Origin of the sequence: Pseudomonas sp. NFACC42-2 (genome assembly GCF_900116055.1) — a bacterium.
Lineage (GTDB): Bacteria > Pseudomonadota > Gammaproteobacteria > Pseudomonadales > Pseudomonadaceae > Aquipseudomonas > Aquipseudomonas marginalis.
Genome location: NZ_FOZO01000006.1, coordinates 1 through 56185, shown reverse-complemented (window position 1 = coordinate 56185; position 56185 = coordinate 1). Strand labels below are relative to the sequence as shown.

Below are 56185 nucleotides of genomic sequence, written 5' to 3'. Positions count from 1 at the left end.
CAGTGCTAGGAACCGATGGGCATGACCCCTATAATGCGCGGTTCTTTACCACCAGTTGACGATTCCCATGGCCAAGAAGCTTTATATCGAAACCCACGGTTGCCAGATGAACGAGTACGACAGCTCGCGCATGGTCGACCTGCTGGGTGAACACCAGGCCCTGGAAGTCACCGCCCGCGCCGAAGATGCCGACGTGATCCTGCTCAATACCTGCTCGATCCGCGAGCGGGCCCAGGACCGTGTGTATTCGCAGCTGGGCCGCTGGCGCGAATTGAAACTGGCCAACCCGGACATGGTGATCGCCGTCGGCGGTTGCGTGGCCAGCCAGGAAGGCGCCGCGATCCGCGACCGTGCGCCGTATGTCGACGTGGTCTTCGGCCCGCAGACCCTGCACCGCCTGCCGGAAATGATCGACGCCGCGCGCATCACCAAGCTGCCCCAGGTCGACGTCTCGTTCCCGGAAATCGAAAAATTCGACCACTTGCCCGAGCCGCGTATCGACGGGCCGAGCGCCTACGTGTCGGTGATGGAAGGCTGCAGCAAGTACTGCACCTTCTGTGTGGTGCCCTATACCCGTGGCGAAGAAGTCAGCCGGCCGTTTGACGACGTGCTCGCAGAAATCATCCACCTGGCCGAAAACGGCGTGCGCGAAGTGACCCTGCTGGGCCAGAACGTCAACGGCTATCGCGGCCTGACCCACGACGGGCGCCTGGCTGACCTGGCGGAGTTGATCCGCGTGGTCGCTGCGGTGGATGGCATCGAACGCATTCGCTACACCACCTCGCACCCGCTGGAGTTCTCCGACAGCCTGATCCAGGCCCATGCCGACGTGCCGGAACTGGTCAAGCACCTGCATTTGCCGGTGCAATCGGGCTCGGACCGCATCCTCTCGGCGATGAAACGCAACCACACCGCCCTGGAATACAAATCCAAGCTGCGCAAATTGCGTGCAGCGGTGCCGGGCATCTGCATCAGTTCGGACTTTATCGTCGGCTTCCCCGGCGAAACCGAGAAAGACTTCCAGCAGACCATGAAGCTGATCGAAGACGTCGGTTTCGACTTTTCCTACTCGTTCGTCTACAGCCAGCGCCCCGGCACCCCGGCGGCGGACCTGCTGGACGAAACCCCGGAAGCGCTGAAAAAAGAGCGCTTGAACGCGCTGCAACATCGCCTTAACCAGCAGGGTTTCGAGATCAGCCGACAAATGGTCGGCTCCATCCAGCGCATCCTGGTCACCGACTACTCGAAAAAAGACCCTGGCGAATTGCAGGGCCGTACCGAGAACAACCGGATCGTCAACTTCCGTTGCGATAATCCGACATTGATCGGTCAGTTTGCCGACGTGCATATCGATGCGGCGCAACCGCACTCGCTGCGCGGGTCGCTGGTGCAATAAAGGTGAGAGGGGGGCAAGCCCCCTACCACATTGGAACCGTGCAACATTCCAATGACGTAAGTGCTTTCGTACCCGCGTCACTGGCGTTATCCTCTCTTTCACCTAAACAGCCAAAGGGCGGCTAAAAGCAACCTTGAACGCACCCATAGCAGAACCCCATCGTTTTCTCCTCGAGCCCTTTGAGGCTCGCCGTTTCGCCAACCTGTGCGGACAGTTCGACGAGCACCTGCGCCTGATCGAACAACGCCTGAGCATCGAGATCCGCAATCGCGGCAATCAGTTCGAGCTCATTGGTGAACCCCAACACACCACGTCTGCAGAAAACCTGCTGCGCCGTCTCTACCGTGAAACCAAGGGTAGCGAGCTGTCGCCGGAAACGGTGCACCTGTACCTGCAGGAATCCGCCGTGGAAGACCTGGCCAACAACCCGGTGGCCGAAGCCAGCGTGGCCCTGCGCACCAAAAAGGGCATGATTCGCCCGCGCGGCTTGAATCAGCAGCGCTACGTCAAGGAAATTCTCGGCAACGACATCAACTTCGGCATCGGCCCCGCCGGTACCGGCAAGACCTACCTGGCCGTGGCCTGTGCGGTCGACGCCCTGGAGCGTGAGCAAGTACGCCGTATCCTGCTGGTGCGCCCAGCGGTCGAGGCCGGTGAAAAACTCGGCTTCCTGCCCGGCGACCTGGCCCAGAAGATCGACCCGTACCTGCGCCCGCTCTACGACGCGCTGTACGAGATGCTCGGCTTTGAATACGTGGCCAAGCTGATCGAGCGCCAGGTGATCGAGATCGCCCCGCTGGCCTACATGCGCGGCCGCACCTTGAACAACAGCTTCATCATCCTCGACGAAAGCCAGAACACCACCGTCGAGCAGATGAAGATGTTCCTCACCCGGATCGGTTTCGGCTCCACCGCCGTGATCACCGGTGACGTCACCCAGGTCGACCTGCCCAAGGGCACCAAGTCCGGCCTGGCCCAGGTGATCGAGGTGCTCAAGGACGTGCCGGGTATCAGCTTCACGCACTTCATGCCCAAGGACGTGGTCCGCCACCCGCTGGTGCAGCGCATTGTCGAAGCCTACGAGCGCTTCGACCACCGCGATGACGCACCGGCCAAGGACGTTCGCCGCGATGCTTGAGCTTGACCTGCAGCTGGCCACCGAAGCGCCCGCCCCCAGCGAAGAACAGTTCCGTCAATGGTGCGCCCTGGCCCTGCGCCAGCGCAGCGCCGACTCGGAACTGACCATCCGCCTGGTGGACGAGCCCGAGGGCCGCGAGCTGAACCACACCTGGCGCCAGAAGGACTACGCGACCAACGTGCTGTCGTTTCCCGCCGATGTACCCGATGAGTTGCTGGACATCCCCTTGCTGGGCGACCTGGTGATCTGCGTCGAGGTGGTCGAGCGTGAAGCGAAGGAACAAGGCAAGGAACTTGAGGCTCATTGGGCCCATCTAGTCATCCACGGCTGCTTGCATCTCTTGGGTTACGACCATATAGACGATGAAGAAGCCGAGGAAATGGAAGCACTGGAACGAACGTTGCTTGCAGAATTGGGTCACCCGGATCCATATGCAGACGACGAAAACTGATCAACACTCAACTGTCACATCAAAGGATTTAGAGTAATCGCTATGAGCGAAGACCGATCGAGCAACGGGCAAAAGTCATGGCTGGGTAAACTGACCCAGGCTTTTGCCCACGAGCCGAAAAACCGCCAGGAGCTGCTGGAGCTGCTGCGCGAGGCCCACCAGAACAAGTTGCTGGACAGCGAAGCGCTGGCCATCGTCGAAGGCGCCATCCAGGTGGCTGACCTGCAGGTTCGGGACATCATGGTCCCACGCTCGCAGATGATCAGCATCAAGGCGACCCAGACCCCACGGGAATTCCTCCCGGCCGTGATCGACTCGGCGCACTCGCGCTACCCGGTGATCGGCGAAAGCCATGACGACGTCATGGGTGTCCTGCTGGCCAAGGACCTGCTGCCGCTGATCCTCAAGGAGAACGGTGACAGCTTCAACATCAAGGACCTGCTGCGCCCGGCCACCTTCGTGCCCGAATCCAAGCGCCTGAATGTGCTGCTGCGCGAATTTCGCGCCAACCACAATCACATGGCCATTGTGATCGACGAATACGGCGGCGTGGCAGGCCTGGTGACCATCGAAGACGTGCTGGAACAGATCGTCGGCGACATCGAGGATGAGCACGACGTCGAAGAAGACAGCTACATCAAGCCGCTGCCCAGCGGTGACTTCCTGGTCAAGGCGCTGACGCCGATTGAGAATTTCAACGAGTTCTTCGACAGCGAATTCTCCGACGACGAGTTCGACACCGTCGGTGGCCTGGTGATGAGTGCGTTCGGACACCTGCCAAAGCGTAACGAAACCACCGAGATCGGCGCCTATCGCTTCCGCATCCTGAATGCCGACAGCCGCCGCATCCACTTGATCCGCCTGACACCTATTGCCCGCTAAGGATTGATATGCGCCGTCTGACCCGCCCCGGCTGGCCCGGTAATCTGCTGGCCGTGGTGGCCGGCGCCATCACCACCCTGGCGCTGGCGCCGTTCGACCTGTGGCCGTTTGCACTGGTCGCGGTCGGATTGTTCTATATCGGGCTGCGGGAGCTGACGCCGCGCCAGGCCCTGGGCCGTGGCTGGTGTTTCGGGTTCGGCCTGTTTGGCGCCGGCACCAGCTGGATCTACTACAGCATCCACCACTTCGGCGGCGCTTCAGTGCTGCTGGCGGGGTTCCTGATGCTGCTGTTCACCGCCGCCATTGCCTGGTTCTTCGCCCTGCCCGCCTGGCTGTGGGCGCGCTGGTTGCGTCGCAATGAAGCGCCGTTGGCGGATGCGCTCACGTTTGCCGCGTTGTGGGTCGGCCAGGAAGCCTTTCGCGGCTGGTTCCTCACCGGATTCCCATGGTTGTATTCCGGTTACAGCCAGCTCGACGGCCCCCTCACCGGCCTGGCGCCAGTGGGCGGGATGTGGCTGATTTCCTTTGCCCTGGCACTGACGGCGGCCCTGCTGTGCAACCTGCCACGCCTGTTGGCCGGCAAACACAATGGGTTTATCGGCGCTGGCCTGGTGTTACTGGTAGCGCCCTGGGCCATCGGCCTGGGACTCAAGCATCATGCCTGGACCACGCCCTCCGGCGCGCCGCTGAGCGTCGCCGCGATCCAGGGCAACGTCGAACAAAGCATGAAGTGGGACCCCGAGCAGTTGAATGCGCAGCTCGCGCTGTACCGCGACATGAGCTTCAGCTCCAAGCCGGTCGACCTGCTGGTGTGGCCGGAAACGGCCGTGCCGGTGCTCAAGGAATCCGTCGAGGGCTACCTGGGAATGATGGGCAAATTCGCGGCCGACCGGCACACCGCGTTGATCACCGGCGTTCCGATACGCCAGGAAGTGCATCACCAGAAGCGCTACTTCAACGGCATCACGGTGGTGGGTGAAGGTGACGGCACCTACCTCAAGCAGAAGCTGGTGCCGTTTGGCGAGTACGTGCCGCTGCAGGATATGCTGCGCGGCCTGATTGCCTTCTTCGACCTGCCCATGTCGGACTTCGCCCGTGGCCCTGCCGACCAACCGATGCTGCAAGCCAAGGGCTATCAGATTGCGCCGTTCATTTGCTATGAAGTGGTGTACCCGGAATTCGCCGCCGGCCTGTCAGCCCAGAGCGACCTGCTGCTGACCATCAGCAATGACACCTGGTTCGGCCGCTCCATCGGCCCCTTGCAGCACCTGCAAATGGCACAGATGCGTGCACTGGAGGCTGGCCGCTGGATGATCCGCGCCACCAACAATGGCGTGACCGGGTTGATCAACCCGTTCGGGCAAATCACCGTGCAGATCCCCCAGTTCGAACGCGGCATCCTCTACGGCGAAGTGGTGCCGATGCACAACCTGACGCCGTACCTGCAATGGCGCTCGTGGCCGTTGATCATCGTGTGCCTGGGGCTGTTTGGTTGGGCGTTGCTGGCAGGCCGGATGGCCAAAACCGTTTAACAGCCAACGCGAAACAAAGTGTGGGAGGGGGCAAGCCCCCTCCCACACTTTGATCTGCATTTTAATCAGCAGGGTTATCGATAGAACAACCGGTAGCCTAGCTGTCCCACCGCCTCGTTGATCAACTGCCCGCTCTGCCACACCGACTTGAACTCCGGCATCCAGCCGCCCAGCGGCCGGGCGTTGTCCACGCCGAGGAACCCCACCGGCGCCGGCACCACGGTGAAGCCGGCCTTTTCAAAACTCCACACCGACCGCGGCATGTGCCAGGCCTGGGTCACCACCACCACACGCTTGATGCCCTCGGGCAATAGAATCCCGGCACTCATCTGCGCGTTTTCCCAGGTGGTACGGCTGCGTTCTTCCTTCCAGCGCACAGCAACGCCGAAGTCATCCTGCATCGATACCGCCATCAACTGCGCCTCGCTGGGCGGCGTGCCGTAATGCAGGCCACCGGTGGTCAGCACCGGCAGCCCGGAGGCCTTGGCCAGTCGCGCGGCATACCGCTGGCGCTCCAGGCCGATGCCGGTCGGCTGATCAGAACCCCATGCCGGGTCGCCGCGCTCGCGTCCCGAGCCCAGCACCACAATGGCATCGGCGCGCTGGGCCAGGGTCGACCAGTCTTCACGGGCCAACGGTGGCTCGGTCTCCAGGGCACGCGCGCCCCACTCCACCGCCACCGGCAGGCTGATCAACCACATGCCGCCAAACCCGAGGGCAAAGCAGCAGCCGGCCAAACGGGGGCGGCTGCGACGAAACCACCAGGCAAGGGCCAGCAGCAGCAAAAGAATGCCGGGTGGCAGGAGCAGTTGTTTGATGAAATAACGAATAGGCATCGGGCATCTCCATAGATGCCCGAAGCCTAAGGTGTAACGGGGTTTAGCGACAATCTTTACAGTGACATGGCACGATGATGTGTTCCTGGGGAGTGAACTACTTGAAGCGGGCGGACCGGAGCCTTTCCGGGCCACGACCGGCCGACAAGTCCTTGAGCCACACCACCTTGGCTGAGTGCGTAGGCTCTTTGGCTGGCGGGGTTGCCACCCAAGAAGGCGCACTGCGCTTATTACGTTCCAGGTAAGCTTTGATCAGTTCCAGCTCCGCACGGCTCAAGCCGCGCAGTTCCAACTCGACGGGCCGTTCATCACGCAATCGGCCCGCGGTCCTCGCTGCATCCAATGCACGACCCAATCGGTCGATCAGTCCTTCGTAGATTTCCGGTTTCGTTGCGATTCGCTGCGATTCAACCATCCCCTCACCTCATTGAAGAAAGACTTGCTCCCCAATAAACAGCGTAGTCCCCGTGGGTGCGCCTGCCCGGCGCCGCGACAGACGGCCCTTGCCGCGCAATCAGGGTTTCCCTCGATAGAGTGGGGTCATGTATGCTACGGCGCTTCCTGTAACTCCACTTCCCGCAGGGTTTGGGCACGGACGCGCCACTTTTTGGTGTCGAACAACCTGAACGTTGCACCGAAGAGGATTAGGCCACCCCTATTCAGTTCAAAAGTAGCCATGCACGAACAATATCAGCCCCGTGAAATAGAAAATGCCGCCCAAACCTTCTGGGACGAGCAAAAGTCCTTTGAAGTCAGTGAACAGCCAGGCAAGGAGACGTTCTATTGCCTGTCGATGTTCCCTTACCCCAGCGGCAAGCTACACATGGGGCATGTGCGCAACTACACCATCGGCGACGTCATCTCCCGCTACCAGCGCATGCAGGGCAAGAACGTCCTGCAACCCATGGGTTGGGACGCCTTCGGCATGCCGGCGGAAAACGCCGCGATGAAAAACAACGTGGCCCCCGCCAAGTGGACCTACGAAAACATCGCCTACATGAAGACCCAGCTGCGCAGCCTGGGCCTGGCGGTGGACTGGTCCCGCGAAGTCACCACCTGCAAGCCGGATTACTACCGTTGGGAACAATGGCTGTTCACGCGCCTGTTCGAAAAAGGGGTGATCTACAAAAAAAGCGGCACCGTGAACTGGGACCCTGTCGACCAGACCGTCCTCGCCAACGAACAGGTGATCGACGGTCGCGGCTGGCGCTCCGGCGCGCTGATCGAAAAGCGCGAAATCCCGATGTACTACTTCAAGATCACCGCCTACGCGGATGAACTGTTGTCGAGCCTCGACGATTTGCCGGGCTGGCCTGAACAGGTCAAGACCATGCAGCGCAACTGGATCGGCAAGTCCAAGGGCATGGAAGTGCAGTTCCCCTACAACGTCGACTCCATCGGCGAAGCAGGCGCACTCAAAGTCTTCACCACCCGTCCGGACACCTTGATGGGCGCGACCTACGTCGCCGTGGCCGCCGAGCACCCGCTGGCCACCCAGGCCGCACAGAACAATCCTGAGCTGCAGGCGTTCATCGCCGAATGCAAAGGCGGCAGCGTGGCCGAAGCCGACGTCGCCACCCAGGAGAAAAAAGGCCTGCCGACCGGCCTGTTCGTCGAGCACCCGCTGACCGGCGAGAAGTTGCCGGTATGGGTCGCCAACTACGTGCTGATGCACTACGGCGATGGCGCAGTAATGGCTGTGCCGGCCCACGACGAGCGCGATTTCGAATTCGCCACCAAATACAACCTGCCGATCAAGTCAGTGGTGCGCACCAGTTCCGGCGACACCAACCCGGCTCCGTGGCAAGACGCCTATGGCGAGCACGGTACGCTGATCAACTCCGGTGAGTTCGACGGCCTGGACTTCGCCGGTGCCTTCGACGCCATCGAAGTCGCACTGATCAAGAAGAACCTCGGCGCCTCGCGCACCCAGTTCCGCCTGCGCGACTGGGGCATCAGCCGTCAGCGCTACTGGGGCTGCCCGATCCCGATCATCCACTGCCAGACCTGCGGTGACGTACCGGTGCCGGAAGACCAGTTGCCGGTCGTCCTGCCAGAAGACGTGGTGCCGGACGGTGCCGGTTCGCCATTGGCGCGTATGCCCGAGTTCTACGAATGCAGCTGCCCGAAATGCGGCGCGCCGGCCAAGCGTGAAACCGACACCATGGACACCTTCGTCGAGTCCTCGTGGTACTACGCCCGCTACGCCTCGCCCCACTACGAGGGCGGCCTGGTAGAGAAATCCGCAGCCGACCACTGGTTGCCGGTGGATCAGTACATCGGCGGTATCGAACACGCCATCCTTCACCTGCTGTACGCGCGCTTCTTCCACAAGCTGATGCGTGACGAAGGCCTGGTGAGCTCCAACGAGCCATTCAAGAACCTGCTGACCCAGGGCATGGTGATCGCCGAGACCTACTATCGTCGCGAAGCCAATGGCGCCTACACCTGGTTCAACCCGGCGGACGTCGAGCTCGAGCGCGACAGCAAAGCCAAGGTCATCAGCGCCAGACTGATCGCCGACGGCCTGCCGGTGGAAATCGGCGGTACCGAGAAGATGGCCAAGTCGAAGAACAACGGCGTCGACCCTCAGTCGATGATCGACCAGTTCGGCGCCGATACCTGCCGCCTGTTCATGATGTTCGCCTCGCCGCCCGACATGAGCGCCGAATGGTCCGACTCCGGCGTCGAAGGTTCGCACCGTTTCCTCAAGCGCGTCTGGCGCCTGGCGCACGCCCATGTCAGCCAGGGCCTGCCGGCCAAGCTGGACGTGGCGTCGTTGAGCGACGAGCAGAAACTCATTCGCCGCAGCACCCACCTGGCCATCAAGCAAGCCAGCCAGGACGTGGGCCAGAACCACAAGTTCAACACCGCCATCGCCCAGGTGATGACACTGATGAACGTGCTGGAAAAAGCCCCGCAAGCCACCGCACAGGATCGCGCACTGGTACAGGAAGGCCTGGAAACGGTCACCCTGCTGCTGGCGCCGATCACACCGCACATCAGCCACGAACTGTGGAGCCGCCTGGGCCATAGCGACGCGGTCATCGATGCGCGCTGGCCGGTACAGGATGACAGCGCCCTGGTACAGGACACGCTGCAACTGGTGATCCAGGTCAACGGTAAACTGCGCGGCCAGATCGACATGCCCGCCAGTGCCAGCCGTGAAGAAGTCGAAGCGGCCGCACGGGTCAACGAGAACGTGCTGCGCTTTACCGAAGGCCTGACGATCCGCAAAGTGATCGTGGTGCCTGGCAAACTGGTCAATATCGTCGCTAGCTAATCGGATCGGGCGTGGGGCTCAAGCCCTGCGCCGAACAAAGCCTTCAGGGCCTCGATAAGGCCCACATGGTTTCAAGGGGAGCAACAAAATGATCAAACGCAATCTGCTGGTTATGGGCCTTGCCGTACTGCTGAGCGCTTGCGGCTTCCAGCTGCGCGGCACCGGCACCAATGACCTGACGATCAAGGAACTGGACGTCAGCGCTCGCGACGCCTACAGCGAGACAGTGACCCAGCTGCGCCAGGTCCTGGAAAACAGCGGCGTGCACGTCTACACCGGCGCGACCTACAAACTGTTCCTGGCTAACGAGAAAGAAACCCAGCGCAACCTGAGCTACGCCAGCGCCGGACGTGCGTCCGATGTCGAACTGAGCACCGTGCTCAGCTTTGAAATCCAGGGCCGCGATCACCTGCCGTTGATGAATGACAACATCCAGGTGCAGAAGATTGTCAGCCACGATGGCAACAACCTGGTGGGTTCGGACTCCGAAATCATCCAGGTGCGCAAGGAGATGCGTCGCGAGCTGGTGCAACGCATGGTCCTGCGTCTGTCGCTGCTGACTCCGCAACAACTCGAAACCTTGCAGCAACGCGCTGACGACAAGGCCAGGGCCGATGCCGACGCGCTGAAAGCAGCGAAAGAGTACGAAGACAACACGCCGAAACAATCGCCTGTTGAAGTCCCTGTCGAGTAAGCCAGACGGGGCGCCCCAGGCGCCCCGTTCACCCTGCCTATGAAACTCGCCCCCGCCCAACTCGCCAAACACCTGCAAGGTGGCCTCGCGCCTGTCTACATCGTCAGCGGTGATGACCCGCTGTTGTGCCAGGAAGCCGCCGACGCCATCCGTAGCGCCGCACGCCAGCAGGGCTTCGATGAACGCCAGGTATTCAGCGCCGACGCCAGTTTCGACTGGGGCACGCTGCTGCAAGCCGGTGCAAGCATGTCGCTGTTCGCCGAAAAACGCCTGCTGGAGCTGCGCCTGCCGTCGGGCAAGCCCGGTGATAAGGGCGCGGCTGCACTGATGGAATACTGCTCGCGGCCCGCCGAAGACACGGTGTTGCTGATCAGCCTGCCCAAGCTCGACGGCAGCGCGCAGAAGACCAAGTGGGGCAAGGCCCTGGTGGAAGGGGCGCAGACCCAGTTCATCCAGATCTGGCCAGTGGACAGCAATCAGTTGCCGCAATGGATTCGCCAGCGCCTGTCCCAGGCAGGGCTATCCGCGACACAGGATGCAGTGGAGCTGATCGCCGCGCGGGTCGAAGGCAACTTGCTTGCCGCCGCCCAGGAGATCGAAAAGCTCAAGCTGATGGCCGAAGACGGGCAGATTACCGTCGAGACCGTCCAGGGCGCAGTGGCAGACAGTGCACGTTTTGACGTGTTCGGGCTGGTGGATGCGATTCTCAATGGCGAGCCCGCCCATGCCCTGCGCATGCTCGAAGGCCTGCGTGGCGAAGGGGTGGAGCCGCCGGTGATTCTCTGGGCCCTGGCCCGGGAGCTACGGGTATTGGCCAATATTGCCCTGCAATACAGCCAAGGCACGCCGCTGGACAAGTGCTTCAGCCAGGCGCGACCACCGGTATGGGACAAGCGCAAACCCCTGATGAGCAAAGCCCTGCAACGGCACTCGGCGCAACGCTGGGCGCAGCTGTTGCTGGAAGCGCAGCGCATTGATGCACAGATCAAGGGCCAGGCCGCGGGTTCGCCGTGGATGAGCTTGAGCCGTTTATCGCTGTTGATGGCCGGACAACGCCTGGCACTTCCCGCCGAATAACCCCTCTCTTAAAAACACTGCAAAACCAATGTGGGAGGGGGCTTGCCCCCGATAGCGGCGTGTCAGCCACTGCATTGTTGACTGAGCCACAGCTATCGGGAGCAAGCCCCCTCCCACATTTTTGACTGCGTTTACAATTCATGGGCTTTACAGCGACCTGACTTCGGCAGATTATTTGCGCCGCATCTCCCCCCATCAAGAGCATCGACCATGAGCAAAAAGCCATCCAAGCATGGCCCCAACAAGGCCAAATCCATCATCGCCCAGCCACTGTTCCGCAGCCGTCAGGAACGCGCCGGCAAGGGCAAAGGCAGCTACCGCCGCGAAGCCTTCCAGTCTAATAGCTGGGAGGCTTCTTACTTTCTGGCTGCCTGAAGGCAAGCGCCCCTCTGGCATGATAAGGTCTGTGCCTGATTTGTAATTCCTGGACCTGTGCATGCCCTCTTGTCTTTCCCGTCGTTGGCACCTTCGCCAATTGATCGCTGCCTCCAGCCTCATTCTGCTTGTCGCCTGCGCGGAAAAACCCACCGCCGCCGATGCCCAACCCTTGCCGAAGCTCCAGACCGCACCCGTGGTGGCCCCTGCCGTGGTCGCCCCGCTGGCCGTGGACAATCTCGACATCCAACCGACCCAGACCTTTGCTGAATGGCAGGCCGGTTTTCGCGCGCAAGCCCTGCAAGCCGGCATCACGGCCGACGTTTTCGACACCGCATTCGCCAATGTCACCCCTGATATGGCGGTGATCCGCGCCGACCGCAGCCAGCCGGAGTTTTCCCGCCCTGTATGGGAATACCTCGACGGCGCCCTGTCACCCGTACGCGTACGCAATGGCCAGGCGCTGCTGATCAAGTACGCCGACATCCTGCAAAGCATCGAGCAGCGTTATGGCGTCGACCGCCAGGCACTGGTCTCGGTGTGGGGCATGGAGAGCAACTTCGGCCAGTTCCAGGGCAACAACTCGGTGATCCGCTCCCTGGCGACCCTGGCCTATGAAGGCCGTCGCCCGGCCTTTGCCCAGGCGCAATTGCTGGCGGCATTGCAGATCATCCAGCACGGCGACATCGCCGCCGACCAGATGAAGGGTTCCTGGGCCGGGGCCATGGGCCAGACCCAGTTCATTCCGACCACTTACAACACCCACGCGGTGGACTTCGATGGCGACGGTCGCCGCGACATCTGGAACAGCCCGGCCGACGCCCTCGCGTCCACCGCGCACTACCTGCAAAGCTCCGGTTGGCAGAAAGGCCAGCCGTGGGGCTTTGAAGTCAAGCAATTGCCGGCGAACTTCGACTACGCCCTGGCTGACGGCGGCGTGCGCAAGAGCATTGCCGATTGGATGAAACTGGGCATTCAACTGCCACCGGGCGCGAGCATGCCGCCGAATGTCGACCAACTGTCCGCCGCCCTGCTGCTGCCGGCAGGCTACCGTGGCCCGGCGTTCCTGGTGCTGGATAACTTCCGCGCGATCCTCAAGTACAACAACTCGTCGTCCTATGCACTGGCGGTGGGCCTGTTGTCGGAGCGCTTTGGCGGTGGCGGTGTGATCCGGGGTGACTGGCCCAAGGATGAGCTGCCGCTGAGTCGCTCCCAGCGCATTGATCTGCAGACGGCGTTGAGCGCCAACGGTTATGACGCGGGCAACCCGGATGGGATTATCGGCGCCAATACGCGCAAGGCGATTCGGGCGGCGCAGCAGGCGCTGGGCTGGCCGGCGGATGGGTATCCGACGGTGAAGTTGCTGGAGTCGCTGCAAAACCGATAGATCCGCCTATGGCGACTGCCGCAATCGGGAGCAAGCCCCCGATTGCGGTTTAGCAAACGCCAGCAGATTCAGGACCTGAAGACCACATCCTGCTCCAACACCACCTGCTGCTCCCCCGCATCCAGCCGTACCAACGCACCCATCGGCAGCGTCAGGTTCGGATCGCAATGCCCGCTGCGCCAGCCGGCCAGCACCGGTATGCGCAACGGCTCGAACGTCTGCGTCAGCAAGCGCTCCAGCGCCACGTTATCCACACCCGCCACATCCCCGACCAGTACACCGGCGACCTGGGCCAACTTGCCCGCCAGGCGCAGGTGGGTCAGCAGACGGTCGATACGGTAGATCGGCTCGTTGACGTCTTCGATAAACAGGATGATGCCTTCAGCGTCGATTTCGTAAGGCGTGCCCATGACCGCCGCAATCATCGACAGGTTACCCCCCAGCAAGCGCCCACAGGCAATGCCAGGCTCGATCGTGGTCAGCGGGTACGCCACCGGGTGCGCAAGCACGCTGCCGGCGCCCAACTGGCCGCGCAGAAGGCTGAACAATGACGCCTCGGTAGGGGGTTGCTTGCCGCCGAGCAGGTCGGCATTGAGCATCGGGCCGTGGAAGGTCACGAAACCGGCGTAACGGTTGATCGCCAGGTGCAGGGCGGTGATGTCGCTATAGCCGACGAACGGCTTGGGATTGGCACGCAGCAGGTCGAAATCCAGCGCGTCGAGCAGCCGCGGTGTGCCGTAACCACCGCGCAGACACAAGATAGCGTCGATGTGCGGATCGGCAAAAGCCGCGTGCAGGTCACGCAGGCGCACGGCATCGCTGCCGGCGAGGTAGCCGTCGCGCTCATAGACACCGCGGGAAATTCGCAGATCGTAGCCGCGCGTGCGCATCCATTGGCCGGCCTTTTCAACGTCCAGCACGGCGGGGCCGGCGGGGGCGATCAAGGCGATGGTGCCTTCAGAACGAAGGGCTGGAACGGCGGCGGTCATCTGAGAATCTCCCTATCTAAAGCTGAAACCAATGTGGGAGGGGGCTTGCCCCCGATTGCGGTGGATCAGCCAGCACATGTAGCGACTGACATACCGCAATCGGGGGCAAGCCCCCTCCCACATAAGTCCCCTCCCACACTGGGCCTGAACCCCGATCAGGAAACCAGGCTAGCCTTGACCAGCTTGGCCTGCTCATCGGCGTGGTACGAAGAACGTACCAGCGGGCCCGAGGCGACGTTCTTGAAGCCCATCTTGTAGCCTTCCTCGGCGAACCAGGCGAAGGTGTCCGGGTGCACGAAACGCTGCACCGGCAAGTGGCTGCGCGACGGTTGCAGGTATTGGCCCAGGGTCAGCATGTCGATGTCGTGTTCGCGCATGCGCTTCATGACTTCGATCACTTCTTCGTCGGTCTCGCCCAGACCGAGCATCAAGCCGGACTTGGTCGGGATGTGCGGCATCATCTGCTTGAATTTCTGCAGCAGGGTCAGCGACCACTGGTAGTCCGAACCTGGACGCGCGGCCTTGTACAGGCGAGGCACGGTTTCCAGGTTGTGGTTGAACACATCCGGCGGCTCGGCAGCGGTGATTTCCAGCGCGACGTCCATGCGGCCACGGTAGTCCGGCACCAGAGTCTCGAGCATCACGTTCGGCGACAGTTTGCGGATTTCGCGGATGCAGTCGGCAAAGTGCTGGGCACCGCCGTCGCGCAGGTCGTCACGGTCAACCGAGGTGATCACAACGTATTTGAGTTTCAGGTCGGCGATGGCGATGGCCAGGCTTTCCGGTTCGTTGACGTCCAGTGGCTTCGGCCGGCCATGGCCGACGTCGCAGAACGGGCAACGACGGGTGCAGATGTCCCCCATGATCATGAAGGTGGCGGTGCCGCCGGAGAAGCATTCGCCCAGGTTCGGGCAGGAGGCTTCTTCGCACACGCTGTGCAGCTTGTGTTTGCGCAGCAAGGCCTTGATACGGTCGACTTCCGGCGAAACCGGGATGCGCACGCGGATCCAGTCGGGCTTCTTCGGCAACTCGGTGGTCGGGATGATCTTGACCGGGATGCGTGCAACCTTCTCGGCGCCGCGCAGCTTGACGCCGGCTTCCACCTTGGCACGCGGGGCCGGGGCCGGACGCTCGGTGATGTCCAGCGTCGGGATCATGGTTTGCACTGCATCAGTAGTCATAATCAGTCGATTCCGCCCGTGAGGGTCGTCTGCTCAGCATAGTCGAGGTGTTTGACGAGCTGCGCACGCAGCCGGGCACTTACCTCGGCAAATTTAATCGGTGTGGCGTGGTCGCTCAGTTGGGTCATTGCCAACCCGGCATAACCGCACGGGTTGATGCGCCGGAACGGTGCCAGGTCCATGTCCACGTTCAGGGCCAGGCCATGAAAGGAACAACCGTGGCGAATGCGCAAACCGAGGGAGGCGATTTTCGCGCCGTCCACATACACACCGGGTGCATCGGGCTTGGCCGCAGCGCTCACGCCGTAACTGGCCAACAGCTCGATCAGGCAAGCCTCCATGCGGCTCACCAGGTCGCGCACGCCAAAACCCAGCTTGCGCACGTCCAGCAGCAGGTACGCCACCAGTTGACCGGGCCCATGGTAAGTCACTTGGCCACCTCGGTCGACCTGCACCACCGGAATATCCCCCGGCAGCAGCAGATGTTCGGCCTTGCCGGCCTGGCCCTGGGTGAACACCGGCGGGTGCTCCACCAACCAGATTTCGTCGGGCGCCGAAGTACCGCGTTCATTCGTGAACCGCTGCATGGCGTGCCAGACGGGCTCGTAGTCCATCCGGCCGAGCTCGCGAAAGCCCAGGACCTGTGACATCACAGCACCATGTGCACGAAGCCGGTGGCCCGCAGTTCGCTATTGATGTCGTAGAGCTGGTCTTGACCGGTCGCAACGATGTGCAACTGGATCGTGGTGTACTTACCGTTGGTGCTCGAACGCTCGTCCACCCGGTTGTCATTGATCGTCGCGTGTTTACGCACGATATCCAGGATTCTGTCTTTGTTGCCTACACCGGTATCGCTGATCACCTTGACGGGATAATCCGTCACCGGGAATTCGATCTTTGGCGCCTTTACTTCTTTATCGGTCATGGCAGAACGGCCTCGTAAGCGGTAAGCCGTGGCGACGGCAAAGCCCCGCGTCGGATCAACGCGGGGCTTTGCAGGTGCACACAATCAGTTGAACAAGCCGTAGAAGAATAGACGGATGCTATCCCACACGCGGCGGAAGATACCACCTTCGTCGACGGCGTCCAGCGCGATCAGGTCGGCGCTGTGCACCACCTTGTCGTCCAGTTTCACTTCGACTTTACCGATCACGTCGCCCTTGGCGATTGGCGCAACCAATTGCGGGTTCATGGTCATGCTGGCAGCGAGCTTTTTCAGCTGGCCTTTTGGCATGGTCAGGGTCAGGTCTTCAGCCAGGCCGGCCTTGACTTGCGAGGTCGCGCCTTTCCATACCGGCGCGGTCGCCAGTTCAGCACCCTTCTGGTAGAAGGTCTGGGTTTCGAAGAAGCGGAAACCGTAGGTCAGCAGTTTTTGCGTCTCGGCCGCACGGGCCTGCTCGCTGTTGGTACCGAAGACCACGGCGATCAGGCGCTGGCCATCACGTACCGCGGACGACACCATGCAGTAGCCGGCTTCGTCGGTGTGGCCGGTTTTCAGGCCATCGACGGTCTTGTCGCGCCACAGCAGCAGGTTGCGGTTAGGCTGCTTGATGTTGTTCCAGAAGAATTCCTTCTGGGAGTAGATCGCGTAGTGCACAGGGTCGACACGAATGATCGCGCGCGCCAGGATCGCCATGTCGTGAGCCGACGAGTAGTGCTCAGGGTTTGGCAGGCCGGTCGGGTTCATGAAGTGGCTGTTGGTCATGCCCAGGTCGGCCACGGTTTTGTTCATCATGTCGGCGAATGCGTCTTCGCTGCCGGCGATGTGCTCGGCCAGGGCGACGCTGGCGTCGTTACCGGACTGGATGATGATGCCGTGCAGCAGGTCGCTCACAGTGACTTGTGAGCCCACCTTGATGAACATCCGCGAACCGCCGGTACGCCAGGCGTTTTCGCTGACGGTCACGGGGTCGTTTTCGCCGATCTGGCCGCGACGGATTTCCAGGGTCGCGATGTAGGCGGTCATCAGCTTGGTCAGGCTGGCCGGTGGCAGGCGCTGGTCACCGTTGCTCTCGACCAGCACGTTGCCACTGGCGGCATCCATGAGGACCCAGGACTTGGCGGCCAGTTGCGGTGAAGCCGGTACCATTTCAACCGCCCAGGCGGCCGGGGTGATGATCAGCGAAAGAAGCAGGCACGTGCGTTTGGCTAAGGTGGTGATGTTCATCCGTCTCTCGAAATTGCTTATGGAAACTTGCCCTCGCGGGCAAAACTTATTCAGACAGCCCGCTACCAGACTGTCGCGTGTTCGGTTGCCCGCTCACCCCTTGCCCCTGGGTTTTATTGTTCAACGAGCCAACAACCAGGGTCCAGGCCCGCATGCGAGCCTCAACCATCAATTTATTATTCGGCAGTGACCACACTGGGTTGCCCCAGGTTGGCCAGGCGCACGCTGTTCTGCACTTGCGCTACCTCGCTCGGCGAACCGATCGGGCCCATGCGCACACGGTGCAACGTTTGCTGGTTACGCACGATGGAGCTGATGAATACCGGCGCGCTGACCATGCTGCTGAGCTTGGACCTTAACAGTTCTGCCGCATCCGGGTTGGCGAAAGCCCCCACTTGCAGGTATTGCCCGCCCGCGACCGCGGCGCCCGGTGCTGCATGGGGCACGACCACCGTATCCGGTGCGTGCTGCTGCGGTGGCGGTGTCCATTGTTCGATCTTGCCGGTGGATGCCGTCACTTGCGGCTGCGCACTCTGCGGCTCGTTGAGCATCAACGGCGCAGGCTTGCCACGCTGGGCCCAGTACTGCGCCGGATCGATGCCTTCGACCTTGACCCGCGCGGTACCGATTTCGGCATAGCCGAGTTTTTTCGCGGCGGCGTAGGACAAGTCGATAATGCGATCCGAATAGAACGGCCCACGGTCGTTAACCCGCAGGATCACCGTGCGGTTGTTGTCCAGGTTGGTCACGCGGACATAGCTGGGCAGCGGCAGGGTCTTGTGGGCCGCGCTCATGCCGTACAGGTCGTAGACCTCGCCGTTAGCGGTGTTCTGACCGTGGAACTTGGTGCCATACCAGGACGCCGTACCCGATTGCACGTAGGTCTTGGAGTCCTGCAACGGGAAGTAGGACTTGCCCAGCACCGTATAGGGGTTGGCTTTGTATGGGCCGGTGTGAAGGGTCGGCGTGGCATCCGGGATCTTCGACACGTCGACATCCCACCACGGCGCGCCGTCTTTGTGCGCGCGGTTGATGTCCAGTCCTGGCTGGGAACGCACAGCCGTGCCGCCGGACTTCTGTACCGGGCCACGGCTGGTGGAACAACTGACGACGAGCAGGGACAACGCGGCGAACGCCACCAGCTTGAGCGGTTGATTGAACGGCGATGCCCGCATTACTTGTTGCCCCGTGCTTGGACCAGCATGTCTGACAGCTGATGCACGGCCATGGCGTACATCACACTGCGGTTATAACGCGTGATTGCGTAGAAATTCTTCAGGCCCATCCAGTATTCAGGGCCGTTTTCACCTTCGAGGCGGAATGCCGTCACCGGCATATCGTCGCGTGGCGCATTCTGACTCGACCAGCCCAGCGCCCGCAACTCCCCGACGGTCTTGGCCGGCTCGATACCCTGGGTCAGGCCTTCATCGGCACGCTCCCCGCTGACATCGGCACGGATCACCACCGGCTCGCCACCGACCCAGCCGTGGCGCTTGAAGTAGCTGGCCACACTGCCGATGGCATCGTCCGGGTTGCTCCAGATATTGATATGACCGTCGCCGTCGAAATCCACCGCGTAGGCGCGAAAACTGCTCGGCATGAACTGCGGCAAGCCCATCGCCCCGGCGTAGGAGCCCTTGAGGGTCAGCGGGTCGACCTGCTCTTCACGGGCCAACAGCAGGAACTCACGCAGTTCCTTGCGGAAGAAGTCGGCGCGCGGCGGGTAATCGAAGCCCAGGGTCGACAAGGCGTCGATCACCCGGTAACTGCCGGTATTGCGCCCGTAGAAGGTTTCAATGCCAATGATCGCAACGATGACCTGGGCCGGCACGCCGTATTCCTGCTCGGCGCGGGCCAACACGGCCTCGTGCTGGCGCCAGAAGTCCACCCCCCGGGCCACCCGGGCGTCGGTGAGGAACATCGGACGGTATTCCTTCCACTGCTTCACGCGCTCGGCGGGGCGAGAAATCGCCTCGAGGATCGCCTGCTTGCGCTGGGCTTCGCGGAACACGCCCATCAGCTGTTCACCGGCGAAGCCGTAGTCGCGGGTCATTTCACCGACGAATTCGGCGACCTGGGGTGAGCCATCGTAGTCACCGGCCTGCGCCTCGTGCGTTGCCCCCAGCAGCCCGATCAGGCCCATCCAGGACGCATGCCGAGTCGCCCAGCCGCGCATTACTTGCATTGACATCTTCACCTTATTCAAACCTGTGCGATCCACTTGCGATGCGTATGAATCGACATCAAAACCCCAAACGCTGACAGCAATGTCACCAGCGAAGTTCCGCCGTAGCTAATGAACGGCAACGGCACCCCAACCACCGGCAGCAGGCCACTGACCATACCGATGTTGACGAAAACGTAAACAAAAAAAGTCATGGTCAGGCTGCCGGCGAGCAATTTGCCGAACAGCGTCTGCGCCTGTGCGGTAATCACCAGGCCACGACCAATCAATAGCAAATAGATCAGCAACAGCGCGCAAATGCCCACCAGGCCGAACTCTTCGCCCATCACCGCAATGATGAAGTCGGTATGGCTCTCGGGCAGAAAGTCCAAATGCGACTGGGTGCCGAGCAGCCAGCCCTTGCCAAATACACCGCCGGAACCGATGGCCGCCTTCGACTGGATAATGTTCCACCCGGTGCCGAGCGGGTCGCTTTCGGGATCGAGGAACGTCAGGATCCGCTGCTTCTGGTAGTCGTGCATAAAGAAGAACCACATGGCCACGGCCACCGGCACTGCCGCCGCCAGCACGCTGAGGATCCAGCGCCAGCGCAGGCCGCCCATGAACAGCACGAACGCACCGCCGGCCAGGATCAGCAGCGAGGTGCCGAGGTCCGGCTGGCGCACGATCAGCACGAAGGGGATGCCGATCAGGATCAGGCTGATCCCCACATGCTTGAGCTGCGGCGGCAAGGTGCGCTTGGACAGGTACCAGGCGATCGTCGCCGGCATCAGGATCTTCATGAATTCCGACGGCTGGAAGCGAATCACCCCCGGAATGTTGATCCAGCGGGTCGCGCCCATGGCGTTGTGGCCCATGACGTCCACCACCACCAGCAGCAACACGCCGGCCACATAGCCAAGCGGCACCCAGCGCGCCATGAAACGCGGCTCCAGCTGGGCGATCACCACCATGGACAGCAGGCCCAGGCCAAACGACGAAGCCTGCTTGATCAGCAAGTCCCAGTTCTTGCCGCTGGCCGAATACAGCACGAACAGGCTGCCGGCCGCCAGGGTCAGCAGCAGGATCAGCAACGGGCCATCAATGTGCATGCGCTGCAACAAAGTCGCGCGGCGACGCATCACATCCTCGCTGGAGAGGATGCGGTCAAAATTACTCTTCACTGGCCGTAACCTCTGGGGTTGAAGGGGGGCCGCCATATTCGGGCTTGAGCCTGCCGTCGTCGGCCAGCAACCAGGCGTCCATCACCTGGCGCACCACAGGCGCCGCCACACCGGAGCCGGACTCGCCGTTCTCGACCATCACCGCCACCACGATTTTCGGGTCGTCGGCCGGGGCAAAGCCCACAAACAAGGCGTGGTCGCGGTGGCGTTCCTGGACCTTGGAACGGTCGTATTTCTCGCCCTGCTTGATCGCCACCACCTGGGCGGTACCACTCTTGCCGGCAATACGGTATTGCGCACCGATCGCCGCCTTGCGCGCGGTACCGCGTGCACCGTGCATCACCTGCTGCATGCCGTGGTTGACCTTGGTCCAGTCGGACGGGTCGCGCAGTACGATGTCGGGGATCGGGTTTTCATCCAAAGGCTTTTCGCCTTCGATGGTCCGGGCCAGGTGCGGGCGGTTCCAGATGCCTTTGTTGGCCACCAGCGCCGTGGCCTGGGCCAGTTGCAAAGGCGTGGCCTGCATATAGCCCTGGCCGATGCCGAGGATCAGGGTTTCGCCCGGGAACCATGCCTGGCGGCGGGTCGCACGCTTCCACTCCCGCGATGGCATCAGGCCAGGGGATTCTTCGAACATATCCAGGGAGACTTTCTGACCGAGGCCGAACTTGCCCATGTAGGCGGACAAGCGGTCGATCCCCAGCTTGTGGGCCAGGTCGTAAAAATAGGTGTCGTTGGAACGCATGATCGCGGTATCCAGGTCGACATAGCCGTCACCGGTACGGTTCCAGTTGCGGTATTTGTGATCGTAGTTGGGCAGCATGTAGTAGCCCGGGTCGAATACCCGGCTGGAAGCCGTGACCACGCCCGCGTCCAGGCCGGCAATCGCCACCGCCGGCTTGATCGTCGAACCTGGCGGGTACAGGCCGCGCAACACGCGGTTGAACAGCGGCCGGTCGATGGAGTCGCGCAACTCGGCGTAGGCCTTGAAGCTGATCCCGGTCACGAACAGGTTGGGGTCGAAGCTCGGCTGGCTGACCATGGCCAGCACTTCGCCGGTCTTCGGGTCCAACGCCACCACTGCACCACGCCGGCCACCCAGGGCCATCTCGGCCGCTTCCTGCAGCTTGATGTCCAGGCTCAGCACAATGTCCTTGCCCGGCACCGGGTCGGTACGCTTGAGCACCCGCAGCACACGGCCGCGAGCGTTGGTCTCGACTTCTTCGTAACCCACCTGGCCGTGCAGCTCGGGCTCGTAGAAACGCTCGATGCCAGTCTTGCCGATATGGTGGGTGCCGCTGTAATTGACGGGATCGAGGCTTTTCAGCTCTTTCTCGTTGATCCGCCCCATATAGCCGACAGAGTGGGCAAAGTGCGGCCCTTGGGGATAGTGGCGCACCAGCTGCGCCACCACTTCCACACCCGGCAGGCGGAACTGGTTCACCGCGATCCGCGCAATCTGCTCTTCGGTCAGCTCGAACAGGATCGGCACCGGTTCGAAAGGCCGACGCCCCTGCTTCATGCGTTTCTCGAAGATCACCCGGTCTTCCGGGGTCAACTGCAGCACCTCGACGATGACATCGAGGACCTGCTGCCAATCGCCGGAACGCTCACGGGTCATGCTCAGGCTGAAGCTGGGCCGGTTATCCGCCACCACCACGCCATTACGGTCGAAGATCAGCCCACGGGTCGGCGGAATCGGCTGCACATGCACGCGGTTGTTTTCCGACAACGTAGAGTGGTAGTCGTACTGGATCACCTGCAGGAAATACAGGCGCGCAATCAGCACCCCGATCAGCGCCACCACCATGATCGCGCCAAACACCACGCGCGCGCGTACCAGACGTGCGTCTTTCTCGTGGTCCTTGATGCGGATCGGCTGGGTCATCGGGAGGGGCGCAGATTATTTGTGGTAAGGGTGCCCGGACAGAACTGTCCAGGCGCGATACAGCTGTTCACCGATCAGGATCCTTACCAACGGGTGCGGCAGCGTCAGCGCCGACAGCGACCAGCGCTGGTCCGCCCGCGCGCAGACTTCCGGCGCCAGCCCTTCGGGGCCGCCGACCATGAAGTTGACGGTGCGCGAGTCCAGGCGCCAGCGATCCAGTTCCACCGCCAGTTGCTCGGTGCTCCAGGGTTTGCCGTGCACTTCGAGGGTGACGATGCGCTCGTTGGGGCCGACCTTGGCCAGCATGGCTTCGCCTTCCTGACGGATGAAGCGCGCCACGTCGGCATTCTTGCCCCGGGTGTTGAGCGGTATCTCCACCAGTTCCAGCGACAGCTCGGCGGGCAGACGCTTGGCATACTCGTGCCAGCCTTCTTCCACCCACTTGGGCATGCGTGAACCGACAGCAATCAGACGCAGGCGCACAGCCGTTCCTTATTCCTGGTCTTTGTTGAGCTTGTCGAAGTGCGCGTGGCCCACTTCCGGGCTGTGGTGCTTGCCATCGGCGGCACGGCTCTGCTCGGCGCCTTTCCACAGACGCTCCAGGTCGTAGAACTGACGGGCATTGCTGGTCATCATGTGAACGATCACGTCGTCCATGTCCAGCAGCACCCAGTCGCTGTCGCCCTTGCCTTCTTCACCCAGCGGCTTCACGCCCTGGGCTTTGACGGCTTCGCGAACCTTGTCCAGCATCGCGCCGATCTGGCGGTTGGAGGTACCGGTGGCGATGATCATGAAGTCGGTGATGCTCTGCTTGTCGCGTACGTCCAGGACCTGGATGTCCTGGGCCTTCACGTCTTCCAGGGCGGCAACGGCGACTTTCACCAGCTCTTCGCCAGCCAGTTCCGGGCCAACGTGGGCTTCAACCGGCAGCGGGGCGCTTTTGAACGTGCCTTTGCGTTTTACTTTGCTTACGTCTTTGTTCGTCATAAAAAACTCGTTTTGCTCGTATGTTCGGGCGCTCGCTGCACGAGTGTTCGTGCGTTCAAGCGCGCCTTTTCAGTTCGACGCACGGTAAAGCCCGTGCGCATCGATGTAGGCCAGGACCGCGTCAGGCACCAGGAAACGTACCGACTTCCCGCTGGCCAGCAGTTGACGGATCTGGGTGGCAGACACCGCAAGCGGGGTCTGCCAGACGAATGCAATATTCCCGTTCGGCCCGGTCAGGGCCAAGGGGTCACTTACCGACCGCGCGGCCAGCAGGTTGCGCAAGGCATCCGGCGGTTCGCTGTCGGCATCCGGGCGTTGCAAAACCAGGATGTGGCAGTGCTGGAGGAGTTCCTCCCAGCGATGCCAAGAGGGCAGGCCGCAAAATGCGTCCCAGCCCAAAAGCAGAAACAACTGGTCATCCGCGGCCAACTCAGCGCGCATCAGCTCCAGGGTGTCGACAGTGTAGGACGGTTTATCGCGCTTGAGCTCACGATCATCCACCACCAGCGGCGGTATGCCTTCTACGGCCAGGCGCACCATTTCCAGGCGCTGCTGCGGCGACACCTGCGGGGTATCGCGATGGGGCGGCCGGAAATTAGGGATCAGGCGCAGCTCATCCAGCGCCAAGGCATCCGCGACTTCCAGGGCACTGCGCAAATGGCCGATGTGCACGGGGTCGAAGGTACCGCCGAGCAGCCCGATGCGTTTAGCCATCAAGTGCGCACGTGACCGTCGCCGAACACCACGTACTTCTCGCTGGTCAGGCCTTCAAGGCCAACCGGGCCGCGTGCGTGGAGCTTGTCGGTGGAGATGCCGATCTCCGCCCCCAGGCCATACTCGAAGCCGTCGGCAAAGCGCGTCGAGGCGTTGATCATCACCGAAGCGGAGTCCACTTCGGTGAGGAAACGCCGGGCATCGCTGAAATGCTCGGAGACAATGGCGTCGGTGTGCTTGGAGCCGTACGTGTTGATGTGTTCGATGGCCTGGTCCAGGTCGTCGACGATGCGGATCGACAGGATCGGCGCCGTGTACTCGGTGTACCAGTCCTGCTCGGTGGCTTCGACCACGTCCGCGCCCAACAGGGCACGGGTGCGTTCGCAACCGCGCAGCTCCACGCCCTTGTCACGGTAGATAGCAGCCAGCGGCGGCAGCACGCGCTCGGCAATGCCGACGTGCACCAGCAGGGTTTCCATGGTGTTGCACGGCGCGTAGCGATGGGTCTTGGCGTTGTCGGCGATGCGGATCGCCTTGTCGATGTCGGCGGCGATGTCGATATACACGTGGCAGACGCCGTCCAGGTGCTTGATCACTGGCACCTTGGCATCGCGGCTGACGCGCTCGATCAGGCTCTTGCCACCGCGTGGCACGATCACGTCGATGAATTCCGGCATGGTGATCAGCGCGCCGACAGCGGCGCGGTCGGTGGTTTCCACCACTTGCACCACTTCGGCCGGCAACTCGGCCACGGCCAGGCCCTGCTGGATGCAGGCGGCGATGGCGCGATTGGAATTGATCGCCTCGGAACCGCCACGCAGGATGGTGGCGTTGCCCGACTTGAGGCACAGGCTCGCGGCGTCGATGGTCACGTTCGGACGCGACTCATAGATGATGCCGATCACGCCCAGGGGCACGCGCATCTTGCCGACCTGGATACCGGACGGCAGGTAACGCATATCGCGAATTTCACCGATGGGGTCAGGCAGCTTGGCCACCTGACGCAACCCTTCGATCATGTCGTCGATACGTGCCGGCGTCAGCGCCAGGCGGTCCAGCAAGGCGGGCTCGAGGCCATTGGCGCGGCCGTTGGCCAGGTCCAGTTCGTTGGCGGCAGTCAGCTCGGAGCGCGAAGCGTCCAGAGCATCGGCGGCGGCCAGCAGGGCACGGTTCTTCTGCGCAGTGCTCGCACGGGCGATCAACCGCGAGGCCTGACGGGCAGCGCGACCCAGGCGGGTCATGTAGTCAAGAACGGACTCAGTCATGGTCAGGGAGTCTTGGCAAAGAGGAAAGCGGCAGATTATAGCTGTGACGCCGCCCGACTGACAGCGGTGAGGGGCGGATGGTCGAAATGAACTGTAAAAACCTGGGGTTCAGCCGTAATTAAGGTGGGAGTTGTTATTATTCCGTCACATTTAGCCGTATTAACCCCAGACCACCATGCCCAGTTCTTCACCCCAACTCCCCGCCAGCGCCCTGCCCGACAGCTTCTTCGACCGTGACGCGCAAATACTCGCGCGAGATTTGCTTGGAAAAGTCATCCGCCATCGCGTCGGCGAAAGCTGGCTTTCGGCGCGAATTATTGAAACCGAAGCCTATTACGTGGCCGAAAAAGGCAGCCACGCCTCACTCGGCTACACAGAAAAGCGTAAGGCTTTGTTTCTGGATGGCGGGCATATCTATATGTACTACGCCCGTGGCGGCGATTCGCTGAACTTCAGCGCGCACGGGCCGGGCAATGCCGTGCTGATCAAATCGGCCTACCCCTGGGTCGATGAAACCTCCGGCCCCGCCAGCCTGGCGCAGATGCTGCTGAACAACCCGAATGCCGATGGCAGCCCGCGCGCGTCGCAAAAGCTGTGTGCCGGCCAGACGTTGCTGTGCAAGGCGCTGGGCCTGAAGGTGCCGATGTGGGATGCCAAGCGCTTTGATCAAGAATTGCTCTATGTGGAAGACGTCGGCCAGACACCGACACAGATCATCCAGACCACCCGCCTGGGCATCCCCAGCGGCCGTGACGAGCACTTGATGTACCGCTTCGTCGATGCCGGCTATGCGCCCTACTGCACGCGGAACCCGCTGCGCCGGGGCCAGGTCGAAGGCCGCGACTATTTCCTGATTTGAATCTGTGGCGATGGAGTAACGATTTATGGGCCAATGGCTCGATGGCATTACCGGCTGGCTGACCCTCAACCCGCAATGGCTGGCGGCGGCGGTGTTTATCGTCGCGTGCGTGGAATGCCTGGCCATTGCCGGGCTGATCGTGCCGGGCACGGTACTGCTGTTTGCCATTGCGGCAATGGCTGGCAGCGGCGCCTTGTCCCTGAGTGAAACCCTGCTGCTGGGGTTCCTGGGAGGCTTGCTGGGCGACGGGATTTCCTACTTCCTGGGCCGACACTTCCATCAGAACATCCGCCGCCTGCCCGGCCTGCGCCACCACCCGGAATGGATGAACGGCGCGGAAACCTACTTTCACAAATACGGCATCGCCAGTCTGCTGGTGGGACGTTTCATCGGGCCATTGCGGCCGATGCTGCCGATGGTGGCCGGAATGTGCGACATGCCGTTCCCGCGTTTCGCCCTGGTCAGCCTGCTGGCGGCAGCCGGTTGGTCGGTCGCCTACCTGCTGCCGGGCTGGGCAACCGGCGCTGCGTTCCGCCTGCCATTGCCGGAGGGGTTCTGGCCTGAGGCGGGGGTTGTTACAGCCTGCCTGGCGGCCATGCTGGGACTGAGCCTGCACACCAGCGTGCGCGGCCATCGTCGCGCGACCTTGTGGATAGGGTGCGCCAGCCTGACATTATTGATCGCTCTGTTTATCGGCTATACCCACCTGGATGACTTTGACCAGGGCCTGAGCGCGCTGGTACAGGAACATCGCAGTCCCTGGCTGGACCAGACCATGGTGATGGTGACCCAACTGGGTGAGTTCAAGAAGATGTTCTTCGCCAGCGCCGTATTCACCGGGTTGCTGCTAGTCGCGCGGCAATGGCGTCATGCCGTGTTTGTCGGTGCAACACTGGCCGGGGCGGCGGTGATCAATACCGGGACCAAACTGTTTTTCGCCCGTGGCCGCCCGGAAATCCTCACCGACCCATTGACCAGCTTCAGCATGCCCAGCGGCCACGCCTCCGGTGCGTTTGCGTTTTTCCTGGCGTTGGCGGTGCTGGCCGGTCGCGGACAACCCACGCGCCTGCGCCTGACCTGGATGTTGCTGGGCTGTATTCCTGCGGCCTTCATCGCGCTGTCACGGGTCTACCTTGGCGCCCATTGGCCCACCGACATCCTGGCTGGCACGCTGCTGGCAATGACCGTGTGTGCATTCAGCCTCACCGTCTGCCAGTACCGCAGCCCTTTGCCGCCGATGCCGCAGAAGGCCTGGTGGCTGGTATTACCCGCCGTGGTGGCGGTGCTCGGCTTCATTGCCTTTACCGGCACCCCCCACGCGCTGCTCAGGTATGCCTACTGACCCTGGGTCGGGCCGAGCCAATGAATTGGCGCGGCGCGGCGTTCAACACAACGCTCACGTCGCTCCAGCATCATCTCATCGGCGATTTCCGCGGCGCGTTCAGCGATGTATTCCGGGCCCCGCTTGGCATCCAGCGGCAGCAGCTGCACGGCAATACTGACAAAAAAAACGTCCCAGGCGGCCTGTTCCGATTGCGCTAGCCGAATCATGTTCACCCCCAATCATTGTTGTGTGATCGGTGACTATTTCAGGCGACGCGCAGGGAACAACGAGGAAACCTCTGAAAACCGCGCAGGACAGATCCGAGGCTCAGGCAAACAATTCGCCCTGAAGCTCATCAAGCAGCATCTGGATCGCATCCAGCCGCTGCTGCGGGTCGTCGAGTTGCAGCAGGTCGATCTTGTCGGCCTCAGTGAACGGCAAGAGGTAAGCCAGCTGATTGCCCAAGGCTTGCTGGCCATCGGCGTGAGTGTCCATGTCCAGCGACGCGACCATCGGGTGTTCGGCCAGGGCCTGGAGCAAGGCCAGCAGGTCGGCATCCTCTTCTTCCAGCGCCTGGTCCGGCAGTTCTTCCAGCCATTGCACCTCGGCCACCAGCAACTGGTCCTTCTGCACACCGGCGTCTCGCACGCGGAAGCGCCGCCCGCCTTCGACGCGAATCCCCAGCAGGCCGTTGTCCTGCTGCTTGAAGTCGCGAATCAACGCTTCGCAGCCGATCAAGGCATAGCCATCCGGGGCCATGCCCACCTCCTTGCCATCGAGGATGCACACCACGCCGAAGCTTTCGCCCTTTTTCATGCAGCGGCTGATCATGTCCAGGTAGCGCGCCTCGAACAGTTGCAGGTCGAGGATGCAGCCAGGGAACAGCACGGTATTGAGGGGGAACAGCGCCAGACTCATAAAGGCTTCCTTAAACCCGGTTTAAACAATCACTGACACGGCCAGCGGCAGGAATACCGCTGTGGCTACGCCCATCAGACTCATGGCCAGCGCCGCAAAGGCGCCACACTCTTCGCTTTCCTGCAGGGCCACCGAGGTGCCGACGGCGTGGGCGGTCATGCCCAGCGCCATGCCGCGCGCCTCGGGGCTGTGCACCCCAAGACGCGAGAGTAACGCCGGGCCAACCATCGCGCCCACCACCCCGGTAATCAGCACAAACACCGCCGCCAAGGCTGCCACACCGCCGATCTGTTCGGCCACCAGCATGGCAATCGGCGAGGTCACCGACTTCGGCGCCATGGTCATCAACATCCTGTGTTCAGCGCCGAACCACCAACCCAGCAGTACGCACAGGCCGGTGGCCAACACGCCGCCTATCACCAGCGTAGTAAAAATCGGCCAGAACAATTGCCGAATCCGCCGCAGGTTCAGATAGAGCGGCACCGCCAGGGCCACCGTCGCCGGGCCCAGCAGGATCCCCATGATCTCCGTGCTCTTGCGGTACTCGGCGTAGCTCAGGCCGCACGTGAGCAACACGCCGATCACCAGCAGCATGGAGACCAGCACCGGTTGCAGGAAAATCCAGCGGGTTTTCTCGAAACCCGCCAGCACCAGCTGATAGGCGCCCAGGGTGATCCCGATACCGAACAGCGGGTGATGAATCACCGCCGTCCATGCGCCGTGCCAGTCGAAGATCATTGATCCTGCTCCTTGCGCTTGACCATGCGTTCCATCAACAGCCCGACAAAGCCCATGGCGATCACCAGCGACAACACCAGTGCACCGACGATGGCCCAGAAATCGGCGGCAATATCCCTGGCATACACCATCACCCCCACCGCCGGCGGCACCAGCAGCAACGGCAAGTAGCGCAGCAGGCTGCTGGCCGCCAGGCTCAGGGGCTCGCCGACTTCGCCACGCCAGATCAGGAACCCGAGCATCAACAGCAGGCCGATGATCGGTCCCGGCAGTACCGGCAGCAGCAAATGATTGATCGCCGTGCCGATCAATTGAAACAGCACCAGCCATGTCAGACCGCGTAACAGCATCCGTCCTCTCCCCCCTCAAGACCCGCCCGCATTATAAGCATGCCCGTCCTATGCTCCGGCATTCGCCAAAAGCATGGTGGGTTGACCGGGCTGGTTGGCCATGATGATCTACATTGGTTCTCTGTACCCCATAACAACAGCACCGATGAACCAAGGAGAGACGCAATGCCCTATGTACCCGTAGCGCAGCTCAAAGATTATGTCGGCAAGGAACTGGGACGTTCCGAATGGCTCACCATCGACCAGGCACGTATCAACCTGTTCGCCGAGGCCACTGGCGATCATCAGTTCATCCACGTCGATCCGGTCAAGGCCGCGCAAACCCCGTTCGGCAGCACCATTGCCCACGGTTTCCTGTCGCTGTCGCTGATGCCCAAGTTGATGGAAGACATCCTGATCGTGCCCGAAGGCCTGAAGATGGCCGTCAACTATGGCCTGGACAGCGTGCGCTTTATCCAGCCGGTGAAAGTCAATTCCAAGGTGCGCCTGAACGTGACCCTCACCGACGTCACCGAGAAAAAGCCCGGCCAATGGCTGCTCAAGGCCACCGCCACCCTGGAAATCGATGGCCAGGAAAAACCCGCTTACGTCGCCGAGTCGTTGTCGCTCTACTTCGTGTAAGCCCATCCCTGTGGCGAGCCACTGAAACTCGCCACAGGGTATGTAAATTTATGTATGAAACTCGCAGCTGCGGCATACTCGGCGCTCAATTATCCGGATCCCGCTATGCGCCCACTCGCTCCCCTTGCCCTTGCCCTGTTGCTCACCGCTTGCGGAGACGGCGAATCGCTGTTGCCGCCCGATGCGCGCCTGCCCGATGGCGGCCGTTACCGGGGCGATGTGGTCAATGGTCTGCTGCAAGGCCAGGGCCGCGTGGATTATCCCAACGGCAGCTGGTACGCCGGGCAGTTCGACAAAGGCCAGTGGCACGGCCAGGGCGAATGGCATGGCAGCAACGGCGAAGTCTATAAAGGCCAGTTCCAGCAAGGCCTGTTCGATGGCCAGGGCAACCTGACCACAGCCGGCAGCCACTATGTGGGCGGGTTCAAGAACGGTCGGCGCAACGGCGAAGGCACCCTCAAAGAAGGGCAGATGACCTATCGCGGCGAATTCAAGGACGACCAGTATTCCGGCCTCGGCCGCCTGGAACTGGCGGATGGCAGCCAGTATCAGGGCCAGTTCGCACACGGCAAGCCGAACGGCGAAGGCCAGCGCAATGACGACAGTGGCAACCAGTTCAGCGGCCACTTTGTCGACGGCCAACTGGAGGGCAACGGTACGTTCAACAGCGCCGACGGCGACATCTATGTCGGCCAGTTCAAGCAGAACCAGCTCAACGGCAAGGGCCGTTATGAAAACGCCGATGGCGACGTGTGGATCGGCCAGTTCAAGGAGGGCGCACTCAGCGGCAAGGGCGAGTTGATCGGCGTCGACGGCAGCCACTACGTCGGCCAGTTCAGCGACTGGCGCTTTACCGGCGAAGGCCGCCTGAACCTGACCGACGGCAGCTTCTATATCGGCGGCTTCGACAGCGACAACTATCAAGGCCGCGGCACCCTGGTACTCACCGACGGCACCGTGCAGGCCGGTACCTGGGTCAACGGCATGCGCGTGCGTGATGCCGACGGCACGCTGTTGCCCGACCCGCTGGAAATCGGCGTACTGGCCCAGGGCCGCCTGCTGGACACAGCCCTCGCCGCCGTGCCCGCCTCCACCTCGGCCGTAGAGCTATACACCCTGGCCGTGGCCGGCGACGGTAAACAAAGCGTGTTCCTGCGCGAAGCCGATTACGTCAGCAATATGCTCGCCACCCGCTTCGGCGCACGTGGGCAGATCCGCCTGGTCAACCACCGCGACCATATCGCCGACCGGCCACTGGCCACCCGCGAAAGCCTGCGCCGGGCCGTACAGACCCTGGCCGAGCGCACCGGGCCGGAAGACCTGGTGTTTATCTACATGACCAGCCACGGCACCCACGAACACGAACTGGTGCTGGACCAACCGCGCATGGAACTGGCCGACCTGCCCGCCGACGAACTGGCCGCCGTGCTCGCGCCGCTGAAAAACCGCGACAAGATCGTGGTGATTTCAGCCTGCTACTCCGGCGGTTTCATCCCGGCGCTCAAAGACGAACGCACCCTGATCATGACCGCCTCGCGCGCCGACCGCGTGTCCTTCGGCTGTTCTGAAGAGGCCGACTTCACCTACTTCGGCGACGCCCTCTTCGCCCAGGCCTTCAACCAGACCGACGATTTGCAGCAAGCCTTCAAGCTGGCGCAGTTGCATGTGAGCGAACGCGAACAGGCAGACAACTTCGAAGCGTCCGAACCGCAGATCTGGGCCCCCAAAGGCGTGATCGCCCACTGGCAATTATTACGCAAGCAGCAGGCACGAAAGGCGCTGGAAAGCGTCTCAATGAATAGCAAGGAAGCCAAAGGCAACTAAGCTGTAACGTGTAACAAGGGGGGAAACACCATGTACCTGACACCTCAGCATATCCTGCTCGCTGGCGCCTCTGGCCTCACCGGCGAACACCTGCTCGACCGCCTGCTCAACGAACCTACCGTGACCCGTGTGCTGGCACCCAGCCGCAAGCCGCTGGCCGAGCATCCGCACCTGGAAAACCCTGTGGGCGACCCGGCGGTGTTCCTGCCGCAACTGAGCGGCCAGGTGGATATTGCCTTCTGCTGCCTGGGTACCACCATCAAGAAAGCCGGTTCGGAAGAAGCTTTTCGTGCCGTCGACCTGGATATGGTCGTAGCCTTTGCCAAGCGCGCGCGGGAGATGGGCGCACGGCACCTGATCGTGATCAGCGCGATTGGCGCCGACCCGAAATCCTCGGTGTTCTACAACCGGGTCAAAGGGGAAATGGAACAGGCACTCAAGGCCCAGGACTGGCCGCAGCTGACCATCGTGCGACCTTCGTTGCTGCTGGGGGAACGGCTGGAGCCCCGTTTGGCCGAGCAACTGGCCGGGCCGCTGTCACGGTTGATTCCGGGGAAATACCACGGCATTGAAGTCTGCGAACTGGCCCGGGCCATGTGGCGCCTGGCGCTGGAAGAGCAGGACGGGGTGCGGGTGGTGGAGTCGGACGAACTGCGCAAGCTCGGTAAGTAAGGCGTCCCACATTAGTTCTGTGGTGCCCAGGTCAGCGCTAGAGCCCGCCCGTGGCGTTAAATCCCACACCGAGCACCGTCAACACTGACAGCGGCAATAAAAGCGTGTCGAGCAACGCGCTGGCTGGCAGGTCGACGCCAGGGTAGCTGGGCGCGTCGGCACCGAACCGGTCCTTGGCGCAGCAACCTCCGTTCATTGCATACAAATCCAATCGCGTGCCGGCATACACCACCGGCGCGCCGGGCTGCGCGGCGTCCAGGGTACGCGCGGTGGCGCAGCCGGCCAGTTGCAGCGCCAGTATCACCAACAGCGCCTTATTCATCGCTGCTCAAATGGTGTTCGCCCCAACGCGGCAGCATGTCCTGGGGGATATTCAACAGGTTGAGAATGCGTGCCACCACGAAATCCACCAGGTCATCGATGGTCTGCGGCTGGTGATAGAAGCCGGGCGACGCCGGCAGGATGGTCACCCCCAGGTTCGACAGCTTGAGCATGTGCTCCAGATGAATGCTCGAGTACGGCGCCTCACGCGGCACCAGGATCAACTGGCGGCGCTCCTTCAACGTCACGTCGGCGGCGCGTTCGATCAGGTTGTTGCAAGCGCCGGTGGCAATCGCCGATAGCGTACCGGTGGAGCACGGCACCACGACCATTGCCGCCGGCGCACCGGAGCCCGAAGCCACCGGCGACATCCAGTCTTCCTTGCCGTAGACCTTGATCTGTCCCGCCGCCGCACCGGTGTACTCGGTGAGGAAGGCTTGCATCATCTGCACCTTGGCTGGCAGCGCGACATCAGTCTCGGTGGCCATCACCAACTGCGCGGCCTTGGAGATCAGGAAGTGCACCTCACGGTCTTCGCGCACCAGGCAATCGAGCAGGCGCAAGCCATAGGGTGCGCCGGATGCGCCGGTCATCGCCAGGGTGACGCGCTCCGGGCCACTCATTTCAGGGCCTCGGCCAGTTTGCCGTGCAAGCCGCCGAAGCCGCCGTTGCTCATCACCACCACATGGGTGCCAGGCTTGGCCTGGTGCTTGACGAACTCAATGATGCCCTCGATGGAATCACAGACTTTCGACGGCACCGTGCATTGCGCCGCAATCGCCGGCAGGTCCCAGCCGAGATTGGCTGGGGCATACCACACCACCTGGTCGGCATCGTTAACGCTTTCCGGCAGGCCGTCGCGGTGTGCGCCGAGCTTCATGGAGTTTGAACGCGGCTCGACAATCGCAATGATCGGGGCATCGCCAACACGTTTGCGCAGGCCGTCGAGGGTGGTAGCAATGGCCGTTGGGTGGTGGGCAAAGTCGTCGTAGATGGTAATCCCATTCACGTCGGCGACCTTTTCCATACGGCGCTTCACGCTCTTGAATGCGCTCAACGCAGCAATGCCCATGGACGGCACCACGCCCACATGCCGCGCGGCCGCCAGGGTCACAAGGGCATTGGCGACGTTGTGCTGGCCAGTCATGTCCCACTCGACGATGCCTTGGGCCTCGCCTTCAAACAGCACTTCAAACCGGGAACCGTCTTCACTGAGCAACTTGACCTGCCATTGCCCACCCACGCCGGTGGTTTGCACCGGGGTCCAGCAGCCCATCTCGATCACGCGCTGCAAGGCCGGCTCGGTAGTCGGGTGGATGACCAGGCCTTCGCTCGGAATGGTGCGTACCAAATGATGGAACTGCCGCTCGATGGCCGCCAGGTCGGGGAAGATGTCGGCGTGATCGAACTCAAGGTTGTTGAGGATCGCGGTGCGCGGACGGTAGTGGACGAATTTGGAGCGCTTGTCGAAGAACGCACTGTCGTACTCGTCGGCTTCGATCACGAAGAACGGCGTATCGCCCAGGCGCGCCGACACCGAGAAGTTCTGCGGCACGCCGCCGATCAGGAAGCCCGGGCTCATGCCCGCGTGTTCCAGCACCCAGGCGAGCATGCTGCTGGTGGTGGTCTTGCCGTGGGTGCCGGCAACGGCCAATACCCAGCGCCCTTGCAGCACATGGTCGGCCAGCCATTGCGGGCCGGACACGTAAGGCAAGCCTTTGTTGAGCACGTATTCGACAGCCGGATTGCCCCGGGACATGGCATTGCCGATCACCACCAGGTCCGGCACCGGGTCGAATTGCGCCGGGTCGTAACCCTGGGTCAGCTCAATGCCCTGGGCCTCGAGTTGCGTGCTCATGGGTGGGTAAACATTGGCATCGGAGCCCGTTACGTGATGGCCCAGTTCTTTGGCCAGAACCGCCATCGAACCCATGAAGGTGCCGCAGATACCAAGAATATGAATGTGCATAGTCGACCTCGTAAACATCGAGGCAGGTTAGCGCAGGGGGGCGAAAATCGCACTCTTTAGCTGTAGGACCGATCTATGGCGCAGCCCGTGCAATACCGTGCCGGCGCAGCTTTCTATACAACGTGTTACGGCTGACACCCAGCTGCTCCGCCGTATGGGTCATGTGCCAGCGTTGTTGCTCCAGGGCCGTGAGCAGGGCGAGTCGCTCGGCGTCGCCCAGGGGCGACTCTGCAAGCCTGGTCTCGACCACAGCTTGCGGCCGTGCCTGGCGAATCAACGCGGGCAGATCCTCAAGGCCGACCCGCCCGTTGTCACACAGCGCCGCCAGCGTTCGCAACACCGTACGCAGTTGCCGGACGTTGCCGGGCCAGGCGTAGGTCAGCAGCGCCGAACGCGCCGCCGGGTCGAGTTTTATGCTCTGGCCGCCCGCCTCCTGCGCCAGCAGGAAATCCAGCAACTGAGGCTTATCGCTACGCTCACGCAACGCTGGCAAACCGACTTCCAGGCCGTTGAGGCGGTAATACAGGTCTTCCCGAAAACTTCCGTCCTGCACGCGCTCCAGCAAATTCCGGTGGGTCGCGCTGATAATTCTGACATCAACCGCCTGGGGCTCGCCGCCGATGGGCACCACCATGCGGTCCTCCAGCACCCTTAACAGGCGCGTCTGCAGCGCCAACGGCATATCGCCGATTTCATCGAGGAACAGCGTACCGCCGTCGGCCTGTTGCAACTTGCCCTGCATGCCGTCCTTGCGCGCGCCGGTAAAGGCGCCGCCGCGATAGCCGAACAGTTCGCTTTCGATCAGGCTTTCCGGGATGGCGGCGCAGTTGAGGGCAACGAACGCTTTGTCGGCACGCTGGCTGGCGTGATGCACCGCCTTGGCGAAGGCCTCTTTGCCGGAGCCGGTTTCGCCGTTGATCAGCAGGGGCACATCGCGCTCGAATACCCGCAGCGCTTTGCGGAAGTCGCTCTGCAGCGCCGGGTCGCCCAGGCAGATACCGGCCAGGCGCACGGGCTCAGGCTTGGCGATGGGCGCGGGCACACTGCGCGATTGACCACGCAAAGCCGCGAACAAGTGCCGGCCATCCCGCGTGCGCAATGGCCAACTGGCGGTGGCATTGGCACTGGCGCGACCGAGCAGTTGGTCCAGGGAGCACTCGAACAACGCCTCCACCGGTTGCCCCAGCAACCCGCCACGCACCTGCCCCAGCAGGTTGAGTGCGCTCTGGTTGACGGCACAAATCCGCCCTTCGCCGTCAAACGCCAACAACCCTTCGCTGAACAGGCCCACCGACTCGGCCTGCAGGTGAAAGCGCAGCAGCCAATGGTTTTCGAAGTGACGCAGGAAGTAGCAACTCTCGATCATCTTCGCCGACAGGTTGACCAGCGCCATGGTGTGGAACTGGCTCTGGCGCGACACCTCCTCCCGGGCCGACGACACGTCCAGCACCGCCAAGAGGTCGCCGTGGGGGTCGAACACCGGGCTCGCCGAACAGGTCAGCCCGGTGTGACGCCCACGAAAATGTTCGTCGCGATGAATGGTCAACGACTGGCGTTCCACCAGGCAGGTGCCGATGCCGTTGGTGCCCTCGCACGCTTCGCTCCAATCGGCACCGAGCCACAACCCGGCGCGTTCGAAAATCTTGCGCTCGGACGGTGCTGTGACACAGTTGAGGATCACCCCACGGGCATCGGTCAGCAGCACCGCATGGCCAGCGCCCGACAGTTGCTGGTGCAGGCTGTTCATCTCGCTGCCGGCGATATGCAGCACCTGTTGCAGGCGTTCGCGGCTTTCCAGCAGACGGCCGTGCTCAAGCACCGTAGGGGCGATGGTCTGGGCAGGATCGAGGTGGTAGTCCTCCAGGCAGCGCAGCCAGGAGCGGGCGATGGACGGGTCGCTCGACGGGTCGCGCCCACGCGCCACAGTAAGGACTTGCTGGGCATGGCGACTGAAATGATCGTTGTGCATGTTCTTATTATTCTCCCTGCGTGAGAGCCCCCAGCATCCCCCAGGCACCCAGCCAATGCAATCCCGGACCGACCCGTCGGTCACGGCCTGTACCGTTTATGGCACAAACTGTCACAGCGCCTGTATCACCCGTGTCACAGCAACGCCTTGCAACAAACCCCAAGCTCTTGATTTTCCTGGTCTGCAAAGCAGTGGCCCAACCTTTGCTCTACGCTTTATCAAGCGCTTGCGCGCTGCACTCCAATAAACATAAAAGCCAGGAGATACCCACCATGCGTTACGCACACCCCGGTACTGAAGGCGCGATCGTTTCGTTCAAGGCCAAGTACGGCAACTACATTGGTGGCGAATTCGTTGCCCCGGTCGATGGCAACTATTTCACCAACACCTCGCCGGTCAACGGCAAGCCTATCGCCGAATTCCCGCGCTCCACTGCCAAAGACATCGACAAGGCGCTGGACGCCGCCCACGCTGCCGCTGACGCCTGGGGCAAGACCTCGGCCCAGGACCGCTCGCTGGTGCTGCTGAAAATCGCCGACCGCATCGAACAGAACCTCGAACTGCTGGCCATCACCGAAACCTGGGACAACGGCAAGGCCGTGCGTGAAACCCTCAACGCCGACATCCCGCTGGCCGCCGACCACTTCCGCTACTTCGCCGGTTGCATCCGCGCCCAGGAAGGCACCAGCGCCGAAATCAACGAACACACCGCGTCCTACCACTTCCACGAGCCGCTGGGCGTGGTCGGCCAGATCATCCCGTGGAACTTCCCGCTGCTGATGGCCGCATGGAAACTCGCCCCGGCCCTGGCCGCCGGCAACTGCGTGGTGCTCAAGCCTGCCGAGCAAACACCGCTGGGCATCAATGTGCTGCTGGAAGTCATCGGCGACCTGCTGCCACCGGGCGTGCTGAACGTGGTGCACGGCTTCGGCAAGGAAGCCGGCGAAGCCCTGGCCACCAGCAAGCGCATCGCCAAGATCGCCTTCACCGGCTCCACCCCGGTGGGTTCACACATCATGCATGCGGCGGCCGAGAACATCATTCCGTCCACCGTCGAGCTGGGCGGCAAGTCGCCGAACATCTTCTTCGCCGACATCATGAAAGCCGAACCGTCGTTCATCGAGAAAGCCGCCGAAGGCCTGGTGCTGGCGTTCTTTAACCAGGGCGAAGTGTGCACCTGCCCATCCCGCGCGCTGGTGGAAGAGTCGATCTACGACGACTTCATGAAAGTGGTGATGAAGAAAGTCGAGCAGATCAAGCGCGGCGACCCGCTGGACACCGACACCATGGTCGGCGCCCAGGCGTCCGAGCAGCAGTTCGACAAGATCCTGTCCTACCTGGAAATTGCCAAGGGTGAAGGCGCGCAATTGCTCACCGGCGGCAAGGTCGAGCAGCTCACCGGCGATATGGCCGGCGGCTATTACATCCAGCCGACCCTGCTCAAGGGCACCAATGAAATGCGCGTGTTCCAGGAAGAAATCTTCGGCCCGGTGGTGAGCATCACCACCTTCAAGGACGAAGCCGAAGCCCTGGCGATTGCCAACGACACCGAGTTCGGCCTGGGCGCCGGCGTGTGGACCCGCGACATCAACCGCGCCTACCGCATGGGCCGCGCGATCAAGGCGGGCCGCGTGTGGACCAACTGCTATCACCTGTACCCGGCGCATGCCGCGTTTGGCGGTTACAAGAAGTCCGGTGTGGGCCGTGAGACCCACAAGATGATGCTGGATCACTACCAGCAGACCAAGAACCTGCTGGTGAGCTACGACATTAATCCGTTGGGCTTCTTCTAACTAACCCCTCCCACAGTTGAAATGCACTCAAATGTGGGAGGGGCTTGCCCTCTCCCACACTTAGCTCTCCACAAGTACTTGCCAATTGCATTCGGCACACAGAGGCCGAGTTAAAAAACAATAACAATGAAAGGTACTTTCCCATGCCTAGCGAACCGACTGGATCTTCTGTCGACTTCGAAAAAGTCGACTCCCAATACTTCCAACAACGCGAACTGAAAAAAGGCGCCGCCGGCTGGGTCCTGCTGGTTGGTCTTGGCGTTGCCTACGTCATCTCCGGCGACTACGCCGGCTGGAACTTCGGCCTGGCCCAGGGTGGCTGGGGCGGGATGTTCCTCGCCACATTGCTGATGGCCACCATGTACCTGTGCATGTGCTTCTCCTTGGCCGAACTGTCTTCCATGATCCCCACCGCCGGCGGTGGCTACGGTTTTGCCCGCAGTGCCTTCGGGCCCTGGGGCGGGTTCCTGACGGGCACCGCCATCCTGATCGAATACGCCATCGCCCCCGCCGCCATCGCGGTGTTTATCGGCGCCTATTGCGAGTCGCTGTTCGGCATCGGCGGCTGGATGATTTACCTGGCGTTCTACATCATCTTTATCGGCATCCATATCTTTGGCGTCGGCGAAGCCTTGAAGCTGATGTTCGTGATCACCGCCATCGCCGCGATTGCGCTGGGCGTGTTCCTGGTGTCGATGGTGCCGCACTTCAATGTCGCCAACCTGCTGGATATTCCGGTGACCGAGGCCAAGGGCGCCAGCACCTTCCTGCCATTCGGCTATGTCGGCGTGTGGGCGGCGATCCCCTATGCGATCTGGTTTTTCCTCGCCGTAGAGGGCGTTCCCCTGGCCGCCGAAGAAACCAAGAACCCCAAGCGCGACCTGCCCCGGGGCCTGATCGGCGCCATTGTGGTGCTGACCAGCTTTGCCCTGTTGATCCTGGTGATCGCACCGGGCGGCGCGGGCACCTACGCGCTGGTCAAATCCGGTAACCCGCTGGTGGAAGCGCTGGCGTTGTCCTACGGCGGTTCGACCTGGATGGGCAGCTTCGTCAACCTGGTCGGCCTGGCCGGACTGATCGCGAGCTTTTTCTCGATCATCTACGCCTATTCACGGCAGATCTTTGCCTTGTCCCGTGCCGGCTACCTGCCGCGCAAACTGTCCCAGACCAACAAGAGCAAGGCACCGGTACTGGCGCTGGTGATCCCCGGGATTATCGGCTTTGGCCTGTCGCTGACCGGCCAGGGGGATTTGTTGATTCTGGTGGCGGTGTTTGGCGCGACCATTTCCTACGTGCTGATGATGGCCGCGCACATCACCCTGCGCATCCGTCGCCCCAAAATGGACCGTCCTTATCGCACGCCGGGCGGCATCTTCACCTCCGGTGTCGCCCTGGTACTGGCCTGCGTGGCCGTCGTTGCGGGCTTTCTGGTGGATCCACGGGTGGTGATTGGCGCCGCGATCATCTATGGAGTATTAATTGCTTACTTTGCTTTCTACAGCCGGCATCACTTGGTAGCAGGCACGCCCGAAGAAGAATTCGCCGCGATCCAGGCCGCAGAGGCCGCCTTGCACTAACTGCCGTAAACCTCGACGCGGGTTCCTCTCCTGCCCGCGTCGTCAAGGAGACACTGTATGGCAAGCTTTTCCCACGCGGTCGGTGCACAGACCTACCGCTTCGACAGCCTCAAGGACGTGATGGCCAAGGCCAGCCCCGCCCGCTCCGGGGACTTCCTCGCCGGCGTTGCCGCGCAGAACGACGGCGAGCGGGTTGCGGCGCAAATGGCGCTGGCAAATATCCCGCTGAAACACTTCCTCGAAGAAGCGCTGATCCCCTATGAAAGCGATGAAGTCACGCGGCTGATCATCGACACCCACGACAAGCAGGCTTTCGCCGTGGTCAGCCACCTAACCGTCGGCGGCCTGCGCGATTGGCTGCTCAGCGACGCCGCCGATGAACAATCCCTACGCGCATTGGCGCCGGGGCTGACACCGGAAATGGCAGCGGCGGTGTCGAAGATCATGCGCGTGCAGGACCTGGTACTGGTGGCGCAGAAGATCCGTGTGGTCACCCGGTTTCGCGGCACCCTGGGCCTGCGCGGACGCCTGTCGACCCGCCTGCAACCCAACCACCCGACCGACGAACCGGCGGGTATCGCTGCGAGCATTCTCGACGGCCTGCTCTACGGCAACGGCGACGCCATGATCGGCATCAACCCGGCCACCGACAGCATCGCCTCGATCTGCGCCATGCTGGAGATGCTCGATGCGATCATCCAGCGTTACGAAATCCCGACCCAGGCCTGTGTGCTGACCCACGTCACCACGTCCATCGAAGCCATCAACCGCGGCGTGCCGCTGGACCTGGTGTTCCAGTCGATTGCCGGCACCGAGGCGGCCAATGCCAGTTTCGGCATCAGCCTGAGCGTGCTGCAGGAAGGTTACGAGGCGGGCTTGAGCCTGAACCGGGGCACCTTGGGCCAGAACCTGATGTATTTCGAAACCGGCCAAGGCAGTGCCTTGTCAGCCAACGCGCATTTTGGCGTCGACCAGCAAACCTGCGAAACCCGCGCCTATGCGGTGGCCCGGCATTTCAAGCCGTTTCTGGTCAACACCGTGGTCGGCTTTATCGGCCCCGAGTACCTGTACAACGGCAAGCAGATCATCCGCGCCGGCCTTGAAGACCACTTCTGCGGCAAGCTGCTGGGCGTGCCCATGGGCTGCGACATCTGCTACACCAACCACGCCGAAGCCGACCAGGACGACATGGACACCCTGCTGACCCTGCTGGGCGTCGCCGGGATCAACTTCATCATGGGCATCCCCGGCTCCGACGACATCATGCTCAACTACCAGACCACCTCGTTCCACGACGCCTTGTACGCTCGCCAGACATTGGGTTTAAAACCGGCGCCGGAGTTTGAACAGTGGCTGGCAAAAATGGGCATCTTTACGCAAGCCGACGGCAAGGTGCGCTTCGGCAACAGCCTGCCACCGGCGTTTCGCCACGCCCTGGCGCAATTGGGATGAAGGAGCCGCCTGTGCAACTCGACCTGCCTGAAAACCCGTGGCTGGAACTGCGCCGCCTGACCCCGGCGCGAATTGCCCTGGGCCGCACCGGCACCAGCATTCCCACCAACGCCCAACTTGATTTCCAATTTGCCCACGCCCAGGCACGGGACGCGGTGCACCTGCCCTTCGACCATGCCGGCCTGAGCAGTCAGTTGGCCGAACGTGGGCGCGATAGCCTGTTGCTGCACAGTGCCGCAACCGACCGGCACAGCTACCTGCAACGTCCGGATTTGGGGCGACGCTTGAGTGACGAATCGGCCCAGCGCCTGCGGGATTATGCGGCTGCGCATCCGGGCGGCATGGACCTGGCGGTCGTGGTGGCGGATGGTTTGTCGGCGCTGGCAGTGCATAAACATACGTTGCCGTTTCTGACGCGCATGGAAGAACAGACCCACGCCGAAGGGTGGTCCTTGTCGCCGGTGATCCTGGTGGAACAGGGCCGCGTGGCGGTCGCGGATGAAATCGGGCAACTGCTCGGCGCCAAGATGGTGGTGATCCTCATCGGTGAACGGCCGGGGCTCAGTTCGCCGGATAGCTTGGGCCTGTACTTCACCTACAACCCCAAGATCGGCCTCACCGATGCCTATCGCAACTGCATTTCCAATGTACGCCTGGAAGGCCTGAGCTATGGCATGGCGGCCCATCGCCTACTGTACTTGATGCGAGAGGCGTGTCGCCGGCAGCTGTCGGGGGTCAACCTGAAGGACGAGGCGCAGGTTCAGACCCTTGAATCCGACGACCCGGACCTGATGAAGGGCAATTTCCTGCTCAGCCCACCCACCGACTGATCCCGGCACGATTGCGCTTTTTCGCGCCTTTAGGCAGCATCAAGTCACGGCCGCTCGTGTGGTCATACCCCATTTGGAAGTTGAGGCCTGGCATGCGGATTACTCAAGCGACCCTGGAACACCTGGACCTGTTGACTCCGTTGTTCGTCAAATACCGCGAGTTTTATGGCGCGCTGCCCTTTCCGGATTCGTCACGGGCGTTCCTGGAAAAGCGCCTGCGCCGCAAGGAGTCGGTGATCTACCTGGCCCTGGCCGATGACGACGACAAACGCGTGCTCGGGTTTTGCCAGCTTTACCCGAGCTTTTCCTCGCTGTCGCTTAAACGCGTGTGGATCCTCAACGACATCTATGTGGCCGAAGACGCGCGCCGGCAACTGGTGGCGGATAACCTGATGCGCACGGCGAAGAAAATGGCCAAGGAAACCCACGCAGTGCGGCTGCGGGTATCGACCAGCAGTGATAACCAGGTTGCGCAGAAGACGTACGAGTCCATCGGGTTTCGTGAAGACACCGAGTTCAAGAACTACACCTTGCCGATCAGCGAAGACTGACGCCCTGACACCATGGAGACCTTGTGGGAGGGAGCTTGCCCCCGATGGCGGCTGTTCAGTCAGACTATTTATAACTGACCGAATGCTTTCGCGAGCAAACTCGCTTCCACAGTGCCTTTCTGGCGATTTGTGGACCGTGCCCCGCGACATCCCCCGCTACAAAACCAACAGGCTTTTCACCTCTCAATCCGTATAATGCGGACCTTTCAGGGTTGTAAGAAACACTACATACACGTGTAGCCTTATTACCCGAGCTTCCGCACAGGCCTGCCGAGTCGGGCCGTTCACACAGGTGCCATCCATGGATTTCAACCCGCTCGACCTTATCCTGCATCTCGACGTGTACCTCGACATGCTGGTAACCAATTATGGTCCGTGGATATACGCCATTCTGTTCCTGGTCATCTTTTGCGAAACCGGCCTGGTGGTCATGCCGTTCCTGCCGGGTGATTCGCTGCTGTTTATCGCCGGCGCCGTGGCAGCAGGCGGCGGAATGGACCCGGTATTGCTGGGCGGGCTGCTGATGCTGGCGGCAATCCTCGGCGACAGTACCAATTACGTGATCGGGCGAACGGCGGGCGAACGCCTGTTCAGCAACCCGAACTCGAAAATCTTCCGCCGCGACTACCTGCAAAAGACCCACGATTTCTACGACAGGCACGGCGGCAAGACCGTGACCCTGGCGCGCTTCCTGCCGATCCTGCGGACCTTTGCGCCGTTCGTTGCCGGCATCGCGAAAATGCCCTATGCACGGTTCTTCGGTTTCAGCGTTCTGGGCACCATCCTCTGGGTCGGCGGCCTGGTGACCCTGGGCTACTTTTTCGGCAACGTGCCATTTATCAAGAAAAACCTCTCGCTGCTGGTGGTGTTCATCATCCTGCTGTCGCTGGTGCCGATGATCATTGGCGTGTTCCGCAGCCGCTTTGGTCGCACGTCTTCAGAAGCCAAGTCGCAGTAACCCGGCATGTGGTCCCTCAGTGCCTGGCGGCGCCGGCGCCTGCTGGCCAAGCACCCGATTGCCGATGACACCTGGCAGCGGGTGCGCGACCACCTTACCTTCCTCGACGGCATCAGTGCCGAGCAGGACCAGTGGCTGCGCGAAGCCTGCGTGGTGTTCCTCGCCGAAAAACACCTCACCGCCCTGCCCGGCGTCGAGCTGCACCAGGAACAACGCCTGCTGCTCGCCGCCCAGGCGCAATTGCCGCTGATGAACCTGGGCGACCTCGACTGGTACCAGGGCTTCCATGAAATCGTGCTGTACCCCGACGACTTCCTCAGCCCCCAACGCCATCGCGACAGCAGCGGCATCGAACACGAGTGGGACGGTGAGCACAGCGGCGAGGCCTGGCAGCAAGGCCCGGTGATCCTCGCCTGGCCCGGCGTATTGGCCAGCGGTCAGTGGGAAGGCTACAACCTGGTGATCCACGAACTGGCCCACAAGCTGGACATGCTCAACGGCGACGCCAATGGCCTGCCGCCACTGCACCACGACATGCGCGTGCAGGAGTGGGCCAGCGTGATGCAGGGCGCTTATGACGACCTCAATCGCCAGTTGGACGCCAATCCCGATGCCGAGACGGAGATAGACCCGTACGCGGCGGAAAACCCGGCGGAGTTCTTTGCCGTCACCAGCGAATATTTTTTCAGCGCCCCGGATTTACTCGTCAACAGTTATCCACAGGTGTACGCCCAACTCAGCCGCTTTTACCGCCAGGATCCCTTGGCCCGCCTGACCCGACTGCAAGCGCACGACCCGCGTTATCAGCCACAAGGCGAATGACCGTACGACGTCTGGCGCATGGCATCGCCGTCAGAATATGCCTATAATCGCCGCCACTTTTAGGCCAATCCGGCCATGTCATATGGCCAACTACGGGGGCAACGCCCAATGAGCTACAGCAAGATTCCGGCTGGCAAAGACCTGCCGAACGACATCTACGTCGCCATCGAGATTCCGGCCAACCACGCGCCGATCAAATACGAAATCGACAAAGACAGCGACTGCCTGTTCGTTGACCGTTTCATGGCCACCCCGATGTTCTACCCGGCCAACTACGGTTTTATCCCGAACACCCTGGCCGACGACGGTGACCCCCTCGACGTGCTGGTCGTAACCCCTTACCCGGTTACCCCAGGCTCGGTCATTCGCGCTCGCCCAGTCGGCATCCTGCACATGACCGACGACGGCGGTGGTGATGCCAAAGTGATCGCCGTGCCACACGACAAGCTGTCCCAGCTGTACGTGGACGTGAAGGAATACACCGACCTGCCGCCGCTGCTGCTGGAACAGATCAAGCACTTCTTCGAGAACTACAAAGACCTCGAAAAAGGCAAATGGGTGAAGATCGACGGTTGGGGCAACGCAGACGCCGCCCGCGCCGAAATCATGAAGTCGGTCGCTGCCTACAAAGGCTGATACCGGCTACTCATTGCCTCGGCAATTGAAAAAGCCCCGATTATTCGGGGCTTTTTTTGTGGGAAAAATTAAACGACAAGTTCAACATTTTATAAGCTTAGTTTAATCACATTCGAATTCCGAAGTAATAAGCCACAACTAAGCAAAAACCTACAAGCCTAACTCAACGTATAGTTTATTTGATGTATTTTCTCGGCCAGTAAACTCTGCGTTTATGAATACATCAGGTGATCGCTTAAAAGCGCTATTACGGGAAGTTCATCTTTCCGCCTCCGACTTCGCCAAGAACCGTGGTGTCACGCCTCAACACGTGAACAACTGGTTCAAACGCGGTGTACCCATGGGCCGACTCAACGAGATCGCAGAACTGCTGTGCATCTCCAGCCGTTGGCTACGCACCGGCGAAGGCCCCAAACACCCACCGGCCAACTTCCTGCTGGAAGGCCCCGGCACCAGGAAAGGACTCCTCACCCGCGAAGAAACTGGCAAATACCTCACAGGCCCCGCCTGCCGCCCAGAAAAAATCGACGTGGAAATCCCCCTCCACCCCACCTTCACCTCTACCGAACGCATCCGCGTCTCCCTGCACACCCTCGAAACCCTCAACGTCAACCCCGACCGCGCGCTGGGCGCCTACATGGTCGACAACAGCATGATCGACATCATCCAACAAGGCGCCACCCTCGCCATCGACAAAGGCCGCACCCAAATCATCGACGGCGAAATCTACGCGGTCGAACACGACGGAATGCTCCGCATCAAATACCTCTACAACCGCCCAGGGGGTGGTTTGCGCATGCGCAGCCACAATGCCGGTGAACATCCGGACGAATACCTGACCCACGAACAACGGTTTGAGCAGAACTTCCAGATCGTGGGCTGGGTGTTCTGGTGGTCCACGTTGAATAACCGCAGGCCACCGGTGCCGCTGGATGAGCATCTTTTGGGCTGGGAAGGCTCTAAGTCGGATCCGGAGGTGGGCAACTGAAGTGAATGTGGGTATCATGCGCCGCACATTTGGCAGGGGGTTGCGTTGCGCTATCCACCCTGCTCGGCGATGCGGAGGATTTCCCGCGGATGCCCCTACTATTCAGCCCGACGCAATGTGGGCTGAGCGATTTGAAGGCTGCTGAGGTTTGTCAAAAACAAGCTGAGGCGGTCACAGAGAAGCCGGCCACAAGCCGGCTTTTTAATGCTCACAAGAACCACAAACCAAATTTATCCAACAGCTGTTGGATCATTGAATAGCCAAAGCGGGCAGACTATCGCTTCGTCTGTCTCTCAGCGGCATTATCTATGCTGCATGCCCCTAGAGCACGATCCGCCACCAACTTCGTCATTTCTACAATAAAGGCAATACGGCCACCCAAGGCGCACCATCGATTCAATGCGCACTGAGAGACCAGCCCTGCTGGGCCCTTTAAGCTCCGGCCTCAATCCAATATCAAATGCGGCAAAAACCGACTCGAATCCTTGGTAATCAAACTATTATCCTCCCGCACCCCAATCCCCGCCGCCTGGTCCCCAATCACCCAGGACCCAATCAACGTATAGCTGTCCCCAAACCGCGGCAACGGCGCAAACTCCTGGAGAATAAACGGCGCATCCGTATAGGGCCCGCCCTCCTTCACGATCAGCCCATCAGCCGTTTGCAGCTCAATGTTGGCCCCTTCCCGCGAGAAAAACGGCTTGCGCACCCAGCCCTTCGGCACGGCTTTGCCCGGTTCGGTATCCAGGTGGGCCGCGAGCAGATTCGGGTGGCCTTTGTTGAATTCCCACAGCAGCGGCAGGATGCCTTTATTGGAAATGATGGATTTCCACGCCGGCTCGAAAAACTGTGTGTCGCTCTCGGCAATCGCGGCGCCGAAGGGTTCGTGGAAGATGAATTCCCAGGCGTGCAGTTTGAACAGGTGGGGAATCCAGCGGTCCTGGAGGTCGACGAAGCGGCCTTCGCTGGTCAGGCCGATGTCTTCGATGTCGATGTGGCGTGATTCGATGCCGACTTTTTCCGCGACGAGACGCAGGTAGTCGGTGGTGCCTTTGTCTTCGACCGAGTCTTTCATCGAGGCGAAGTAGAACGGCTGGTTGATCTGCAGTTGGGCGAAGGCCTGGTGCAGCTTGGTGTCGATGCTGTTGAACTGGTCGGCATGCTTGGGCAGCAGGCCGCGTTCGATGCATTGCTCGAGCCAGCCCCATTGGAACGCCGCGGCCTCGTAGAGGCTGGTCGGTGTGTCGTAGTTGAGTTCCAGCAGCTTGGCGGGGCCGGTGCCGTTGTAGGAGAAGTCCATGCGCCCGTACAGGTGCGGGTGGCCTTCGAGCCATGAGGTTTTGATCATGTCGAAGAAGGGCGCGGGGATGCTCAGGCGTTCGAGCAGTTCTTCGCTCTGGACCACGCGGGCGACGAGGTCCATGCACATGTCGTGGATCTCGGTGGTCGGGTCTTCGAGGTCGTGCTCGATTTGCTTGAGCGTGAACTGGTAATACGCGCGCTCGTCCCAGTAGGGTTCGTCGTCGATGGTATGGAACAGAAAGCCGAGGTTTTCAGCCGTCTGTTTCCAGTCATGACGCTCTGCGCAATGGATTTTCTTCATGGCCCGGTTCCTTAACTGCTCGACCCGCCGCCGCCCCAGCCGCTGCGTGCGCTGGCCTTGCTGCCGAAGCCGCCACGGGAGGTGGCCGACGCCACGGAGCTCGACTGGCTGGAGGTGCGCAGCGTGTTGGTGTAATTGCTGCTGCCGTACCGGGCCTGGTTCGAGCGGCCAAACGTCGCGCCACTGGAGACGCGCTGGTTGAGCGTGGAGTTGCCGTAGTTACCGCGATCATCGCGATAGCGATACACCGGCTCGGAGCGGTAGCTGTTGCGATTACTGCTCAGCATATTGCCGATGAGCAGGCCGGTCAGCAGGCTGCTGGTGGAGAAGCCGGAGCCGCCGCTTGCCTGAGCGTTGCCCGCCTGGGCGTTGGCCGCGTCTACCTGGGATTGTGTCACCTGGCCTTCGGCGGTCAGTTCGAAACCGCCCAGCTTGGGAATGAACTGGCCATTGGAGTCCAGTTGGCACCAGCCGGCGACAAAGTCGGCATCGCAATCGGCCTGGCTGGCGTATACCGGGGCGATACGGCGATGCTCGGCCATGGCCGTCATGTAGGCGTCCGAACAGACGTCCACTGGCAGTTTTTCATCGGCGCATTGCTGCACCGACTGGAAGTTGTACTTCTTCTGCAAATCGTAGGTTTTTTCCGTCGGCCCACAGCCGGATATCGCCATGGCGACCGACGCTGCCAGCGAAAGCTGGACGTACTTGCTTCGTTTCATCGGGAGCTCCGTGCGCAATCAGTTCTGGGTAGGTGTCATGCACGCGGCATTCAACATGCCGACGCTGATGGCCACCGCCGCCACGTAGATGCCCGCTGCAAGCTCGCCTCTCTTGATGCGCTCGGAAGTGCCCTTGAGCACGAGGCTGGTGAGCAGAAACGCCAGGAGTTGGACGACGGCTGCGATCACCGCCCAGACGACGAAGTCGAGGATGCTGATCGAGTAGGCAATCACGTTGCTGGCCGGAATGGCGAAACCGACGATGGCGCCGCCCAGGGCGACCGCTGCGGAAACGTTGCCCGCCCGGATCAGTTCGAATTCCTTGTGCGGGGTGACGCGGGTGTAGATGAACTGGAACAGCGCAAACAGTACGGCAGCCCCCAGGATGTAGGTGACAAACCCGAGCACGGCGGCTTTGTTCAGGGAGATGGAGAGAGCTTCTAGCATGGACTTCTTCCTTTTTTAGAGCGCATTCAAGTCGGTTGTGTACAGCGAAATGCCCAGGGAGGTGCTCAGGCTGACGGTGCCTTCAGCGTCTTCTTCGACAGAGAACAGCAGAAACTCGCGGCGATCGGTCAGGCCTGTGTCACGGGCATATAGCATCGAACGGTGCTCGACGTTGTAGGAATCCTCGGGGTTTATCACCTGCTCGCTCATGGCCACCAATTCCGTCTGGCCAGCCTCGCTGCCCCACACGCGCGTGTATTCGACGCCGTTGTGGGTGTAGGTCGGTAACCCGATCGGACTCTGCGGCCCCGCCAGCCGGCGCAATTCAGCTTCGCTGCTGATAGTGACGTAGCTCAGGTAGTTGAACAGGATCACAGACTCGACCTGCCCGGCGATGTCGCCCGTGGTGTGCACCTGCAGCCAGTAATCCTCGTCGTTCATGTAGTAGCGCGACAGCCAGGTCGACTGCCCGAGGTCAACGGTGCCGTTACTCCAGATTTCCTGGGAGCCGGGGATAACCACCGTGGTCTTCCCGTCGAGCAACAACTTCAGGGTCGTGTCGAATATCACGCCTTTGCCCGGCGCCAGGCCAAGCGGCCCGGTGGTCGGCAGCGGTTCGGCAGCGCCTTTCGAGTGTGTATTCGCTTGCGGGGCCTCAAGCCCCATCAACTGTTTAAACCATCCCATTGGAGATTTCCTTGAGGCGGGTGGAGGCAATGTAGAAGAGTTCGCCACCTTCAACGCGTGTGGCGCTGGGCGGGTTGATCGACGGTTGCGGCGCACCTTTGGCGCGATAGCCAATGAGGGTGGCGTTATGGCGCTCTTTCATCTGGGTGTACAGATCGCCAAACGTTGCTTCAAACGCCTCGGGCAATCTCATCAGGTATTGGGTAGCCCCCTGCCCCACACACAGCAGCTCATTAATGACCACCGACGAGCCCGGGTCCTGAGAGGCGCGCACCAGCATTTCGATGGCCATGCTTGAGGTGCATTCCAGGCTGGGGGCGTAGGAGCTGGCCAGTGCGGCAATTTCACTTGCATTGAAGTGGGCGACCACATGCCCGACCGGATTCAATTGATTCACCGCCAGCACGGTGGCCAGCGTCAGATCGTCAGACGGGGTTCGCACCAGCACACGCTCGGCACCGGGCACACCGGCACGCAGCAACAGCGCTGTGGAGGACAAGCTCTCACCACGGATAAAGGCCGCCTTGCCCGGCATCGGGTTTTCTTCGAGGGTGCAATCGCAGATGACGATCAGGTTGTCGTTCGAGGTTTCGTCTTGCAGCAACAGCTCGATGACCCGTTCACTGGACGCGCCCTCCCAACCAATGAGCACGGTATGGCCGATTTTGCCGGTGAAATCGCCTTTGCCCTTCATGCCTTTTCTCCATGCATCGATGACAGTGCTGGTGGTTTTGCCGATGGCCGCCGTCAGCAGCGCAATGCCCCCGAGCATGACCCAGGTCGCCACGAACAAGCGTCCCAAAGAGGTCTGCGGCGATAGATCGCCATAGCCGACGGTCAGCGTGGTGGTGAGATAGAAGTAAACGAACGTGGCGGGCGCGGTGAGGTGTTGTTCGCCCAGAACCACCAGGCCCAGATAAGCCGTGCTCAGGTGTACCGCCAAGGCAATCACCAGGCCTGCCCAGCCGAAGCGGTGAAAGAGGGAGGCGGCGTACCTGCGCAACAAAAGAAAAATCGGCATTGCGTCCCTGACTCCCTGGGTGCTCAAGTGCGTTCAGCCGGCATTAAACCTGCTGCGTGGTTGAGAGAGAAGTACCTTGGCGGCAATAAATCCGGCGAAGGCACCAAACAGATGCCCTTCGAAGGAAACGCCTTGGCGAGGCAGGAAGCCAAGGACCAGTCCGCCATACAGTACCGCCACCACACCGGCCGTGATCAGGTTGCTCCAGCTCCTGTGGAACCAGGCGCGAGATAACAGGTAGGCCCACAACCCAAACACCCAGCCGCTGGCCCCCACATGCACACCCGCAAAGCCGAACAGCCAGACCAGCGAACCGCCCAGCAGGATAATGATCGCGCTGACGGTCACAAACCGATTGAGCCCTTCGATCATCACCAGGGTGCCCAGGATCAAAAAGGCAACCAGGTTCGCGCTCAGGTGGGCGAACGAGCCGTGCAAAAACGGTGAGGTGAGGATGCCCGGCAGCCCCTGCAGCGTTCTCGGGATCAGGCCGAACGCCATGAGGCTGTAACCGGTAGCGGCATTGAGCAGTTGCAGCGCGACCATGAACAGCGCCAGGCCTGCGATTGTCTTGAAACCCTTCAGGGCGCCCATCCTGACCTCGACGTAAAAAAAGAAGGGCAGACACTGCCCTTCCTGCGGCGACGTTGCTTACTCGGCCGACTTTTGCTTCAGACGCTCCAGAATCGCATTGGCGCTGCCTTCATTCGGCGTGATGCCGGCGTCGCGCAGCTTGCGCTCCAGGTCGGTCCCGGTCGATGCATCTGCCAGCTCATCCTGGGCTTGCAGTTCAGCGGCGCGTTGCTGCTGCTTGGCCTGCAAGCGATTCAGCGTACCGACGGCGGTTTCCAGCTTGCCGTTGGCACCGCCGCTGGCGATGGAGGCGCTGACCTGGGCCTTCTGTACGCTGTCGCGCGCCTTGGCCATGTCCACTTGCTGGCGCAGGCTTTTGATCCGGCTTTCGGCCTTGGTGATGTCCTTGCGCATGCCTTCCGCATAGCCACCGAATTCGGTGGCTTGCTTATGCTCGACATCCCGCTCGTTGGTCAGGGTCGAGATGGCTTCGGCCACTTCCAGGGCGAGGTCTTCACGATTGGCCTGCAGGGCAGCCACTGCCTTGGACTCCAGGTCCTTGATCTTGGCGTCGTACTCGTTGACGCGATCAGTCGCCAGTTTGTGCTTGGCCATGATGCTCACCAGCTCACGCTTGGCGTTGGCCAGCGCGGTGTCGGCATCGCGGATTTCCTGATCGAGGATGCGCAGGGCCTGTTGGTCGACGATCGATTCGCCGACTTCGTTGGCACCGCCACGCAGCGCGGTGAACAATTTGCTCCAGATGGACTGAGTCATTGGATACTCCCGAATACTTAATTGAAGAAACGTTCGAAGGCTTCGCTGGCGCGCTGCACGTTGTCGACCAGGGTTTTCACCTCGGTGACGATATTGGTCAGGCTGGAGTCGGAGCTCAATGCACCGAACATGTTGTAGACCACTTGCCCGTTAGGCATGGACTCGATGCCGATGGAGGACAGCGGGAACATTTCCCGGCTGCGCAACACCGCGTCATTGAATTTAGCGACATCGTTGATGGACTCGACATCGACCAGGACGGTGTCAACGATGATCTGCTCGCCGACCACCGCGATGTAAATCGGCAGGCCACCGAAGTCGTTCATTTCCAGCTTGATGCTGGACTCGGAGCCTTGAACCAGAGAAAGCGTGATGTCCTTGGACACCACGTCATCCAGGGCCTGAAGAGCGGTGAAGAGGCGATCGATATTCCAGTTGGTACCTGCGCTCATGAAATTCTCCGACATGAATGAGCCAGCCAGAATCGGCTGGCGAAGCTGTTTCTCCATCTGCTTGAGCAGGCTTCGGTTTTCGGGAAGCACCCAAGTTTCGTGTTTCACGTAGCCGGCGGCCGCCAGGCCTGCACGCATCTGCTTCATGTAAAAGCTCGATGGCTTTTTGGCGGACGGCTTCAAGCGCTCTCCCTTGAGGCTTGCTGAATCGGTATCGGGCCCTTTAGGCGGACTCGATGGAGAGCTGCTTTCCATGGTACTGACCTCGCTGTGAAAAACTCACGCGTGAGAAAATCTACAGGCATTTTTTGCCACACTCAATAGCTCACGCGTGAGATTTTTTGACTTACTTTCCCGACCGCTAAAAGGATCAGTCCTACTGACAATTCATGAATTGTCGCCTTTGAGTTGACGGTATTACCCATTCCAGCCGATTTATCCCCCAGCACCCACCCATTAATCTGTGCCCATGTTGAACGCAACGCCCAACCAACCTAAACAAAAAAGGATTCAACCATGAGCACTCCAACCTACAACCGCTTGAACAAAGACGACGCCGTAGTTCTGCTGGTCGACCACCAGACCGGCCTCATCTCCCTGGTCCAGGACTTCTCGCCCAACGAGTTCAAGAACAACGTGCTGGCCCTGGCCGACCTGGCGAAGTTCTTCAACCTGCCGACCATCCTCACCACCAGCTTCGAACAAGGCCCCAACGGCCCGCTGGTACCTGAGTTGAAAGAGATGTTCCCGGACGCGCCGTACATCGCCCGTCCCGGCCAGATCAATGCCTGGGACAACGAAGACTTCGTCAAGGCAATCAAGGCCACCGGCCGCAAGCAGATCATCATCGCCGGCGTGGTCACGGATGTGTGCGTAGCGTTCCCGACCTTGTCGGCGCTGGCGGAAGGGTTCGAGGTATTTGTGGTGACCGATGCCTCCGGCACCTTCAACACCACGGTGCAGCAGGCGGCGTGGAGCCGGATGACCCAGGCCGGTGCGCAGTTGATGAATTGGTTCTCGGTAGCCTGTGAGCTGCACCGCGACTGGCGCAACGATATCGAAGGCCTGGGCAATCTGTTGTCCCAGCGCATTCCTAACTATCGCAACTTGATGAATGGGTATGCGGCGCTGACGGCTCACCAGAAGTAAGTCAGCCGAGATTCGCGATAAGCCTGCCCTGAAAAGCAGGCTTTCTTATTCAACCGAGCTTCCAACTTAAAGAACCACAGTGCACTGCTCTTCGGTCAGCATGATCGCCATTTAAAGTAGCCCCCAACTGTGATTTGGGGCTGACTATTACGCGACCTTCGTAAGCCCTTTCTGATTTTCCCCACCGTTCATCCAGCCGCTTTTTACTGCGGCAGACTCCGACGCCTTGCCCTCTGCCGAGACGTCACGGATGACCCACGCTTCCCACATTGCCTCTATCGAACATGACCTGGATGGCTTTCATCAGAGCCTGGTGATTTATCGTCAGCAGATGGACGCCTGGTATTCGCGGGCGCTGGATTCGGTGAGCCATGCGGCGGATATGCCGTCGTTGCTGGGGATGGATCGGGTGTTGCGCGTCGGTGACTCGCAGACAACCGTGAGCATGAGCGACCCGAACTTTATCGGCAGTGTCGCCGTGTGCCAGTTGGGCGGCGAGCTGAAGATAGAGAGCAAATTCGACTCGGTGTATGACGTGCCGATCGGCGGCATTCCAGTCGAGGTGATCGGGCTGGATGACGGCAGTTCCACGCGGGTCATGCTGGATGAGCATGGCAAGGGCTCACACCACTGCGCCGCGGGCGGGCGCTATCAGGTGCGGGTACAGGGCGGAGTTTCCGAGGAGCAGGTGGATGCGCTCTTCGCCTCCTACGCCGGGCTGATGGCGGACCTGGAGCGGTGGCTTCGCGAACAGTGGCAAGGCTTCAAGCCGCATTGGCAGCAATCCACGGCCAGTGCGATTGGCAGCGGCGTGCTGGCGGGCAGTTGGGCCGCGATCCGGGACGTGTGGGACAGCATCCAGCTGGTGCAGGCGATGCTTGAAGACCCGTTGAAGTACGTCGAACAGCTGGGGGCTGAAGCGACCAAGCTCGCACAAATCGCCACCGATGCGCCCAAGGTCATGGAACAGGCGATGTTGCTCGCCAGTGATGAGGCGGCGCTGTTCCTGCTGGTGCGCACGGCGATGATCTGGTTGGACGCATTGCCGCCCAGTGAGATTGCGCAAGTGGCCGCTGGGTTTGTGGTGTCGCTGCTGATTGACCTGGTGATTGGCGCGGTGCTGACCATCGCATTGCCGGCGGCGGCTGTGGCGTATTTGAGCCTGCGGCTGGCCAGGTATGGCGCACAGATTGTTAAGGCGGCTGTAGGTTTTGTTCAGAGCGTGCTGGCGATTCTGACGAAGTTCATGCAGGCGGTGGATCGCTACAAGGCGGTAGCGGTTCGCGGCGTGGTCGGCGGGGTGAAGCAAGGCACGCTGCAGATGCGCTGGCGGGCGCGGCAGAACGCGGTGCTGAAGCAAAAAGAGCCTGTGGATGATGTGCCTGTTTCGGGGAAAAACCCGAACGGGGATGCGGCGGCGGCTTCGGATAAGACCGTCACCAACGGCTGCCCCGTGTCGATGGTTACCGGGGAGGAATTGCTCACCCTCACCGATGGCACGTTGGATGGAGTTTTGCCGTTCAAGTGGACCCGGCTGTATCGCACCAGTGCGGTGGAAGTGGATGGCGGGTTGGGGTTTGGCTGGAGTCATTCGCTGGCGCATCGGCTTGATGTGTCGGGCGATTCGGTGGTGTGGACGGACCATGAGAATCGCATGACTTCGTTTCCGATGCCGACCGTTGCTCGACCGGCCATCACCAATAGCTTGGCCGAAGCCGCGATCTATTTAGGGGCTTCACCGGACGAACTGGTGTTGTCCCAGGCGTCACGGTTTTATCACTTTCGCGACGGTGTGCTGGTCTCGATCAGCGACGCGTACGACAACCGGCTGCGGATTTCTCGGGATTATTTGGGGCGGATTGAGCGGCTGGATAACGGTGCGGGGGGTGCGCTGTTTTTGCGTTACTCGTCCGGTCGCATCGTGGCGGTGGATTATCAGGTTCAGCGGGCCAAGGGGTATGAGCCTTACGAATGGGTGACGGAGCAGAACGT

At 61.5% G+C, this 56185-nt stretch carries 57 protein-coding genes; 26 read left to right on the top strand and 31 right to left on the bottom strand.

Translation table 11 applies throughout. The features are described 5' to 3' along the window. Window positions 1-67: 67 nt before the first annotated feature. The 5 genes from miaB (at window position 68) to lnt (ending at window position 5399) form a co-directional block, all read left to right on the top strand. A complete protein-coding gene (miaB, locus tag BM416_RS14200; protein WP_027605252.1) occupies window positions 68-1396 on the top strand; it encodes a tRNA (N6-isopentenyl adenosine(37)-C2)-methylthiotransferase MiaB in 1329 nt (442 codons plus the stop codon). 133 nt (window positions 1397-1529) lie between these two features. Then, window positions 1530-2534 (top strand): PhoH family protein, encoded by a 1005-nt coding sequence (locus BM416_RS14195; protein WP_053138073.1) that lies wholly within the window; start codon window positions 1530-1532, stop codon window positions 2532-2534. Further along, window positions 2527-2985: an rRNA maturation RNase YbeY gene (gene ybeY, locus BM416_RS14190; RefSeq protein WP_027605250.1), complete on the top strand. Its 459-nt coding sequence runs from the start codon at window positions 2527-2529 to the stop codon at window positions 2983-2985. Before BM416_RS14195 ends, ybeY begins: the two co-directional genes overlap by 8 nt. A 42-nt stretch (window positions 2986-3027) precedes the next feature. Then, window positions 3028-3867 (top strand): HlyC/CorC family transporter, encoded by an 840-nt coding sequence (locus BM416_RS14185; RefSeq protein ID WP_005791724.1) that lies wholly within the window; start codon window positions 3028-3030, stop codon window positions 3865-3867. Window positions 3868-3875: 8 nt separating this feature from the next. Further along, the gene (lnt, locus tag BM416_RS14180; protein ID WP_092488471.1) at window positions 3876-5399 is read left to right on the top strand and encodes an apolipoprotein N-acyltransferase; all 1524 of its coding nucleotides are present in this window, start codon (window positions 3876-3878) and stop codon (window positions 5397-5399) included. A 74-nt stretch (window positions 5400-5473) separates the two neighbouring features. On the opposite strand, the gene BM416_RS14175 is transcribed toward lnt, so the two are convergent. Together BM416_RS14175 and BM416_RS14170 are read right to left on the bottom strand one after the other, a co-directional pair. After that, the gene (locus tag BM416_RS14175) at window positions 5474-6235 is read right to left on the bottom strand and encodes a YdcF family protein (protein WP_027605248.1); all 762 of its coding nucleotides are present in this window, start codon (window positions 6233-6235) and stop codon (window positions 5474-5476) included. Between the two features lie 97 nt (window positions 6236-6332). Continuing rightward, entirely contained in the window at window positions 6333-6650 is a 318-nt protein-coding gene (locus tag BM416_RS14170) for a hypothetical protein (protein ID WP_065924874.1), read from the bottom strand. A 261-nt stretch (window positions 6651-6911) separates the two neighbouring features. Here BM416_RS14170 and leuS point away from each other — a divergent pair, with 261 nt between their 5' ends. From leuS to BM416_RS14145, 5 genes are all read left to right on the top strand, one after another. Then, window positions 6912-9518 (top strand): leucine--tRNA ligase, encoded by a 2607-nt coding sequence (leuS, locus tag BM416_RS14165; protein ID WP_092488470.1) that lies wholly within the window; start codon window positions 6912-6914, stop codon window positions 9516-9518. Between the two features lie 88 nt (window positions 9519-9606). Beyond that, window positions 9607-10212, top strand: a complete 606-nt coding sequence (gene lptE, locus BM416_RS14160; protein WP_092488469.1) for an LPS-assembly lipoprotein LptE — start codon at window positions 9607-9609, stop codon at window positions 10210-10212. A gap of 39 nt (window positions 10213-10251) precedes the next feature. After that, window positions 10252-11289 carry a DNA polymerase III subunit delta gene (gene holA, locus BM416_RS14155; protein ID WP_027605244.1) on the top strand — a complete coding sequence of 346 codons (1038 nt, stop codon included), beginning with the start codon at window positions 10252-10254 and terminating at the stop codon, window positions 11287-11289. A gap of 210 nt (window positions 11290-11499) precedes the next feature. Continuing rightward, on the top strand, window positions 11500-11664 hold the full coding sequence (arfA, locus tag BM416_RS14150; protein WP_003176285.1) for an alternative ribosome rescue factor ArfA: 165 nt from the start codon (window positions 11500-11502) through the stop codon (window positions 11662-11664). 61 nt (window positions 11665-11725) lie between these two features. Beyond that, window positions 11726-13051, top strand: coding sequence for a lytic murein transglycosylase (locus tag BM416_RS14145; RefSeq protein ID WP_092488468.1), 1326 nt, complete (start codon window positions 11726-11728; stop codon window positions 13049-13051). Window positions 13052-13119: 68 nt separating this feature from the next. Here BM416_RS14145 and BM416_RS14140 read toward each other — a convergent pair whose 3' ends face one another. The 13 genes from BM416_RS14140 to BM416_RS14080 form a co-directional block, all read right to left on the bottom strand. After that, window positions 13120-14040, bottom strand: a complete 921-nt coding sequence (locus tag BM416_RS14140; protein ID WP_092488467.1) for a S66 peptidase family protein — start codon at window positions 14038-14040, stop codon at window positions 13120-13122. Between the two features lie 155 nt (window positions 14041-14195). Next, window positions 14196-15197, bottom strand: a complete 1002-nt coding sequence (gene lipA, locus BM416_RS14135; protein WP_057444888.1) for a lipoyl synthase — start codon at window positions 15195-15197, stop codon at window positions 14196-14198. Window positions 15198-15223: 26 nt separating this feature from the next. Next, window positions 15224-15871: a lipoyl(octanoyl) transferase LipB gene (gene lipB, locus BM416_RS14130; RefSeq protein ID WP_027605241.1), complete on the bottom strand. Its 648-nt coding sequence runs from the start codon at window positions 15869-15871 to the stop codon at window positions 15224-15226. Next, entirely contained in the window at window positions 15871-16146 is a 276-nt protein-coding gene (locus BM416_RS14125) for a DUF493 domain-containing protein (RefSeq protein ID WP_027605240.1), read from the bottom strand. Before BM416_RS14125 ends, lipB begins: the two co-directional genes overlap by 1 nt. Window positions 16147-16230: 84 nt before the next feature. Continuing rightward, window positions 16231-17388: a D-alanyl-D-alanine carboxypeptidase family protein gene (locus tag BM416_RS14120; RefSeq protein WP_027605239.1), complete on the bottom strand. Its 1158-nt coding sequence runs from the start codon at window positions 17386-17388 to the stop codon at window positions 16231-16233. A 176-nt stretch (window positions 17389-17564) separates the two neighbouring features. After that, window positions 17565-18563 (bottom strand): septal ring lytic transglycosylase RlpA family protein, encoded by a 999-nt coding sequence (locus tag BM416_RS14115; protein WP_092488466.1) that lies wholly within the window; start codon window positions 18561-18563, stop codon window positions 17565-17567. Next, window positions 18563-19573: a lytic murein transglycosylase B gene (gene mltB / locus BM416_RS14110; protein WP_092488465.1), complete on the bottom strand. Its 1011-nt coding sequence runs from the start codon at window positions 19571-19573 to the stop codon at window positions 18563-18565. Before mltB ends, BM416_RS14115 begins: the two co-directional genes overlap by 1 nt. A 17-nt stretch (window positions 19574-19590) precedes the next feature. After that, window positions 19591-20694: a rod shape-determining protein RodA gene (gene rodA / locus BM416_RS14105; protein ID WP_051429342.1), complete on the bottom strand. Its 1104-nt coding sequence runs from the start codon at window positions 20692-20694 to the stop codon at window positions 19591-19593. Between the two features lie 31 nt (window positions 20695-20725). After that, complete coding sequence (mrdA, locus tag BM416_RS14100; RefSeq protein WP_090401911.1) at window positions 20726-22624, bottom strand: penicillin-binding protein 2; 1899 nt, start codon at window positions 22622-22624, stop codon at window positions 20726-20728. A 15-nt stretch (window positions 22625-22639) separates the two neighbouring features. Next, entirely contained in the window at window positions 22640-23107 is a 468-nt protein-coding gene (gene rlmH / locus BM416_RS14095; RefSeq protein ID WP_003176297.1) for a 23S rRNA (pseudouridine(1915)-N(3))-methyltransferase RlmH, read from the bottom strand. Window positions 23108-23116: 9 nt separating this feature from the next. Next, entirely contained in the window at window positions 23117-23611 is a 495-nt protein-coding gene (rsfS, locus tag BM416_RS14090; RefSeq protein WP_003176298.1) for a ribosome silencing factor, read from the bottom strand. Between the two features lie 69 nt (window positions 23612-23680). After that, window positions 23681-24325: a nicotinate-nucleotide adenylyltransferase gene (gene nadD, locus BM416_RS14085; protein WP_065910068.1), complete on the bottom strand. Its 645-nt coding sequence runs from the start codon at window positions 24323-24325 to the stop codon at window positions 23681-23683. Further along, window positions 24325-25590, bottom strand: a complete 1266-nt coding sequence (locus tag BM416_RS14080) for a glutamate-5-semialdehyde dehydrogenase (RefSeq protein WP_092488464.1) — start codon at window positions 25588-25590, stop codon at window positions 24325-24327. Before BM416_RS14080 ends, nadD begins: the two co-directional genes overlap by 1 nt. A 175-nt stretch (window positions 25591-25765) precedes the next feature. Between BM416_RS14080 and BM416_RS14075 the strand changes: the two genes are divergently transcribed. Together BM416_RS14075 and BM416_RS14070 are read left to right on the top strand one after the other, a co-directional pair. Beyond that, window positions 25766-26449 carry a DNA-3-methyladenine glycosylase gene (locus BM416_RS14075; protein ID WP_092488463.1) on the top strand — a complete coding sequence of 228 codons (684 nt, stop codon included), beginning with the start codon at window positions 25766-25768 and terminating at the stop codon, window positions 26447-26449. A gap of 25 nt (window positions 26450-26474) precedes the next feature. Next, a complete protein-coding gene (locus BM416_RS14070) occupies window positions 26475-27791 on the top strand; it encodes a bifunctional DedA family/phosphatase PAP2 family protein (protein WP_092488462.1) in 1317 nt (438 codons plus the stop codon). Here BM416_RS14070 and BM416_RS14065 read toward each other — a convergent pair. The 4 genes from BM416_RS14065 to BM416_RS14050 all read right to left on the bottom strand — a co-directional run bounded on the left by BM416_RS14065 (window position 27785) and on the right by BM416_RS14050 (window position 29779). Beyond that, window positions 27785-28000, bottom strand: a complete 216-nt coding sequence (locus BM416_RS14065) for a hypothetical protein (protein WP_092358216.1) — start codon at window positions 27998-28000, stop codon at window positions 27785-27787. The two genes, BM416_RS14070 and BM416_RS14065, sit on opposite strands and share 7 nt — an antisense overlap. A 100-nt stretch (window positions 28001-28100) precedes the next feature. Continuing rightward, entirely contained in the window at window positions 28101-28691 is a 591-nt protein-coding gene (locus tag BM416_RS14060; RefSeq protein ID WP_027605229.1) for an LON peptidase substrate-binding domain-containing protein, read from the bottom strand. Window positions 28692-28712: 21 nt separating this feature from the next. Next, entirely contained in the window at window positions 28713-29429 is a 717-nt protein-coding gene (locus BM416_RS14055; protein ID WP_027605228.1) for an LrgB family protein, read from the bottom strand. Next, window positions 29426-29779, bottom strand: a complete 354-nt coding sequence (locus BM416_RS14050) for a CidA/LrgA family protein (protein WP_092358214.1) — start codon at window positions 29777-29779, stop codon at window positions 29426-29428. Before BM416_RS14050 ends, BM416_RS14055 begins: the two co-directional genes overlap by 4 nt. A 165-nt stretch (window positions 29780-29944) precedes the next feature. Here BM416_RS14050 and BM416_RS14045 point away from each other — a divergent pair, with 165 nt between their 5' ends. From BM416_RS14045 to BM416_RS14035, 3 genes are all read left to right on the top strand, one after another. Next, window positions 29945-30400 (top strand): MaoC family dehydratase, encoded by a 456-nt coding sequence (locus BM416_RS14045; RefSeq protein ID WP_027605226.1) that lies wholly within the window; start codon window positions 29945-29947, stop codon window positions 30398-30400. A gap of 105 nt (window positions 30401-30505) precedes the next feature. Next, window positions 30506-32224 (top strand): C13 family peptidase, encoded by a 1719-nt coding sequence (locus tag BM416_RS14040; protein WP_092488461.1) that lies wholly within the window; start codon window positions 30506-30508, stop codon window positions 32222-32224. Window positions 32225-32254: 30 nt separating this feature from the next. Continuing rightward, complete coding sequence (locus tag BM416_RS14035; protein WP_027605224.1) at window positions 32255-32896, top strand: oxidoreductase; 642 nt, start codon at window positions 32255-32257, stop codon at window positions 32894-32896. A 37-nt stretch (window positions 32897-32933) separates the two neighbouring features. Here the strand turns inward: BM416_RS14035 and BM416_RS14030 are convergent, their stop codons facing one another. The 4 genes from BM416_RS14030 to BM416_RS14015 form a co-directional block, all read right to left on the bottom strand. Continuing rightward, the gene (locus BM416_RS14030) at window positions 32934-33218 is read right to left on the bottom strand and encodes a YceK/YidQ family lipoprotein (protein WP_092488460.1); all 285 of its coding nucleotides are present in this window, start codon (window positions 33216-33218) and stop codon (window positions 32934-32936) included. Next, entirely contained in the window at window positions 33211-33840 is a 630-nt protein-coding gene (ubiX, locus tag BM416_RS14025) for a flavin prenyltransferase UbiX (RefSeq protein WP_027605222.1), read from the bottom strand. Before ubiX ends, BM416_RS14030 begins: the two co-directional genes overlap by 8 nt. Then, window positions 33837-35186, bottom strand: coding sequence for a UDP-N-acetylmuramate:L-alanyl-gamma-D-glutamyl-meso-diaminopimelate ligase (mpl, locus tag BM416_RS14020; RefSeq protein WP_092488459.1), 1350 nt, complete (start codon window positions 35184-35186; stop codon window positions 33837-33839). The genes ubiX and mpl overlap by 4 nt, the downstream gene beginning before the upstream one ends. Before the next feature lie 73 nt (window positions 35187-35259). Next, window positions 35260-37155 carry a sigma-54-dependent Fis family transcriptional regulator gene (locus BM416_RS14015; protein ID WP_092488458.1) on the bottom strand — a complete coding sequence of 632 codons (1896 nt, stop codon included), beginning with the start codon at window positions 37153-37155 and terminating at the stop codon, window positions 35260-35262. A 272-nt stretch (window positions 37156-37427) separates the two neighbouring features. Here BM416_RS14015 and BM416_RS14010 point away from each other — a divergent pair, with 272 nt between their 5' ends. The 9 genes from BM416_RS14010 (at window position 37428) to BM416_RS13970 (ending at window position 46762) form a co-directional block, all read left to right on the top strand. Continuing rightward, complete coding sequence (locus BM416_RS14010; RefSeq protein ID WP_027605219.1) at window positions 37428-38948, top strand: acetaldehyde dehydrogenase ExaC; 1521 nt, start codon at window positions 37428-37430, stop codon at window positions 38946-38948. 143 nt (window positions 38949-39091) lie between these two features. After that, on the top strand, window positions 39092-40525 hold the full coding sequence (eat, locus tag BM416_RS14005) for an ethanolamine permease (protein WP_024077594.1): 1434 nt from the start codon (window positions 39092-39094) through the stop codon (window positions 40523-40525). Between the two features lie 57 nt (window positions 40526-40582). Then, window positions 40583-41977 (top strand): ethanolamine ammonia-lyase subunit EutB, encoded by a 1395-nt coding sequence (locus BM416_RS14000; protein ID WP_027605218.1) that lies wholly within the window; start codon window positions 40583-40585, stop codon window positions 41975-41977. Then, window positions 41974-42807: an ethanolamine ammonia-lyase subunit EutC gene (gene eutC / locus BM416_RS13995; RefSeq protein ID WP_092488457.1), complete on the top strand. Its 834-nt coding sequence runs from the start codon at window positions 41974-41976 to the stop codon at window positions 42805-42807. Before BM416_RS14000 ends, eutC begins: the two co-directional genes overlap by 4 nt. 92 nt (window positions 42808-42899) lie before the next feature. Beyond that, entirely contained in the window at window positions 42900-43358 is a 459-nt protein-coding gene (locus BM416_RS13990) for a GNAT family N-acetyltransferase (protein ID WP_027605216.1), read from the top strand. 301 nt (window positions 43359-43659) lie between these two features. Further along, a complete protein-coding gene (locus BM416_RS13985; RefSeq protein WP_027605215.1) occupies window positions 43660-44316 on the top strand; it encodes a DedA family protein in 657 nt (218 codons plus the stop codon). 6 nt (window positions 44317-44322) lie between these two features. After that, a complete protein-coding gene (locus BM416_RS13980; protein WP_092488456.1) occupies window positions 44323-45138 on the top strand; it encodes a M90 family metallopeptidase in 816 nt (271 codons plus the stop codon). Window positions 45139-45246: 108 nt separating this feature from the next. After that, window positions 45247-45774, top strand: a complete 528-nt coding sequence (gene ppa, locus BM416_RS13975) for an inorganic diphosphatase (protein WP_065924892.1) — start codon at window positions 45247-45249, stop codon at window positions 45772-45774. A 214-nt stretch (window positions 45775-45988) separates the two neighbouring features. Beyond that, a complete protein-coding gene (locus BM416_RS13970) occupies window positions 45989-46762 on the top strand; it encodes a LexA family transcriptional regulator (protein ID WP_065938378.1) in 774 nt (257 codons plus the stop codon). Window positions 46763-47207: 445 nt separating this feature from the next. Here BM416_RS13970 and BM416_RS13960 read toward each other — a convergent pair whose 3' ends face one another. From BM416_RS13960 to BM416_RS13925, 8 genes are read right to left on the bottom strand one after another with little or no spacing between them, the layout of a single operon-like run. Then, window positions 47208-48365 (bottom strand): glutathionylspermidine synthase family protein, encoded by a 1158-nt coding sequence (locus BM416_RS13960; protein WP_092488454.1) that lies wholly within the window; start codon window positions 48363-48365, stop codon window positions 47208-47210. Between the two features lie 11 nt (window positions 48366-48376). Further along, the gene (locus BM416_RS13955) at window positions 48377-49087 is read right to left on the bottom strand and encodes a DUF1190 domain-containing protein (protein ID WP_027605211.1); all 711 of its coding nucleotides are present in this window, start codon (window positions 49085-49087) and stop codon (window positions 48377-48379) included. A gap of 18 nt (window positions 49088-49105) precedes the next feature. After that, window positions 49106-49534 (bottom strand): DUF350 domain-containing protein, encoded by a 429-nt coding sequence (locus BM416_RS13950; protein WP_027605210.1) that lies wholly within the window; start codon window positions 49532-49534, stop codon window positions 49106-49108. 15 nt (window positions 49535-49549) lie between these two features. Then, window positions 49550-50221 carry a DUF2491 family protein gene (locus BM416_RS13945; RefSeq protein WP_092488453.1) on the bottom strand — a complete coding sequence of 224 codons (672 nt, stop codon included), beginning with the start codon at window positions 50219-50221 and terminating at the stop codon, window positions 49550-49552. Next, on the bottom strand, window positions 50208-51242 hold the full coding sequence (locus BM416_RS13940; protein ID WP_092488452.1) for an ion channel: 1035 nt from the start codon (window positions 51240-51242) through the stop codon (window positions 50208-50210). Before BM416_RS13940 ends, BM416_RS13945 begins: the two co-directional genes overlap by 14 nt. A gap of 33 nt (window positions 51243-51275) precedes the next feature. Further along, window positions 51276-51836, bottom strand: coding sequence for a rhomboid family intramembrane serine protease (locus BM416_RS13935; RefSeq protein ID WP_092488451.1), 561 nt, complete (start codon window positions 51834-51836; stop codon window positions 51276-51278). 57 nt (window positions 51837-51893) lie between these two features. Continuing rightward, the gene (locus tag BM416_RS13930; protein ID WP_027605206.1) at window positions 51894-52592 is read right to left on the bottom strand and encodes a PspA/IM30 family protein; all 699 of its coding nucleotides are present in this window, start codon (window positions 52590-52592) and stop codon (window positions 51894-51896) included. Window positions 52593-52609: 17 nt separating this feature from the next. Further along, entirely contained in the window at window positions 52610-53191 is a 582-nt protein-coding gene (locus BM416_RS13925) for a YjfI family protein (RefSeq protein ID WP_027605205.1), read from the bottom strand. 369 nt (window positions 53192-53560) lie between these two features. Here BM416_RS13925 and ycaC point away from each other — a divergent pair, with 369 nt between their 5' ends. Continuing rightward, window positions 53561-54193, top strand: coding sequence for an isochorismate family cysteine hydrolase YcaC (ycaC, locus tag BM416_RS13920; protein WP_027605204.1), 633 nt, complete (start codon window positions 53561-53563; stop codon window positions 54191-54193). Between the two features lie 250 nt (window positions 54194-54443). Next, on the top strand, window positions 54444-56185 hold a 1742-nt coding region (locus tag BM416_RS13915; RefSeq protein WP_256577514.1), incomplete at its 3' end, for a DUF6531 domain-containing protein.

Coding starts and splice junctions, on each gene's coding strand:
- mltB (WP_092488465.1), bottom strand. CDS start 19,573: ATGCAAGTAATGCGCGGCTGGGCGACTCGGCATGCGTCCTGGATGGGC.
- BM416_RS14170 (WP_065924874.1), bottom strand. CDS start 6,650: ATGGTTGAATCGCAGCGAATCGCAACGAAACCGGAAATCTACGAAGGA.
- rsfS (WP_003176298.1), bottom strand. CDS start 23,611: ATGACGAACAAAGACGTAAGCAAAGTAAAACGCAAAGGCACGTTCAAA.
- leuS (WP_092488470.1), top strand. CDS start 6,912: ATGCACGAACAATATCAGCCCCGTGAAATAGAAAATGCCGCCCAAACC.
- BM416_RS14120 (WP_027605239.1), bottom strand. CDS start 17,388: ATGAACATCACCACCTTAGCCAAACGCACGTGCCTGCTTCTTTCGCTG.
- BM416_RS14125 (WP_027605240.1), bottom strand. CDS start 16,146: ATGACCGATAAAGAAGTAAAGGCGCCAAAGATCGAATTCCCGGTGACG.
- BM416_RS14070 (WP_092488462.1), top strand. CDS start 26,475: ATGGGCCAATGGCTCGATGGCATTACCGGCTGGCTGACCCTCAACCCG.
- lipB (WP_027605241.1), bottom strand. CDS start 15,871: ATGTCACAGGTCCTGGGCTTTCGCGAGCTCGGCCGGATGGACTACGAG.
- lptE (WP_092488469.1), top strand. CDS start 9,607: ATGATCAAACGCAATCTGCTGGTTATGGGCCTTGCCGTACTGCTGAGC.
- ppa (WP_065924892.1), top strand. CDS start 45,247: ATGAGCTACAGCAAGATTCCGGCTGGCAAAGACCTGCCGAACGACATC.
- BM416_RS13955 (WP_027605211.1), bottom strand. CDS start 49,087: ATGAAACGAAGCAAGTACGTCCAGCTTTCGCTGGCAGCGTCGGTCGCC.
- BM416_RS14045 (WP_027605226.1), top strand. CDS start 29,945: ATGCCCTATGTACCCGTAGCGCAGCTCAAAGATTATGTCGGCAAGGAA.
- BM416_RS14015 (WP_092488458.1), bottom strand. CDS start 37,155: ATGCACAACGATCATTTCAGTCGCCATGCCCAGCAAGTCCTTACTGTG.
- BM416_RS14140 (WP_092488467.1), bottom strand. CDS start 14,040: ATGACCGCCGCCGTTCCAGCCCTTCGTTCTGAAGGCACCATCGCCTTG.
- BM416_RS14050 (WP_092358214.1), bottom strand. CDS start 29,779: ATGCTGTTACGCGGTCTGACATGGCTGGTGCTGTTTCAATTGATCGGC.
- BM416_RS14060 (WP_027605229.1), bottom strand. CDS start 28,691: ATGAGTCTGGCGCTGTTCCCCCTCAATACCGTGCTGTTCCCTGGCTGC.
- BM416_RS14080 (WP_092488464.1), bottom strand. CDS start 25,590: ATGACTGAGTCCGTTCTTGACTACATGACCCGCCTGGGTCGCGCTGCC.
- nadD (WP_065910068.1), bottom strand. CDS start 24,325: ATGGCTAAACGCATCGGGCTGCTCGGCGGTACCTTCGACCCCGTGCAC.
- eat (WP_024077594.1), top strand. CDS start 39,092: ATGCCTAGCGAACCGACTGGATCTTCTGTCGACTTCGAAAAAGTCGAC.
- arfA (WP_003176285.1), top strand. CDS start 11,500: ATGAGCAAAAAGCCATCCAAGCATGGCCCCAACAAGGCCAAATCCATC.
- BM416_RS14175 (WP_027605248.1), bottom strand. CDS start 6,235: ATGCCTATTCGTTATTTCATCAAACAACTGCTCCTGCCACCCGGCATT.
- BM416_RS14010 (WP_027605219.1), top strand. CDS start 37,428: ATGCGTTACGCACACCCCGGTACTGAAGGCGCGATCGTTTCGTTCAAG.
- BM416_RS14115 (WP_092488466.1), bottom strand. CDS start 18,563: ATGCGGGCATCGCCGTTCAATCAACCGCTCAAGCTGGTGGCGTTCGCC.
- mrdA (WP_090401911.1), bottom strand. CDS start 22,624: ATGACCCAGCCGATCCGCATCAAGGACCACGAGAAAGACGCACGTCTG.
- BM416_RS14000 (WP_027605218.1), top strand. CDS start 40,583: ATGGCAAGCTTTTCCCACGCGGTCGGTGCACAGACCTACCGCTTCGAC.
- BM416_RS13980 (WP_092488456.1), top strand. CDS start 44,323: ATGTGGTCCCTCAGTGCCTGGCGGCGCCGGCGCCTGCTGGCCAAGCAC.
- ycaC (WP_027605204.1), top strand. CDS start 53,561: ATGAGCACTCCAACCTACAACCGCTTGAACAAAGACGACGCCGTAGTT.
- BM416_RS13960 (WP_092488454.1), bottom strand. CDS start 48,365: ATGAAGAAAATCCATTGCGCAGAGCGTCATGACTGGAAACAGACGGCT.
- BM416_RS14035 (WP_027605224.1), top strand. CDS start 32,255: ATGTACCTGACACCTCAGCATATCCTGCTCGCTGGCGCCTCTGGCCTC.
- BM416_RS13925 (WP_027605205.1), bottom strand. CDS start 53,191: ATGAAGCAGATGCGTGCAGGCCTGGCGGCCGCCGGCTACGTGAAACAC.
- BM416_RS13970 (WP_065938378.1), top strand. CDS start 45,989: ATGAATACATCAGGTGATCGCTTAAAAGCGCTATTACGGGAAGTTCAT.
- holA (WP_027605244.1), top strand. CDS start 10,252: ATGAAACTCGCCCCCGCCCAACTCGCCAAACACCTGCAAGGTGGCCTC.
- mpl (WP_092488459.1), bottom strand. CDS start 35,186: ATGCACATTCATATTCTTGGTATCTGCGGCACCTTCATGGGTTCGATG.
- BM416_RS13930 (WP_027605206.1), bottom strand. CDS start 52,592: ATGACTCAGTCCATCTGGAGCAAATTGTTCACCGCGCTGCGTGGCGGT.
- BM416_RS14040 (WP_092488461.1), top strand. CDS start 30,506: ATGCGCCCACTCGCTCCCCTTGCCCTTGCCCTGTTGCTCACCGCTTGC.
- BM416_RS13990 (WP_027605216.1), top strand. CDS start 42,900: ATGCGGATTACTCAAGCGACCCTGGAACACCTGGACCTGTTGACTCCG.
- BM416_RS14055 (WP_027605228.1), bottom strand. CDS start 29,429: ATGATCTTCGACTGGCACGGCGCATGGACGGCGGTGATTCATCACCCG.
- BM416_RS14030 (WP_092488460.1), bottom strand. CDS start 33,218: ATGAATAAGGCGCTGTTGGTGATACTGGCGCTGCAACTGGCCGGCTGC.
- lnt (WP_092488471.1), top strand. CDS start 3,876: ATGCGCCGTCTGACCCGCCCCGGCTGGCCCGGTAATCTGCTGGCCGTG.
- BM416_RS14065 (WP_092358216.1), bottom strand. CDS start 28,000: ATGATTCGGCTAGCGCAATCGGAACAGGCCGCCTGGGACGTTTTTTTT.
- rodA (WP_051429342.1), bottom strand. CDS start 20,694: ATGCGTCGCCGCGCGACTTTGTTGCAGCGCATGCACATTGATGGCCCG.
- BM416_RS14145 (WP_092488468.1), top strand. CDS start 11,726: ATGCCCTCTTGTCTTTCCCGTCGTTGGCACCTTCGCCAATTGATCGCT.
- BM416_RS13950 (WP_027605210.1), bottom strand. CDS start 49,534: ATGCTAGAAGCTCTCTCCATCTCCCTGAACAAAGCCGCCGTGCTCGGG.
- BM416_RS13985 (WP_027605215.1), top strand. CDS start 43,660: ATGGATTTCAACCCGCTCGACCTTATCCTGCATCTCGACGTGTACCTC.
- BM416_RS13935 (WP_092488451.1), bottom strand. CDS start 51,836: ATGGGCGCCCTGAAGGGTTTCAAGACAATCGCAGGCCTGGCGCTGTTC.
- miaB (WP_027605252.1), top strand. CDS start 68: ATGGCCAAGAAGCTTTATATCGAAACCCACGGTTGCCAGATGAACGAG.
- BM416_RS13940 (WP_092488452.1), bottom strand. CDS start 51,242: ATGCCGATTTTTCTTTTGTTGCGCAGGTACGCCGCCTCCCTCTTTCAC.
- BM416_RS14185 (WP_005791724.1), top strand. CDS start 3,028: ATGAGCGAAGACCGATCGAGCAACGGGCAAAAGTCATGGCTGGGTAAA.
- eutC (WP_092488457.1), top strand. CDS start 41,974: ATGAAGGAGCCGCCTGTGCAACTCGACCTGCCTGAAAACCCGTGGCTG.
- ybeY (WP_027605250.1), top strand. CDS start 2,527: ATGCTTGAGCTTGACCTGCAGCTGGCCACCGAAGCGCCCGCCCCCAGC.
- BM416_RS14075 (WP_092488463.1), top strand. CDS start 25,766: ATGCCCAGTTCTTCACCCCAACTCCCCGCCAGCGCCCTGCCCGACAGC.
- ubiX (WP_027605222.1), bottom strand. CDS start 33,840: ATGAGTGGCCCGGAGCGCGTCACCCTGGCGATGACCGGCGCATCCGGC.
- BM416_RS13945 (WP_092488453.1), bottom strand. CDS start 50,221: ATGGGATGGTTTAAACAGTTGATGGGGCTTGAGGCCCCGCAAGCGAAT.
- lipA (WP_057444888.1), bottom strand. CDS start 15,197: ATGATCCCGACGCTGGACATCACCGAGCGTCCGGCCCCGGCCCCGCGT.